50 protein-coding genes and 1 other RNA gene (1 of these 51 running past the window's edge) are annotated in these 57,671 nt (G+C 54.7%); 25 read left to right on the top strand and 26 right to left on the bottom strand.

Annotated elements, in window-relative coordinates; translation table 11 throughout:
• On the top strand, positions 1–943 hold the 3' portion of the coding sequence (locus tag AB5Y84_RS10000; RefSeq protein WP_257724867.1) for a DUF3413 domain-containing protein. 908 nt of this gene lie to the left of the window's left edge; 943 of the gene's 1,851 nt are visible here — the last part of the coding sequence; its start codon lies beyond the left edge, outside the window; its stop codon occupies positions 941–943.
• A gap of 85 nt (positions 944–1,028) precedes the next feature.
• On the opposite strand, the gene AB5Y84_RS09995 is transcribed toward AB5Y84_RS10000, so the two are convergent.
• Positions 1,029–1,895: a MetQ/NlpA family ABC transporter substrate-binding protein gene (locus tag AB5Y84_RS09995; protein WP_257724868.1), complete on the bottom strand. Its 867-nt coding sequence runs from the start codon at positions 1,893–1,895 to the stop codon at positions 1,029–1,031.
• Positions 1,896–2,382: 487 nt separating this feature from the next.
• Between AB5Y84_RS09995 and AB5Y84_RS09990 the strand changes: the two genes are divergently transcribed.
• Together AB5Y84_RS09990 and AB5Y84_RS09985 are read left to right on the top strand one after the other, a co-directional pair.
• Positions 2,383–4,257, top strand: a complete 1,875-nt coding sequence (locus AB5Y84_RS09990; RefSeq protein ID WP_257724869.1) for a S8 family serine peptidase — start codon at positions 2,383–2,385, stop codon at positions 4,255–4,257.
• A gap of 18 nt (positions 4,258–4,275) precedes the next feature.
• Positions 4,276–4,734: a hypothetical protein gene (locus tag AB5Y84_RS09985; protein ID WP_257724870.1), complete on the top strand. Its 459-nt coding sequence runs from the start codon at positions 4,276–4,278 to the stop codon at positions 4,732–4,734.
• A gap of 67 nt (positions 4,735–4,801) precedes the next feature.
• Here the strand turns inward: AB5Y84_RS09985 and ppsA are convergent, their stop codons facing one another.
• Positions 4,802–7,174: a phosphoenolpyruvate synthase gene (gene ppsA / locus AB5Y84_RS09980; RefSeq protein WP_257724871.1), complete on the bottom strand. Its 2,373-nt coding sequence runs from the start codon at positions 7,172–7,174 to the stop codon at positions 4,802–4,804.
• A 347-nt stretch (positions 7,175–7,521) separates the two neighbouring features.
• On the opposite strand from ppsA, the gene AB5Y84_RS09975 reads away from it, so the two are divergent.
• Positions 7,522–8,334 carry a pyruvate, water dikinase regulatory protein gene (locus AB5Y84_RS09975; RefSeq protein WP_005344832.1) on the top strand — a complete coding sequence of 271 codons (813 nt, stop codon included), beginning with the start codon at positions 7,522–7,524 and terminating at the stop codon, positions 8,332–8,334.
• Positions 8,335–8,573: 239 nt separating this feature from the next.
• Here the strand turns inward: AB5Y84_RS09975 and AB5Y84_RS09970 are convergent, their stop codons facing one another.
• The gene (locus AB5Y84_RS09970) at positions 8,574–8,909 is read right to left on the bottom strand and encodes a hypothetical protein (protein WP_308218862.1); all 336 of its coding nucleotides are present in this window, start codon (positions 8,907–8,909) and stop codon (positions 8,574–8,576) included.
• Positions 8,910–9,256: 347 nt separating this feature from the next.
• Between AB5Y84_RS09970 and AB5Y84_RS09965 the strand changes: the two genes are divergently transcribed.
• Entirely contained in the window at positions 9,257–10,639 is a 1,383-nt protein-coding gene (locus tag AB5Y84_RS09965) for an amino acid permease (protein WP_005352966.1), read from the top strand.
• A gap of 88 nt (positions 10,640–10,727) precedes the next feature.
• Here the strand turns inward: AB5Y84_RS09965 and AB5Y84_RS09960 are convergent, their stop codons facing one another.
• Complete coding sequence (locus AB5Y84_RS09960) at positions 10,728–11,054, bottom strand: helix-turn-helix transcriptional regulator (RefSeq protein WP_257724873.1); 327 nt, start codon at positions 11,052–11,054, stop codon at positions 10,728–10,730.
• A 106-nt stretch (positions 11,055–11,160) separates the two neighbouring features.
• Between AB5Y84_RS09960 and AB5Y84_RS09955 the strand changes: the two genes are divergently transcribed.
• A complete protein-coding gene (locus AB5Y84_RS09955) occupies positions 11,161–12,231 on the top strand; it encodes a permease (protein ID WP_257724874.1) in 1,071 nt (356 codons plus the stop codon).
• Between the two features lie 127 nt (positions 12,232–12,358).
• Here AB5Y84_RS09955 and AB5Y84_RS09950 read toward each other — a convergent pair whose 3' ends face one another.
• Positions 12,359–13,069, bottom strand: a complete 711-nt coding sequence (locus tag AB5Y84_RS09950) for an HAD family hydrolase (RefSeq protein WP_257724875.1) — start codon at positions 13,067–13,069, stop codon at positions 12,359–12,361.
• A 203-nt stretch (positions 13,070–13,272) separates the two neighbouring features.
• Here AB5Y84_RS09950 and AB5Y84_RS09945 point away from each other — a divergent pair, with 203 nt between their 5' ends.
• Positions 13,273–14,826, top strand: coding sequence for a PAS domain-containing methyl-accepting chemotaxis protein (locus AB5Y84_RS09945; protein ID WP_257724876.1), 1,554 nt, complete (start codon positions 13,273–13,275; stop codon positions 14,824–14,826).
• A gap of 85 nt (positions 14,827–14,911) precedes the next feature.
• Here AB5Y84_RS09945 and gcvP read toward each other — a convergent pair whose 3' ends face one another.
• From gcvP to AB5Y84_RS09915, 6 genes are all read right to left on the bottom strand, one after another.
• Positions 14,912–17,788: an aminomethyl-transferring glycine dehydrogenase gene (gcvP, locus tag AB5Y84_RS09940; RefSeq protein ID WP_257724877.1), complete on the bottom strand. Its 2,877-nt coding sequence runs from the start codon at positions 17,786–17,788 to the stop codon at positions 14,912–14,914.
• A 299-nt stretch (positions 17,789–18,087) separates the two neighbouring features.
• Entirely contained in the window at positions 18,088–18,477 is a 390-nt protein-coding gene (gene gcvH / locus AB5Y84_RS09935; RefSeq protein WP_005333898.1) for a glycine cleavage system protein GcvH, read from the bottom strand.
• An 84-nt stretch (positions 18,478–18,561) separates the two neighbouring features.
• On the bottom strand, positions 18,562–19,659 hold the full coding sequence (gcvT, locus tag AB5Y84_RS09930; protein ID WP_257724878.1) for a glycine cleavage system aminomethyltransferase GcvT: 1,098 nt from the start codon (positions 19,657–19,659) through the stop codon (positions 18,562–18,564).
• A gap of 416 nt (positions 19,660–20,075) precedes the next feature.
• Positions 20,076–21,344, bottom strand: coding sequence for an FAD-dependent 2-octaprenylphenol hydroxylase (locus tag AB5Y84_RS09925; protein ID WP_139400911.1), 1,269 nt, complete (start codon positions 21,342–21,344; stop codon positions 20,076–20,078).
• A gap of 136 nt (positions 21,345–21,480) precedes the next feature.
• Entirely contained in the window at positions 21,481–22,704 is a 1,224-nt protein-coding gene (ubiH, locus tag AB5Y84_RS09920) for a 2-octaprenyl-6-methoxyphenyl hydroxylase (protein WP_257724879.1), read from the bottom strand.
• 177 nt (positions 22,705–22,881) lie between these two features.
• The gene (locus AB5Y84_RS09915; protein WP_005333908.1) at positions 22,882–23,451 is read right to left on the bottom strand and encodes a UPF0149 family protein; all 570 of its coding nucleotides are present in this window, start codon (positions 23,449–23,451) and stop codon (positions 22,882–22,884) included.
• A gap of 173 nt (positions 23,452–23,624) precedes the next feature.
• On the opposite strand from AB5Y84_RS09915, the gene zapA reads away from it, so the two are divergent.
• Positions 23,625–23,957: a cell division protein ZapA gene (zapA, locus tag AB5Y84_RS09910; protein ID WP_005333910.1), complete on the top strand. Its 333-nt coding sequence runs from the start codon at positions 23,625–23,627 to the stop codon at positions 23,955–23,957.
• A 16-nt stretch (positions 23,958–23,973) separates the two neighbouring features.
• Positions 23,974–24,155: non-coding RNA, 6S RNA (gene ssrS, locus AB5Y84_RS09905), on the top strand.
• 165 nt (positions 24,156–24,320) lie between these two features.
• On the opposite strand, the gene AB5Y84_RS09900 is transcribed toward ssrS, so the two are convergent.
• Together AB5Y84_RS09900 and fdhD are read right to left on the bottom strand one after the other, a co-directional pair.
• Positions 24,321–26,612: an FdhF/YdeP family oxidoreductase gene (locus tag AB5Y84_RS09900; protein WP_257724880.1), complete on the bottom strand. Its 2,292-nt coding sequence runs from the start codon at positions 26,610–26,612 to the stop codon at positions 24,321–24,323.
• Positions 26,599–27,396 carry a formate dehydrogenase accessory sulfurtransferase FdhD gene (fdhD, locus tag AB5Y84_RS09895; protein ID WP_257724881.1) on the bottom strand — a complete coding sequence of 266 codons (798 nt, stop codon included), beginning with the start codon at positions 27,394–27,396 and terminating at the stop codon, positions 26,599–26,601. Before fdhD ends, AB5Y84_RS09900 begins: the two co-directional genes overlap by 14 nt.
• Before the next feature lie 161 nt (positions 27,397–27,557).
• On the opposite strand from fdhD, the gene AB5Y84_RS09890 reads away from it, so the two are divergent.
• On the top strand, positions 27,558–28,466 hold the full coding sequence (locus AB5Y84_RS09890; RefSeq protein ID WP_257724882.1) for a LysR family transcriptional regulator: 909 nt from the start codon (positions 27,558–27,560) through the stop codon (positions 28,464–28,466).
• A gap of 84 nt (positions 28,467–28,550) precedes the next feature.
• On the opposite strand, the gene emrD is transcribed toward AB5Y84_RS09890, so the two are convergent.
• The 3 genes from emrD to AB5Y84_RS09875 all read right to left on the bottom strand — a co-directional run bounded on the left by emrD (position 28,551) and on the right by AB5Y84_RS09875 (position 31,296).
• The gene (emrD, locus tag AB5Y84_RS09885; protein WP_005333920.1) at positions 28,551–29,747 is read right to left on the bottom strand and encodes a multidrug efflux MFS transporter EmrD; all 1,197 of its coding nucleotides are present in this window, start codon (positions 29,745–29,747) and stop codon (positions 28,551–28,553) included.
• 262 nt (positions 29,748–30,009) lie between these two features.
• Entirely contained in the window at positions 30,010–30,672 is a 663-nt protein-coding gene (locus tag AB5Y84_RS09880; RefSeq protein WP_005333923.1) for a glutathione S-transferase family protein, read from the bottom strand.
• A gap of 168 nt (positions 30,673–30,840) precedes the next feature.
• Complete coding sequence (locus AB5Y84_RS09875) at positions 30,841–31,296, bottom strand: hypothetical protein (RefSeq protein ID WP_201998326.1); 456 nt, start codon at positions 31,294–31,296, stop codon at positions 30,841–30,843.
• A gap of 199 nt (positions 31,297–31,495) precedes the next feature.
• Between AB5Y84_RS09875 and suhB the strand changes: the two genes are divergently transcribed.
• Positions 31,496–32,299 carry an inositol-1-monophosphatase gene (gene suhB, locus AB5Y84_RS09870; RefSeq protein WP_021230872.1) on the top strand — a complete coding sequence of 268 codons (804 nt, stop codon included), beginning with the start codon at positions 31,496–31,498 and terminating at the stop codon, positions 32,297–32,299.
• 406 nt (positions 32,300–32,705) lie between these two features.
• Here suhB and AB5Y84_RS09865 read toward each other — a convergent pair whose 3' ends face one another.
• Positions 32,706–34,337 carry a methyl-accepting chemotaxis protein gene (locus tag AB5Y84_RS09865; protein WP_201998328.1) on the bottom strand — a complete coding sequence of 544 codons (1,632 nt, stop codon included), beginning with the start codon at positions 34,335–34,337 and terminating at the stop codon, positions 32,706–32,708.
• A 387-nt stretch (positions 34,338–34,724) separates the two neighbouring features.
• On the opposite strand from AB5Y84_RS09865, the gene AB5Y84_RS09860 reads away from it, so the two are divergent.
• From AB5Y84_RS09860 to pseI, 13 genes are all read left to right on the top strand, one after another.
• Complete coding sequence (locus AB5Y84_RS09860; RefSeq protein WP_201998330.1) at positions 34,725–35,657, top strand: ZIP family metal transporter; 933 nt, start codon at positions 34,725–34,727, stop codon at positions 35,655–35,657.
• 169 nt (positions 35,658–35,826) lie between these two features.
• Entirely contained in the window at positions 35,827–36,519 is a 693-nt protein-coding gene (mtnN, locus tag AB5Y84_RS09855) for a 5'-methylthioadenosine/S-adenosylhomocysteine nucleosidase (RefSeq protein WP_040067225.1), read from the top strand.
• A complete protein-coding gene (locus AB5Y84_RS09850) occupies positions 36,516–37,478 on the top strand; it encodes a cobalamin biosynthesis protein (RefSeq protein ID WP_201998332.1) in 963 nt (320 codons plus the stop codon). Before mtnN ends, AB5Y84_RS09850 begins: the two co-directional genes overlap by 4 nt.
• Complete coding sequence (locus AB5Y84_RS09845) at positions 37,471–38,304, top strand: cobalamin-binding protein (RefSeq protein WP_257724883.1); 834 nt, start codon at positions 37,471–37,473, stop codon at positions 38,302–38,304. Before AB5Y84_RS09850 ends, AB5Y84_RS09845 begins: the two co-directional genes overlap by 8 nt.
• A gap of 105 nt (positions 38,305–38,409) precedes the next feature.
• Positions 38,410–39,414, top strand: a complete 1,005-nt coding sequence (gene pseB / locus AB5Y84_RS09840; RefSeq protein WP_115544860.1) for a UDP-N-acetylglucosamine 4,6-dehydratase (inverting) — start codon at positions 38,410–38,412, stop codon at positions 39,412–39,414.
• The gene (gene pseC / locus AB5Y84_RS09835) at positions 39,411–40,553 is read left to right on the top strand and encodes a UDP-4-amino-4,6-dideoxy-N-acetyl-beta-L-altrosamine transaminase (protein ID WP_201998340.1); all 1,143 of its coding nucleotides are present in this window, start codon (positions 39,411–39,413) and stop codon (positions 40,551–40,553) included. Before pseB ends, pseC begins: the two co-directional genes overlap by 4 nt.
• Positions 40,544–41,389 carry an aldo/keto reductase gene (locus AB5Y84_RS09830; RefSeq protein WP_108542038.1) on the top strand — a complete coding sequence of 282 codons (846 nt, stop codon included), beginning with the start codon at positions 40,544–40,546 and terminating at the stop codon, positions 41,387–41,389. The genes pseC and AB5Y84_RS09830 overlap by 10 nt, the downstream gene beginning before the upstream one ends.
• Entirely contained in the window at positions 41,386–42,141 is a 756-nt protein-coding gene (locus AB5Y84_RS09825; protein ID WP_201998342.1) for an NTP transferase domain-containing protein, read from the top strand. The genes AB5Y84_RS09830 and AB5Y84_RS09825 overlap by 4 nt, the downstream gene beginning before the upstream one ends.
• Positions 42,138–43,427, top strand: a complete 1,290-nt coding sequence (locus tag AB5Y84_RS09820; protein ID WP_201998344.1) for an aminotransferase class III-fold pyridoxal phosphate-dependent enzyme — start codon at positions 42,138–42,140, stop codon at positions 43,425–43,427. Before AB5Y84_RS09825 ends, AB5Y84_RS09820 begins: the two co-directional genes overlap by 4 nt.
• Positions 43,428–44,882, top strand: a complete 1,455-nt coding sequence (locus tag AB5Y84_RS09815; protein WP_201998346.1) for a GNAT family N-acetyltransferase — start codon at positions 43,428–43,430, stop codon at positions 44,880–44,882.
• A gap of 1 nt (position 44,883) precedes the next feature.
• Positions 44,884–45,564, top strand: a complete 681-nt coding sequence (locus tag AB5Y84_RS09810) for a PIG-L deacetylase family protein (RefSeq protein ID WP_128835971.1) — start codon at positions 44,884–44,886, stop codon at positions 45,562–45,564.
• Positions 45,565–46,242, top strand: a complete 678-nt coding sequence (locus tag AB5Y84_RS09805) for a formyltransferase family protein (protein WP_128835973.1) — start codon at positions 45,565–45,567, stop codon at positions 46,240–46,242.
• Positions 46,243–46,275: 33 nt separating this feature from the next.
• The gene (pseI, locus tag AB5Y84_RS09800) at positions 46,276–47,325 is read left to right on the top strand and encodes a pseudaminic acid synthase (RefSeq protein ID WP_128835975.1); all 1,050 of its coding nucleotides are present in this window, start codon (positions 46,276–46,278) and stop codon (positions 47,323–47,325) included.
• A gap of 36 nt (positions 47,326–47,361) precedes the next feature.
• Here pseI and AB5Y84_RS09795 read toward each other — a convergent pair whose 3' ends face one another.
• The 9 genes from AB5Y84_RS09795 to AB5Y84_RS09755 form a co-directional block, all read right to left on the bottom strand.
• A complete protein-coding gene (locus tag AB5Y84_RS09795) occupies positions 47,362–48,336 on the bottom strand; it encodes a hypothetical protein (RefSeq protein WP_128835977.1) in 975 nt (324 codons plus the stop codon).
• Positions 48,333–49,022, bottom strand: coding sequence for a class I SAM-dependent methyltransferase (locus tag AB5Y84_RS09790; RefSeq protein ID WP_106843021.1), 690 nt, complete (start codon positions 49,020–49,022; stop codon positions 48,333–48,335). Before AB5Y84_RS09790 ends, AB5Y84_RS09795 begins: the two co-directional genes overlap by 4 nt.
• Before the next feature lie 118 nt (positions 49,023–49,140).
• A complete protein-coding gene (locus AB5Y84_RS09785) occupies positions 49,141–51,231 on the bottom strand; it encodes a 6-hydroxymethylpterin diphosphokinase MptE-like protein (RefSeq protein ID WP_106843022.1) in 2,091 nt (696 codons plus the stop codon).
• Positions 51,231–51,554, bottom strand: coding sequence for a hypothetical protein (locus tag AB5Y84_RS09780; RefSeq protein ID WP_106843023.1), 324 nt, complete (start codon positions 51,552–51,554; stop codon positions 51,231–51,233). Before AB5Y84_RS09780 ends, AB5Y84_RS09785 begins: the two co-directional genes overlap by 1 nt.
• Entirely contained in the window at positions 51,554–51,976 is a 423-nt protein-coding gene (fliS, locus tag AB5Y84_RS09775; protein WP_106843024.1) for a flagellar export chaperone FliS, read from the bottom strand. Before fliS ends, AB5Y84_RS09780 begins: the two co-directional genes overlap by 1 nt.
• A 23-nt stretch (positions 51,977–51,999) precedes the next feature.
• Complete coding sequence (fliD, locus tag AB5Y84_RS09770) at positions 52,000–53,397, bottom strand: flagellar filament capping protein FliD (protein WP_106843025.1); 1,398 nt, start codon at positions 53,395–53,397, stop codon at positions 52,000–52,002.
• 25 nt (positions 53,398–53,422) lie between these two features.
• A complete protein-coding gene (locus AB5Y84_RS09765) occupies positions 53,423–53,857 on the bottom strand; it encodes a flagellar protein FlaG (protein ID WP_106843026.1) in 435 nt (144 codons plus the stop codon).
• 36 nt (positions 53,858–53,893) lie between these two features.
• Positions 53,894–54,799: a flagellin gene (locus AB5Y84_RS09760; protein ID WP_106843027.1), complete on the bottom strand. Its 906-nt coding sequence runs from the start codon at positions 54,797–54,799 to the stop codon at positions 53,894–53,896.
• A 580-nt stretch (positions 54,800–55,379) separates the two neighbouring features.
• Positions 55,380–56,288, bottom strand: a complete 909-nt coding sequence (locus AB5Y84_RS09755; RefSeq protein ID WP_106843028.1) for a flagellin — start codon at positions 56,286–56,288, stop codon at positions 55,380–55,382.
• Positions 56,289–56,617: 329 nt separating this feature from the next.
• Between AB5Y84_RS09755 and AB5Y84_RS09750 the strand changes: the two genes are divergently transcribed.
• Positions 56,618–57,649 carry an IS630-like element ISAhy2 family transposase gene (locus tag AB5Y84_RS09750; protein WP_001809438.1) on the top strand — a complete coding sequence of 344 codons (1,032 nt, stop codon included), beginning with the start codon at positions 56,618–56,620 and terminating at the stop codon, positions 57,647–57,649.
• Positions 57,650–57,671 lie beyond the last annotated feature (22 nt).

Genomic DNA, 57,671 nt, shown 5'->3' with positions numbered 1-57,671 from the left:
GATGGGGATGTTCAGCCTCTTCTACGGGTTGCCCGGCCACTACTACAAGGACATCAGCAGCGACAAGCGTCCGCCGGTGCTGTTCGACGAGATGCTGCGCCAGGATTACCAGTTCGGGCTGTTCGGCACGATGGAAGATGCCCAGAAGTATCGCAAGAGCATCCTCGCCGGTCTGCGCAAACAGGTGTTTGTCTCCGAGCAGAGTGACGATGGCAAGCTGCTGACCGACTGGCAACAGTGGCTGGAGAAGCGCTCTCCCGAGCGCCCCTGGTTCTCGCTGGTCTATCTCTCGAGCCCAGGCGACTACCAGTTACCCGCCACCATGAAGGGGCCGTTCCAACCGGAGCTTGCCAACTTCAATCCGGCGACCGCCTATCGGGCGGAGAACCTGCAAAAACTGGAGAACCGCTACAAGAACTCGGTCTTCTATACCGACCAGTTGCTTGAGCAGATGCTGACCAAATTGCAGTCGCAGGGGATGGACAGCAACACCATCGTCGTCATCACCTCCAACCATGGTCAGGAGTTCAACGACACCCGCAGCAACAGCTGGGGCGCAGGCAGCAACTACTCACCCTATCAGGTGCAGGTACCGCTGGTACTGGCCTGGCCGGGGCGCGGCAGTGACGTTCGGGAACAACCGAGCAGCCATTTCGATCTGGCGCCGACCCTGATGCAGGGGATGCTGGGCGTGCGCAATCCGGCGCGCGATTACAGCGTTGGCCGCTCGCTGTTTGATACCAGCCCGCGCAACTGGCTGCTGGCCGGGGATCAGAACGACTTCGCCATCTATGAAGGGGACACCATCACCCACTTCAACAAGCAGGGTGACTTCGAACTGCTGGAGCGCAACAGCTATCGCCCGATCAAGCACGGCACCCCGGATATGGGCGCCATGATCCAGGTGATGAACGAGCTGAACCGCTTCTATCGCAACCAGTGAAGCGCCCGTTGATGGCTTGCTACCATAAAAAACGCCCCGAATTCGGGGCGTTTTTCGTTGTATAGCCGTGCCACGTTCACGACTGTTAGCCACCCCACCCTTGCGGGTACTTGTAGCCGACGAAACGCTTGGTTGCATAGGCTTTGAAAGCCGCCGAGTTGTAGGCCGCCGCCACATCTTTGGCAAACGGCTGCTCCGCATCTGCGCTTTTCACCACCACCCAGTTGATAAAATCGTAGCTGCGCTCCAGAAACAGTCCTTCACTGAACGGGATTCCGCTGGAGGCGGCAAAATTACCGTTGATCACCGAGAAGTCCACATCCTCGCGCGAGCGGGGCAACTGCGCGGCTTCCAGCAGTACCAGCTTGAGATTGTGCGGATTGTTCACCACATCAAACTCGCTCGCTTTTAGCGGGTTTATCCCCTCCTTGAGAGTGAGCCAACCAAGATCCTGTAGCATCAACAGCGCCCGCGCCTGATTGGTGGGATCGTTGGGGATGGCCACCGTGCTCCCCTCTTGCACCTTGTCGAGTGCCGCCAGCTTGCCGGAGTAGAGCCCCATCGGGCCAGTTGGCACCTGGGTAATGGGTGCCAGCGACAAGCCGCGATCTTTGGCAAAACTCTCCAGATAAGGTTTGTGCTGGAAGCAGTTCACATCCAGTGATCCGTCAGCCAGAGCAATATTGGGGGTCACATAGTCGGTGAACTCCACCAGCTTGACCTTATACCCCTTGGCCTCCAGCTGCGGCTTGATGGAGTCGGTCACCATGTCGGCAAAATCCCCCACCGTGGTACCAATCACAATCTCCTGTTTGGTCGGCAAGGACGCATCGGCGGCAACCGCGGAAAAAGAGAGGCTCCCGACCGCCATCGCGGCAATAAAGGTGCTGGCGCCAGCAGTGACGCGCAAGGAAGCAGTCAAAGGAGAAGATAAGAAGGAACGAAACGACATAGAGACTCCCTGTCAGGTACGCATCAAGCTATGGGACTGCGGCGGGGTGGCTCTCAGAGATTAAGCCCCTCAAACCGCAGCAATCCAGCCATCCACTGCCGCCAAGCAATAAACCGCTGGTTCCACCTCATCACCCTTGCTGTCACCCCCGAATGCATAGCTGTACTCACGTTGGCACATACAACCATGCCACTCACGTTCAAGAGCGCACGAGCTCCCCTCGGGATTGCCCCGAATCGAGATGGCTGCGGCGAAGGAGAGTCGCGAGAGGAGTGAGTTACAGATAAAAAGATCAGTAGTGAGCAGTGAGAACCATTCTCAATAAAACACATAACCAGCGTCATTGGAATACCTACCACAAACCAGATCGGATTTCTTTGAACCTCATTGCGTTTTTTGAAAATGGCTCTTTTTGAACCCCTACCACCCGTGTATAGATTTCCGTCGCACTCAGGATGGTGCGATCCAAGATGGAGTTAAAAAAATAATGAAGCAAACATCGTTAGCACTGGCGATCACAGCACTGCTGTCGACCCTGCCCAGTGCGCTCGTTCAGGCAAATGAAGGTTGTGCGCCGCTCACCGGCAAGGAGAGCGGCATGGATATCGGACGCAGCAGCACCGAGCGCTGCCTGCCAGGTGCCAATCCCCTGCAGGAGCAACAGTGGTATCTGCTCAACAGCGGCCAGGATGGATTCAGCGCCCGTGGCGGTATAGCGGGCAATGATCTCAACCTCTGGTGGGCTCATCGCACCGGCGTGCTGGGCCAGGGAGTCAATGTGGCCGTGGTGGATGATGGTCTGGCCATCGCCCACCCGGATCTGGCGGAGAACGTGCGTCCGGGTTCGAAAAACGTGGTAACCGGCAGCGATGACCCGACACCGACCGATCCGGATACGGCCCACGGCACCTCGGTCTCCGGCATTATTGCGGCGGTAGACAACGCCATCGGTACCAAGGGAATTGCCCCGCGAGCCCAGCTGCAGGGGTTCAACCTGCTGGATGACAACAGCCAGCAGTTGCAGAAAGATTGGCTCTACGCCCTTGGCGACAGCGATGCCAGCCGCGACAACCAGGTGTTCAACCAGAGCTACGGCATGAGTGTGGTGGATCCCCGCTCAGCCAACTCTCTGGATCAATCCCAACTTGATCGCCTGTTTGAACAGCAGACCCTCAAGGCGCAGGGCGCGGCCTATATCAAGGCCGCCGGCAACGGCTTCAACAAGATAGCGGCGGGCGGCTATGTGCTTAACCGCACCGGCAATGGCCCCAAATTGCCGTTTGAAAACAGCAACCTCGATCCCTCCAACAGCAACTTCTGGAACCTGGTGGTGAGCGCGCTCAACGCCGATGGCGTCAGATCCTCCTACTCCAGCGTCGGCAGCAACATCTTCCTGAGCGCGACCGGCGGCGAGTACGGTACCGACGCTCCGGCGATGGTGACCACGGATCTGCCCGGCTGCGACATGGGTTACAACCGCACCGACGATCCCAGCACCAACCGGCTGCACGGCAACCCGCAACTGGATGCCAGCTGCGACTACAACGGCGTGATGAACGGCACCTCCTCCGCCACCCCCAGCACCTCCGGCGCCATGGCGCTGCTCATGTCCGCCTACCCGGACCTGTCGGTACGTGACCTGCGGGATCTGCTGGCGCGCAGCGCAACCCGGGTCGATGCCACACAGAAACCTGTGATGGTCAGCTACACCAGCAGCACCGGCAAGGTGCGTGATGTGAAAGGGCTGGAAGGGTGGGAACGCAATGCCGCCAGCATGTGGTTCAACCCGACTTACGGTTTTGGTCTGATCGACGTCAACAAGGCCCTTGAGCTGGCAGCCAATCACCAACCCCTCCCCCCGCTGGTGCAACTGCCGTGGCAGAAGATCAATGTCACCGGCAGTGCCGCCGCCATTGCGGATGTGGGCAACAGCCCGACCAGCTCGACAACCCGCATCGCGACACCATTGACGGTAGAAGCGGTTCAGGTGATGGTCAGCTTGGATCACCAGCGTCTGCCCGATCTGCTGATCGAACTGGTCTCCCCCGCTGGCACCCGTAGCATCCTGCTGAGCCCCTTCAACAGCCTGGTCGGCCAATCTCTCGACCAGCAGCAGCTGGGCTTTGTGCGAACCAAGGGATTGCGCGACATGCGGATGCTATCCAACAAGTTCTACGGCGAATCGGCGCAAGGCACATGGCGACTGGAAGTGACCGACGTTGCCAACGGTACCCGTCAGGTCTCTCTGCTCAATCGCGAGACCCGTGAGCGTACCACCCTGACCGAGCGCAACAATCGCCAACCGGGCAAGCTGATCTCATGGTCCCTGCGGGTCCTGGGTCACGATGCCAACCGCAGCTAACACGCTAGGAGTATTACCATGAACAAACCTGTTACCTTGCTTCTGGCAACCCTGCTGGCCCCCCTCTCGGGGCAGCTCTGCGCCCAGGAGTCCATCACCATGGATGGCAAGCAGTACAGCACCATAGAGGTGAACGGCCAGACCTACCTCATTCCTGACAATGGCAGCAAGAAGCGGGTCGCCCGCAGCCTTGACAGCAAGGTCTCGCAACAGACCCTGCGCCGCGGTGACGTGTTGATGCAAGGGGCCGCCAGCCCGGAGCTGACGGTAAGCGGCACCCTGCTGGTGGAAGCTGACGATGCCACCGCCAAGGCGCTGGCGACTCGCCACAGCCTGAACTTCAAACAGAGCAGTGGTGGTATCGCCCTGCTGGAGGCCAAACCGGGCACCGATCTCAACGCCATCGCCACCAAGCTCAAGAACGAAGGGGTGAATGTGCAGATCGAGCTGTCGGGGGCCGAACAGCAGCCGAAATAGGTCGCGACAGACAAATAACAAAGGGGGCCATCATGGCCCCCTTTCTGCTGCTCATTTTGATAGTGACTTACTTGGCGCCATGCTGCTCCGCCAAATAGAGCCAGGTATCGACCACGGTATCGGGGTTGAGAGACACCGAGTCGATCCCCTGCGCCACCAGCCAGGCGGCAAAGTCCGGATGATCGGATGGGCCTTGGCCACAGATCCCCACGTACTTGCCCGCCTTGCGCGCTGCCTGAATCGCCATCGACAGCAGCGCCTTGACCGCCTCGTTGCGCTCGTCGAACAGATGGGCGATGAGCCCGGAATCCCGATCTAGCCCAAGAGTGAGCTGGGTCATGTCATTGGAGCCGATGGAGAAGCCGTCCACGTGCTCGAGGAACTTGTCTGCCAAGAGGGCGTTGCTTGGGATCTCGCACATCATGATCACCTTGAGCCCCCGCTCGCCGCGGCGCAGACCGTTCTCGGCCAGGATGTCGATCACCTGCTCCGCCTCGCCCACAGTGCGCACGAAGGGGATCATCACCTCGACGTTGGTCAATCCCATCACATCGCGCACCCGCTTGATCGCCTCGCACTCGAGGGCAAAGCAGGGGCGGAAGCTGTCGGCGATGTAGCGGGATGCGCCACGAAAACCGATCATCGGGTTCTCCTCGTGGGGCTCGTAGCCACGACCGCCCACCAGATTGGCGTACTCGTTGGACTTGAAGTCTGACATCCGCACGATCACCCGCTCCGGCCAGAAGGCGGCCCCCAGAGTGGCGATCCCCTCGGTCAGCTTGGCCACATAGAACTCCCGCGGGCTGTCGTAACCGGCGATCATCTTGCCGATGGTGGCCTGCAGCTCTGGGGTTTGCTGGTCAAACTCCAGCAAGGCCTTGGGGTGCACGCCGATCATCCGGTTGATGATGAATTCAAGGCGCGCCAGCCCAACCCCTGCATTGGGCAACTGGGCAAAGTCGAAAGCTCGGTCCGGGTTGCCGACGTTCATCATGATCTTGATGGGCAGGCGCGGCATATTGCCCACCTCGGTCACCGCCACATCGAAGTCCAGCTCGCCGTCATAGATAAAACCGGTATCCCCTTCCGCGCAGGAAACGGTGATCCGCTGGCCCGGCTGAATATGATCCGTAGCGTTGCCACAGCCCACCACTGCCGGAATGCCCAGCTCACGGGCGATAATGGCGGCGTGACAGGTGCGCCCCCCCCGGTTGGTGACGATGGCGGAGGCCCGCTTCATGATGGGCTCCCAGTCCGGGTCGGTCATGTCGGTGACCAGCACATCGCCGGGCTGCACTTCGTCCATCTGGCTGATGGAAGAGATGACCCGCGCCGGACCCGCGCCAATCTTGTGGCCGATGGCCCGCCCCTCGATCAACACCTTGCCTGCTTGCTTGAGGGCAAAACGTTCGAGGGTGTTGGCCTCCTGGCGGCTGCGCACGGTTTCCGGGCGCGCCTGCACGATATAGAGTTGGCCATCCTGACCATCCTTGGCCCACTCGATGTCCATCGGGCGGCCATAGTGCTGCTCAATGATGAGGGCCTGTTTCGCCAGCGCCATCACCTCCTCATCGGTGATGCAGAAGCGGCTACGCTCGGCCTCATTGGTGTCGACAATCTTCACCTGACGGCCGTGAGCAGCATCTTCAGAGTAAGTCATCTTGATAAGCTTGGAGCCAAGGGTCTTGCGTACCACCGCCGGGCGGCCCCCCTTGAGAGTTGGCTTGTGCACATAGAATTCATCCGGGTTGACCGCGCCCTGCACCACCATCTCGCCAAGACCATGGGCTCCTGTGATAAAGACCACGTCGTTGAAGCCGGACTCGGTATCCAGAGTAAACATGACGCCGGAGGCGGCGAGATCCGAGCGCACCATCCGCTGTACCCCGGCCGAGAGGGCAACACCCTTGTGGTCATAGCCCTGATGCACCCGATAGGAGATAGCGCGATCGTTGAACAGGGAAGCAAACACATGCTTGACCGCCGTCATGACGGCATCGATGCCACGTACGTTGAGGAAGGTCTCCTGCTGACCGGCAAAGGAGGCGTCCGGCATATCCTCGGCGGTGGCGGAGGAGCGCACCGCAAACGAGGCCTCGACACCGGCACTCAACTTTTCATAGGCAACCCGGATAGCCTGCTCCAGCTCGGGCTGGAACGGGGCTTCGATCACCCAGTCGCGGATCTGCTGACCGGCCCGGTTGAGGGCGGCGATATCGTCCACGTCGAGATTGTCGAGCAGATGGTGGATCTTGCCGTTGAGGCCGCTTGACTCCAGAAACTCGTTAAACGCAAAGGCGGTGGTGGCAAAGCCCCCCGGCACGGATACGCCGGCTCCAGAGAGGTTGCTGATCATCTCGCCAAGGGATGCGTTCTTGCCGCCAACTCGTTCTACGTCCTGCATTCCGAGTTGTTCGTACCAGAGCACGTACTGTTGCACTTGGATGTCTCCAGGTTGGTGGGCACCGATGCCATAGCACCTCGTGCGCCCGATTTAATCGATGAGGTTATGGGTAAGTCAGGTGCGTTATTGTCTGTTTCTTTTGTTGCCAACGACCATGAAAACGTTTTCTATTGATTTTCAAAAAAATCCCCGAGCAAGCGTTGGGGATGGTCGAATGACCGAAACATTCTACAATGGCGACACAAAAAGATAACGATTCAGGTTTGCAAGCCACTTCACAACTTGGGCACAGCAGACCGGTTGACAAAACTGGTATGGTTTCGGGAGATACTTCTCACCCCTTACCCCATGCGACCCCACCCGCGGTATCACAGGAGCCCTACGTGCACACCGTATTTTATGTTTCAGACGGAACCGCCATCACCGCCGAAGTGTTCGGTCACGCGGTATTGAGCCAGTTTCCGCTGGCCTTCGAGCAGATCACTATCCCCTTTGTGGAGACACTGGAGAAAGCCCGTCAGGTACGGATGCGGATCGACGAGCAGTTTCGCCAGACCGGGGTACGCCCCATCCTGTTTCACACCATTGTCGACCCGCTGGTACGGGAAGAGGTACTGAAATCGGAGGCGTGCGGCCACGACTTTCTCAATACCTTCGTCAGCCCGCTGGAGCAGGAGCTGGGGGTAAAAGCCGAGCCCCGCCTCCACCGCACCCACGGTATGGAGAATCGCAAGCTCTATGACGATCGCATCGAGGCGGTCAACTTTGCGCTGGCCAACGACGATGGCATCACCACCAAAGAGTACGATGAGGCGGACATCATCCTGATCGGGGTCTCCCGCTGCGGCAAGACCCCCACCAGCCTCTATCTGGCGCTGCAGTTTGGCATTCGCGCCGCCAACTACCCCTTTATCGAGCAGGACATGGGGATGCTGGAGCTGCCCGCCCCCCTCAAGGCCAACCGTCACAAGCTGTTTGGCCTCACCATAGCGCCGCAGCGGCTGCACGAGATCCGTAACCAGCGCCGTGCAAACAGCCGCTACTCCTCCATCGAACAGTGCGAGCAGGAGCTGGCCTGCGTGGAGCGACTGTTTCGCCAGGAGGCGATACGCTTCCTGGATACCAGCTCCCACTCGGTGGAGGAGATCAGCGCCAAGGTCCTCGAGGCAACCGGTCTGCGCCGTCAGCTCTGTTAAGCCAGCTTGACAGCTATCGGCATCAACAAAAGATAAAAATTACAGTGTCGCGGCGAAAGTCAGCTGTGGCGAACTGCAATTCACATAGATGACAGTGAAAAGCGTGGGTAAAAAAGGGATAAGCACCACAAATGCTTATCCCTCTTCTTGTCGACCTTGGCGTTGTGCCCTTGTCACCCGCTGCCAGTTAGCCGCTATTCGATTCCGTTCTGCTGCGCTCGGCAAACAGCCAGCGTTAACTAACGATTGAGCTCAGGGTTGTTCATCAACCGGGCATAGAAGGCCAGCAAACCGTAGCGCAGGCGAACCCGCTCCGCCAGCCAGCCGCCAACGAGCGCCCCCGTTACCCCACCCGCCAGCAACAGCGACTGCCAGTAGTGCAGCAACTCCTGATCACCGAGTAACAGCCAACCCAGCAACATAATCGCGGCCACCAGCAACAACAGCGGACTGGCGGCAATCCCTAACCAGAGCGCCACCTGTACACCCCGGGCAACCCCTTGTTGCAGCACGCTTTCGCGCTTTCTGTACTCCAACTCCCTGCACTCTTCCCTGTACTCTCGCTTGTTTGGCATCATTTGCATCCATTTGTGGCTTGGCACCACAAAAGCACACCAACAAGACAAAATGTCAATCAAACAGAATTCGATTGCACAAACATTAGCCAAAAACTACCAAGAAGCCTCTGCAGATCATGAAAAAGCTGCCTTTGGTACAAAACACGGCCATTAGAGATGGAAAACAGGTGCATTCATGGCGGATTATCACTATTCTGCTTCGGTTGCCAGCCAACACTAAAAATTGCAAATGGCATGGTGTAACGAAATAAATACAGCTTTCGTCAGGTTTTGGCTACGCACTGCGGCCTGCTCAGGATGAGCCCAACACCGACCAGAGACAACAGAGACGTAAGGACAGACCCATGGATTTGAAACAAGACGGTGAGGAGCTGAAGCGCGGCCTTAAAAACCGCCACATTCAGTTGATTGCTTTGGGCGGCGCCATCGGCACCGGCCTCTTTCTGGGCATTGCCCAAACCATCAAGATGGCAGGCCCCTCAGTCCTGCTGGGGTATGCCATCGGCGGCTTTATCGCCTTCCTGATCATGCGCCAGCTCGGTGAAATGGTGGTGGAAGAGCCGGTAGCCGGCTCCTTCAGCCACTTTGCCTACAAATACTGGGGTGAGTTTGCCGGTTTTGCGTCCGGCTGGAACTACTGGGTGCTCTACGTGCTGGTGAGCATGGCCGAGCTGACCGCGGTGGGCATCTATGTCCAGTACTGGTGGCCCGAGATCCCGACCTGGATGTCGGCAGCCTTCTTCTTCGTGCTGATCAACGCCATCAACCTCTCCAACGTCAAAGCGTTTGGCGAAATGGAGTTCTGGTTCGCCATCATCAAGGTGGTCGCCATCATCGGCATGATTGGCTTTGGCGGCTATCTGCTCCTCTCCGGTGCCGGCGGACCCGAGGCAAGCGTCACCAACCTGTGGGCACAAGGGGGCTTCTTCCCCAACGGCATCAGCGGTCTGGTGATGGCGATGGCGGTGATCATGTTCTCCTTTGGCGGTCTGGAGCTGGTCGGTATTACCGCCGCCGAAGCGGACAATCCCGAGAAGAGCATTCCCAAGGCCACCAATCAGGTGATCTACCGTATCCTCATCTTCTACATCGGCGCCCTGGCTATCCTGATGTCCCTCTACCCCTGGGGTAAAGTGGTGGAAGGCGGCAGCCCGTTCGTGATGATTTTCCACGCTCTGGACAGCAATCTGGTCGCCACCGTGCTCAACATCGTGGTGCTGACGGCGGCACTGTCGGTCTACAACAGCTGCGTCTACTGCAACAGCCGGATGCTGTTCGGTCTGGCCAAACAGGGCAACGGCCCGAAAGCCCTGCTCAAGACCAACAAGAGCGGCGTGCCGCTGGTTGCCCTCTCGGTCTCGGCCATCGCCACCCTGCTCTGCGTGCTGATCAACTACCTGATGCCGGGCAAAGCCTTCGGTCTACTGATGGCGCTGGTGGTCTCCGCACTGGTGATCAACTGGGCGATGATCAGCCTCGCGCACCTCAAGTTCCGCAAGGCCAAGGTCGCAGAAGGCGTCCAGCCCAAGTTCAAGGCGTTCTGGTATCCCTTCGGCAACTATCTCTGCCTCGCCTTTATGGCTGGCATCCTGGTGATCATGTATATGACCCCCGATTTCCGCATCTCGGTCGAACTGATCCCAGCCTGGCTGGTGGTACTGGGCATTGGCTTTGTCATCAAGCGCAAAGGACAAGCTCAAAGCAAGGTCGCAGCCAATCTGGGTTAATGCCCGTAGCTGAGAAAAACAATGCAAAACGCCGATCGGATGATCGGCGTTTTTTTATTGCGCGCAGCACTACTAGCAACCATAGCCCTCAGGAAGGCAGCTCTTGCCCTTGATCTTGCCGATGCTCCGGGCTGTTGATGCAACACTCATCGCGGAAAAAGGCGATGATCTCCTCCAACACCGCGTATTGAGAGACGCAAAGCAGGGTGCGACTCTCCCGGTTTTGCTTCACCAGCCCCACCGAGACCAGCGCCGCGATATGGTGGCTGAGGGTGGAAGCGGGGATCGCCAGCTGCTTTTGCAGCTCACCCACCGGCAGCCCCTGCTCTCCCGCCTTGACCAGATGCTTGAAGATAAACAGCCGGGTCGGATGCCCCAGCTCTTTCAATGCCTTGGCGACCTCTTCCAGTTGCATCTCTGCGCCCTCCACAAATTTGATATTTCGATAATACCAGAAATATCTTGACCGGCCATTCATTTCGATTATTTTGGAAATATAGAAACTAAGTGAGGATACGACAATGAATGAGTGGTTAACCATGCTGACCGATGCAGCCCAGATGTTCCTGTTTCTGGCTGTCGAGCTGTCGGTTCTGTTTCTGGTCATTAGCGCCGGGGTCAGCCTGATCCGTCAGAAGATCCCCGACGAGAAGATCCAGCGGATGCTGGGCGCGCGCCATGGCAAGGGCTATCTGCTCTCGGCCCTGCTCGGTGCCGTCACCCCCTTTTGCAGCTGCTCCACCATCCCCATGCTAAGAGGATTGCTCTCGGCCAAGGCTGGCTTTGGCCCCACCCTCACCTTCCTGTTTATTTCGCCACTGCTGAACCCCATCATCGTCGGCTTGATGTGGGCCACCTTCGGCTGGAAAGTGACCCTGCTCTACGCCGTGATCGCCGCCAGCGTCTCCGTCATGGCGAGCATGCTGCTCGACAGATTGGGATTCGAGCGCCATGTCATCGACCCCAAAGAGGCCACCCCCTCTTGCGGTAGTGGCTGTGGCCCGGCGACCCGCGCCACCACTCAAGCACATTGCAGTGACAACCAACGCAGCGCCATTCGTGCAATCAACCCCCTCAACGGGACAGCGTGCTTCCCGGCACCGCAACCAGAGATGGCAGAACAGGCCACTCTCTCCTGCTGCGGCGATGGCACGGCAGCCCTGACCAGAGCACCACAGCTCCCCACCGCCTGGGTCAAAGCTCGCATCGATGCCTGGCAGCAGTTCAAAGCGGTATTGCCCTTCCTGCTGCTGGGGGTGCTCATCGGCTCGTTTATTTACGGTTTTATTCCGGCCGAGTGGATCGCCGCCCATGCCGGCGCCGACAACCCGCTGGCCATTCCATTCAGCGCCATCGTCGGGATCCCGCTCTACATCCGTTCCGAGGCCGTAATCCCGCTGGCATCGGTGCTGCTGGGCAAAGGGATGGGGATGGGCGCCGTCATGGCGCTGATCATCGGCAGTGCCGGCGCCAGCCTGACCGAGGTGATCCTGCTCAAATCCATGTTCAGAACCCCGATGATTGCGGCCTTCCTTACCGTGATCCTCGGCATGGCGATCCTGATGGGCTACCTGACGCAACTGCTGTTTTAAGTCGCCCATCATTAAACAGAAAAGGTGTTAAGCCAGCTGAGTGTGAAACCATCAGGCATCCCATAGACAAAACGCCGATCAACAGATCGGCGTTTTGCATGTTCCGTACGGCAATCTGCAACCGGCGTTACAGATATTGCCCGACGATGGGGAGCAGATCCTCGACGTCACGGGCGATATGGTCGGGTTGGTGTTCCCAGCGCTCCGGGGTCGCGCGGCTATAGGCGACAGCCACCGATATCACACGGCTCTGCTCGCCAAGCGCCCCCTGCAAATGACGGGCAAACTGCACATCCGCTTCATGGTCACCGATATAGATCAGCGACTGGCACCTGGCTGGGCCGAAGATAGACTCCAGACATTTGAGGCCACCGTAAGGATGGGGTTTTTGCTGCTGTCCGGGCACGTCATCATAGCCGACCACAGCCTTGAACAGGCTGTTCACGCCATGCAGCTCCAGTACCCGGCGAATGCTTTTTTGGGAGTTTTGCGAACAAATTCCGTGGGGAATGGCAGAGAAATGGTCAATCACCGCCTCCAGCCCCGCAAAAAACCGCACCTCGGTCCGGTTCATCTCCTGATGCTTGGCCCACAGACTGCCAGCCAGCACCATCTCGTCCCGCGACAAACCGTAGTAATCCATATAGAGCGCCTGCCAGTTCTTGGCGGCGTGATTGGCATGGTGATACTCCGCTTCGCTGCGCAGATAGCGCGGCAGATGTTCTCCGGTCAGATGGGGGGCGACCTCAGCCAGGATCTGCTTGGTGATATCGATATTCTTCGGCACCGAATTGACCAGAGTACCGTCATAATTCCATAAAATCGCATCCAACTTCATTGCGTTACCTGTCTCGCTGCACAACCATAAGTCACGCCATGTTACTTGGCCTGCCTCCCCTCGCCGAACTGTGCTGTAAAAATGTGAGACCCATCCCGTCCCCACGCAGTAGCACAAGAGTTAATATGCAACAACACAATAAATGAACATCCTCTGCCATACTCAAACGAAGTATTCCGTTACGCCGAAACCGGAGCCTGATCATGGTAACCAGCTCGCTTCACACCACAGATACCGAGGTTGAATTTGCCGACGATATCCAATTGGTATCGACGACCGACCTCAAAGGGGACATCACCTACGCCAATCCGGCGTTTTGTCAGGTGGCAGGCTATCGCCTGGAAGAGATGTTGGGGCAGCATCACAATCTGGTGCGCCACCCCGACATGCCCAAGGCAGCGTTTGCCGATCTCTGGGCCCACCTGCAGGCAGGCAAACCATGGCGAGGCATGGTAAAAAACCGCTGCAAAGATGGTCGTTATTATTGGGTTGATGCCTATGTCACCCCGATTTATGAAGATGGCAAGATGGTGGGTTACCAATCCGTCCGCTGCCGTCCCGCCGCAGAGCACAAAGCGCGTGCCAGCCAGATGTACAAAACCCTTAAAGCCCGTGAAACCGGCTCTGCCATTCACATGAGCCTGCGTCAACTCACACCGGCCATGATGACCATCCCCCTGCTGCTCGTCAGCGTGATCAGCGCGGTCTGGCTGCTCTCACCGCTGCAGGCGCTCTGGGTCATCATTCCCCTCTTGGCAGCCATCTGGTTCAATCGCCACCCTCTCTTCCTCACACCGCGATTCTTGCAGCAGCTCGAACAGGATTACGACAGCATCAGCCGCCTTATCTTCTCGGGAGATGCCCCCCACAGCATTGCAGATTTCCATATCAAGCTCGGGCAAGCGAAGATCCGTACCGTACTCGGCCGAGTGGATGACACCACAGCTTCGCTCAATGCCATGGCCAATGACCTGCGCGGCTCCGCCTCGCTGGCCAGCCAGGATATCTCTTCGCAAGACACGCAGATCCAGCAGATTGCCACCGCCGTCACCCAGATGGCTTCGGCCGCCGAGGAGATCAACCGCAATATTCAAGACAGCAACAGCCAGATTGAAGAGGCCCGCAGCCACTGCATCACCACCAGCACCCAGCTTTCGGAAGCAGGAGAAGAGATGTCTGCGCTGGCCACCCAGGCGGAGCAAGCCTTTCAGTCAGCCGTTGAGCTGGCGAGCGAGTCCGAGCGGATCGGCACCATCATGAGCGAAATTCGCGGCATTGCGGATCAAACCAACCTGCTGGCGCTCAATGCCTCCATCGAAGCCGCACGGGCAGGCGATCAGGGGCGTGGCTTTGCAGTGGTGGCGGACGAGGTTCGCAGCCTGTCGACCAGAACCCACAAGGCGACAGAGCAGATCCAGAACAGCATTGGCCATATCCAGCAAACCCTGGGGGGATGGAAAGAGATGATGCATCTCAATGTGACCAGAACCAACGCCTGCCTCGCCACCACCCGGGCAAGCACCGGCAACCTGAATCAGGTTGTGGTCGAGATAGACAAGGTCTCTGATTTTTCCAACCAGATCACCGCCGCGGCCACCGAGCAACAAGCTGTCATCGAGGAGATCAGTCGCAATATCAACCAGATATCCTCGCTCTCTCACGATAACAGCCTCAAAATCGATCAGGTGAGTGAAACCAGTGCCAATTTGCAGAGCAAAGCGAGCCAGCTCAAGGACTTAAGCCGGACGTTTGGATAGCAGCAATCAGATGACATATAAAAAGGGCCACCCGTTTGGGTGGCCCTGTTGTTTATACGGCTTAACTGTTGCACCTAAACGCCACTTACTTGGCGTAATCCTCAGTCGGGATACAGGAGCAGAACAGGTTGCGATCGCCGTAGACGTCGTCGATGCGGTTCACAGAGGGCCACAACTTGGCGGCGCGCACGGCGTCGGACGGGAAGACCGCCTCGGCGCGGCTGTAGCCACGGGACCACTCTGCATCCATCACGTCGTCCTGGGTGTGCGGCGCATGGACCAGCGGGTTGTCGGCGAGGCTCCACTGCCCCTCCTGCACCTTGGCAATCTCGGCGCGGATGGACGTCATCGCCTCGACGAAGCGATCCAGCTCGCGCTTGGATTCCGATTCGGTCGGCTCGACCATCAGGGTGCCCGCTACCGGGAAGCTCATGGTCGGCGCGTGGAAACCGTAGTCCATCAGCCGCTTGGCCACGTCCATCTCGCTGATGCCGGAGGCTTCTTTCAGCGGACGAATATCCAGAATGCACTCGTGGGCTACCCGACCGTTGCGCCCGGAATAGAGCACCGGGAAGGAGTCACCCAGCTTCTTGGCCAGATAGTTGGCGTTAAGGATGGCCACCTGAGTGGATTTCTTCAGCCCTTCGTCACCCAGCATGGCGATATACATCCAGCTGATGGGCAGGATGCTGGCCGAACCGAACGGTGCCGCCGACACGGCGCCATTGTCACGGCTCTCCTTGTCGGTCTTGACCACGGCATGACCAGCCACGAACGGTGCCAGATGCTTCTTCACGCCGATGGGGCCCATGCCCGGGCCGCCACCGCCGTGAGGAATGGCGAAGGTCTTGTGCAGGTTGAGGTGAGAGACGTCTGCCCCGATAAAGCCCGGCGCAGTCAACCCGACTTGCGCGTTCATGTTGGCACCGTCCAGATAGACCTGACCACCGTGCTGGTGAACGATGTCGCACACCTCCTTGATGGTCTCCTCATACACCCCGTGGGTGGAGGGGTAGGTCACCATCAGACAGGAGAGTTGATCCCCCGCCTCGGCCGCCTTGGCGCGCAGGTCGTCGAGATCCACGTTGCCGGACTTGTCACAGGCGGTGACGATCACCTTGAGCCCCGCCATCTGGGCAGAGGCCGGGTTGGTACCGTGGGCAGAAGCTGGGATCAGGCAGATGTCGCGATGCCCTTCACCACGAGACTCGTGATATTTCTTGATGGCGAGCAGACCTGCGTATTCGCCCTGCGCACCTGAGTTGGGCTGCATGCAGACCGCATCGTAACCGGTCACTTTCACCAGCCAGTTTTCGAGGTCGGCCAGCAGCAGTTGGTAGCCCTTGGCCTGTGCCAGCGGGGCGAACGGGTGCAACTTGCCGAACTCGGGCCAGGTCACCGGGATCATCTCGGCGGTGGCGTTGAGCTTCATGGTGCAAGAACCCAGGGAAATCATGGCGTAGTTAAGCGCCAGATCTTTTGCTTCGAGACGGTGGATATAACGCAGCATCTCGGTTTCGGAGTGGTACTTGTTGAACACCTCGTGGGTCAGCACGGCATCGGTGCGCAGCAGATCCTGCGGGATAGCGTGATGGGCCTGGGCCGCCTTGTCGAGAGCCTCGATATCGAGCCCATGACCTTGACCAAGGAAGAGATCGAACAACTCGGCCACATCGCCGCGAGTGGTGGTTTCAGAGAGGGATACCCCTACCGAGCCATCCAGATCGGCGCGCAGGTTGATGCCGAGCCCCTCGGCCTTGGCAATCAGCGCCGCCTTGTCGGTAGTCTGCACGGTCAGGGTATCGAACCAGCTGGCATGCTTGAGGGCCACCCCCTTGGCCTTGAGGCCAAGCGCCAGAATGGTAGTGAGACGGTGCACGCGGGAGGCGATGGTTTTCAGCCCCACCGGGCCGTGATAGACGGCGTAGAAGCTTGCCATGTTGGCCAGCAGCACCTGAGCGGTACAGATGTTGGAATTCGCTTTCTCGCGGCGGATATGCTGCTCGCGGGTCTGCATCGCCATACGCAGCGCGGCCTTGCCGCGGGCATCCTTGGAGACACCGATAATGCGACCCGGCATGGAACGTTTGTAGGCATCGCGGGTGGCGAAGAAGGCGGCGTGGGGGCCACCGTAGCCCATGGGCACACCAAAGCGCTGGGCGGAGCCCAACACCACATCGGCGCCCAGCTCGCCCGGGGATTTGAGCAGCAGCAGGGAGAGCAGGTCGGCGCTGACGCAGGCCAGCCCTTTCTGGGCCTGTACCGCGGCAATCAGGGCGCGCAGATCTTTCACCTCACCTGTGGTGGTGGGGTACTGGAACAGGGCACCGAACACCTCTTCGCTCACTGCATCGCTCGCAGCGCCAACCGCCACGTCAAAACCAAAGTGAACCGCACGCTCCTTGACCACGTCGATCACCTGCGGGTGCACATCATCGGCCACGAAGAAGAGGTTGGATTTGGACTTGGCCATCCGTTTGGCCAGCGCCATCGCCTCGGCGGCGGCGGTCGCTTCATCCAGCAGGGAGGCACTCGCCAGATCCATGCCGGTCAGATCCAGCGTCAGCTGCTGGAAGTTGAGCAGGGCTTCGAGACGGCCCTGTGCCAGCTCGGGCTGATAGGGAGTGTAGGCGGTATACCAGCCCGGATTTTCCAGCACGTTGCGCAAAATGACATGGGGCACATGGGTATCGTGATAGCCCATGCCGATATAGCTCTTGGCAATCTTGTTCTGGGCGGCATAGCCTCTGAGCTTGGCCAGCGCTTCCACCTCGGTCATGCCGGCACCGATCCCCAGCGGGCCCGGCAGGCGAATGGCGGCGGGCACGGTCTGTTCAATCAAATCGTCCAGGCTTTCGGCCCCAACGGTCGCCAGCAGCTGGCGCAGCTCTTCCTCGCCCGGGCCGATATGGCGGCGGACAAAATCGGTTTTTTGCTCGAGTTCAAACAGTGACTGGGTCATTTCCCTATTTCCTGATAAATAAGTCCTGGCATGACATCCTGATAACCAAGACCTGATGTTCCTGATCGTCGGTTGATACCGACTCCACTCATGTTCTGGGTCCCGCAGAGAGGGTGCGGCACCAGATGCTGCGGCAGCATCAAGAGGGGATCGCCTTGTTGCGCACCGGCCCGTTTGCCCCCTAGGCACCTAGGCTGGCAAACGGCAGGCGCGGGCGACTTCACCCTTCCACCGGCCGGTGCTTGCCCGGCTGGCTGTCATACAAAGGGGCCCTGCTGTGTTGGCAGGGCCCGGGGGCATTACTCTTCGTCCACCACGTTCTGGTAGCCCTCGGCATCCAGCAGGTTGGCCAGCTCGCTCTCGTCATCAAGCTTGATGCGGAACAACCAGCCAGCGCTGTAGGGATCGGAGTTGACCAGCTCGGGGCTTCCCTCAAGCTCTTCGTTGACGGCAATGATCTCGCCGCTCACCGGACTGTAGATGTCGGAGGCCGCCTTGACCGACTCGGCCACGGCGCAGTCGTCACCGGCGCTCACCTGCTTGCCCACTTCCGGCAGCTCGACAAACACCATGTCACCCAGCAGCTCCTGGGCGTGCTCGGTGATGCCGACCACGGCCTCACCGTTGGCTTCGACACGGATCCACTCGTGGGAAGTGGCATATTTCAGTTCGCTCGGGATATGGCTCATTTGTGCTTCCTTTGATCTTTGAGTCGCGTTTAAAAACGAATATGAAAAGGGATGGGGGAGGCACTGCCCTCCCCCAAGACGGTATTAAACCAGCTTCTGGCCGTTACGGACGAAAGCGGGCTTGGTGACCTTCACGGTGACCAGCTTCTTGCGGATCTCCACCTCGGCCAATTCACCGATATCGCGGGGCACCCGTGCCAGCGCGATGCTGTAGCCCAGGGTGGGCGAGAAGGAGCCGGAGGTGATCACACCTTCTCGCTTCTCACCGTTTGCCGCAGTGAAGGTGACCGGCATACCGGCACGCAGCACCCCTTTCTCTTCCATCACCAGCCCCACCAGCTTGGGCTGGTTGCCCGCCGCTTTCTGTGCTTCCAGCACGTCGCGGCCGATAAAGTTGCGATCGCTCGGCTCCCAGGCGATGGTCCAGGCCATGTTGGCGGCGAGTGGAGAGATTGACTCGTCCATATCCTGACCGTAGAGGTTCATCCCCGCCTCGAGGCGCAGGGTATCGCGAGCACCGAGACCACACGGGGCCACGCCGTTATCTAGCAGCGCTTGCCACAGCTCGCAGGCTTTCTCTTGCGGCACTACGATTTCATAACCATCTTCGCCGGTGTAGCCGGTAGTGGCGATAAAGAGATCGCCAGCCTGCACGCCGAAGAAGGGTTTCATCCCCACCACGGCGGTACGCTGAGCGGCGCTCAGCACGGCCGCAGCCTTGACCTTGGCGTTGGGGCCCTGCACCGCAATCATCGCAAGCTCCGGACGCTCGGTCACTGTGATGTCAAAATCGATGGCGTGATGGCGGATCCAGGCCAGATCCTTCTCGCGGGTAGCAGAGTTGACCACCAGCCGGTAGAAGGTATCGGTTAGGTAATAGGTGATGAGATCATCGATCACGCCGCCTTCCGGATTGAGCATGCCGCTGTAGAGGGCCTTGCCGGGGGCAGTGAGTTTGGTCACGTCATTGGCCAGCAGGTGTTGCAGAAAGGCTTTAACCCGTTCGCCGGTCAAATCGACGATGGTCATGTGGGAGACATCGAACATACCGGCATCGCTGCGCACCGCGTGGTGCTCTTCCAGCTGGGAGCCGTAGTTGATGGGCATTTCCCAACCGTGGAAGTCCACCATCTTGGCGCCGGCTTCCAGGTGTTTGGGATGCAGTACAGTAGTCTGGATCATCGCATTCTTTCCTTAGCAAAAAGCCTTTTCGCTTTGGCGACCACCCTTGCGATCCGTGCCACCGCTCTGACTGCACTACGTACAGCAAAAAGCGACCGGATCCAAAAGTGTGTGCTCGCTCCTGCCCTTGCCAGGCAAGAGGGATTCCTTGAACGGAGCGGATTATATGACAAGCAGGCGAGCGTGCCGCTCAAAAAAAACTAATCCCCTCTCGTAAAACTGACCCCAGACACTAAGATAAATGCAGTGATAAAAACAGCCATAAGCCGACTCAGGCGAGATTAAATTTTGATTTTTACCGTTTCGTCACAATTTGCAGAAAAACGTTTCGCTCCAGAGCAAAATTAAAGGCTGACGCCCAAATCGGGTCGTCAGCCTTGTCGGATTACTTTTGTTGTCAAAAACGGCGAGTAATATTAGTTTTTTTCACCCTTGGCCTGCATGGCACTGCCCTTGGTCGCAGCAACAGCCCAGTCAGGACGGGCCAATGCGGGCAACTCTCCCTCCAGCCCCATGGCGGCGCGGATCACCCCCTCCTTGAAGGGCGTCAGCAGATTGGCCGCGCGCAATCCCACGCCCCGCACCAGCTTCTTGAGCGGGTTGGCCCCGCTGAACAGCCGCTTGAGCCCTTCCATCGCCGCCAGCATGCGAGCCGCCTCGCTCTTGCGCCAGCGCTCGTAGCTGCGCAGGTTGGCGAGCAGGCCGATATCCTCGCCCGCGGCATGATTTTGCAAGATCTGCTCCGCCAGCGCGGCAGCATCCAGCAGGCCGAGATTGACCCCCTGCCCCGCCAGCGGGTGGATGGTATGGGCGGCATCCCCCACCAGCACCAGCCGCTCACGGGCAAAGTCGCGGGCATAGCGGGCGGTAAGAGGAATAGCGCTGCGCGGCCCTTCCACCTTGCACAGACCAAGGCGGGCATCGAAGGCGGTGGTGAGCTGGCGGTTGAACTGCTCGTCGTCACAGGTGCAGAGCGCCTCGGCGCGGGCCGCAGGCAGCGACCAGACGATGGAACAGAGGTTCTCCTGCCACAGCGGCAAAAAGGCGAGCGGGCCATCCGGGGTGAAGATCTGGCGAGCAACAGCTTCATGGGGTTCGGCGCAGTGCACCGTCGCCACCAGCGCGTGGTGGCCGTAATCCCAACTGGTGAGCGGGATATCAGCCTGACGGCGCACCCAGGAGTGGGCGCCATCGGCAGCCACCACCAGTTTGGCCGAGATGGCCTGACCATCTTCAAGGAGCAGCAGGGCGCCTGCCGGGCCGCTCTGCAGGCTCTTGGCTCTGGCGGGGGTCAGCAACTGGATATTGCTGGCACCTTCAATCGCCTCAAGCAGCGCCAGCAGGATCACCCGATTCTCGACGATGTGGCCGAGGTTGGCCTGACGCAGGCTGGCGGCATCGAAGTCAATATGGCCAAAACTGTCCTGCTCCCACACCGCCATCTTGTCGTAGGCCTGCAGGCGGCGCGCTTCAATGCCGTCCCAGGCGCCAACATGGCGCAGGATCTGCTGGCTGGCCAGACTCAGGGCGCTGACCCGGTTATCGGCCACCTCCCCCAACTGCGGATCGGGCAGTTGCCCCTCCACCACCAGCACCTTGAGGGCGCTATGTTTCAAGGCCGCAGCGAGCCCCAGCCCCACCATGCCGCCACCGACAATCACCACATCCACATTTTGCATCTGCATCATCTCATCCTTTCTGGGCTGACCGGCTGGCCAGCGAGGGGACGCCCGCAGGCATCACCTCTTTATTCAATAGGTTTTGATCAACGAATGGCGGTCACCATCTTCCGGTCAACAGGTTCCACTCAACAAGTGCTGGCTAGTTGCCGCACACATCAGCGACAAAGCCTAGGGTGCGCGAGGCAAGCGGCACCTTGAGGCACGGGAATCGCCCCATCAGGGTGAGCGCCAGATTGCGCCCCGCCACCAGCGGATCGTGACCATTGGAGAAGAGCTGGGCCAGCGAAGAGGTGAGCCAGACGGTCTGATCCTGATCGCGCTGACGCTGCTGCCAGTAGCCACCCAGTACCTTGAAGCTGCCGATATCCTCCCCCTCTGCCAACGCCTTGGCTACGGCGCCGGTAAGCAGGTCGAGATCCCGCATCCCGAGGTTGAAGCCCTGTCCGGCAATCGGGTGCAGGGCGTGGGCGGCATTACCAACCAGCACGGTGCGCTGGGCCAGCGGGTAGTCGCAGGCGGTCAGAATGAGCGGATAGACGTTACGCACGCCGCATCGCTCGAAGCGACCAAGCCGCCAGCCAAAGGCCTGCTGCAGACGGGCAAGAAACGCCGCCTCATCGAGGGCCGTCAGCTCATCCACCTCATGTTGCCCGACGCTCCACACCAGCGAGGAGAGCCCCTCCTGCATCGGCAGTAGGGCCAGCGGCCCCCCTTCGGTAAAACGCTCGAAGGCGCGTCCCTCAGGGTCTTGCGCCGTTTTGACCGTGGCGATGATGGCGTGCTGCTCAAAGTCGTGGCGGGTCACCGGCAACTTGAAGTGCTGACGCACAAAGGAGTTGCCGCCGTCTGCCGCCACCAGCAGGCGGGTCTCAATCTGTTCACCGCTCTCGAGGGTGAGGGTCACCTTCTCCTCATCGGGCACAATCTCGCTCACCCGGGCCGGACAACAGACCCGGATATTGGGAGAGGCCGCCATCGCCCGTTGCAGCTCCTTGCCAGCGGATGCAAGCTCGATCACCTGGCCCAGCGCAGGCAGACCGTATTCGGCAGCCGACAGGCGAGCCTGACCGAAGTGGCCCCGATCCGAGACATGGATCTGGGTAATGGGGGCGCAATGGGGGGCAAACAGCGGCCAGAGTCCGCGTCGCAACAGCGCATCACAGGTACCGGCCGAAAGCGCAATGGCGCGGGCGTCGAACCCTGAATGGGTGTGCTGTTCGGGGACGCTTGCCTCCAGCAGCAGGATCTCGAGGGGGGAGCCATCGGATCGAAGCAGGGCTGCCAGCGAGAGGGCCAGCACGGCGCCGCTCATTCCACCGCCGACCAGGGTGACATCGACCTGTCGCACATCAGATTGAGACATAAGCAGAGAGGAAGAAGTGAAAAAGGTGGCCTCATGCTATCACAAAGCCGCTGGCCGAATGCGAGGTCACCGGCAAAAAACCGGTTGCGCCTCACAGGGTTAGCCACCACAAGGGAATAAAAAAGAGCGCCATCAGGCGCTCTTGCAGATTCAGTAAGGGTCTCGTTGACCCGCACCTCAATGAAGGGTCGGCGGTGCACTCGGGGTATCGGGGCGCTTGCCAAACTCTTCGAAGGCCATCATGACCCCCAGTTTGACGTGTTCGTAGAGCACCAGGAAGGAAGCTTCATTCTCGTCATCTTCCTGATCGAACTCGGCAGAGACCTGAGTGATGCTGGCGATATCCTGGATCATCTCCTGCAGCTCTTCCGATGCGCGGGAGAGCTCCTGCTGCACCACGCCGAAACCGGCCAGAAACGCCTGTGACCAGTCCACCAGCGAATCGATGCGCTCATCGAGGGGAGCATCATCACTTGGCAGCAGCAGCTCGACGCCCTTCTGGGCCATCAGGCTCTCGACCACATTGTGATAAAGATCGGTCATCACCTGGCGCACCGGGGCCGGCAGGCCGAAACCGTCGTTCACCAGATCGTTGAAATGGGGCAGCCAACTCTTGTCGTCCAGTGCCACACCGCCGCACACCAGACCGCAGATCACACCATGGGCCTCTACTGCGCTGGCCATCAGCTCATGTTGTTCCATGATGTCGGCCACTGCCGCATATTTAAGGGGGTTCGTTTTGCTCATCGAGGATCCGCTCAAAGTTCAGTCAAATTTGCAGAATTAATGGTCAGGATCCTAGCATTCTCCCTCTTGCAGAGCCAGCAAGGCCTTGAAACTTATGCATCTGCGCTATATAGTCCCGCCCAGTTGTCCACGTGGATAAAGGCGGAAATCAGCTCCGCCGTATTGAGGAAGGCATGAGCACAGAGGCCGTAGAAATCGTCATTTTGGGACGTCCCTACAAGGTATCCTGTCCCTTGGGACAGCAGGATGCCCTGCGCCAGGCCGCCGAGCAGCTGACCGACAAGTTGATCGACCTGCGTCAACGCTCCAAGGTCTCCAGCAACGAACAATTGGCTATCATGGCGGCGCTCAATTTCTGTCATGAGCTCTGCCTTGAAAAAGAGAAGAACCACCAATACTCTGAGACCATGGACAAGCGGATCAAGATGCTGCAACGCACCATCGAAGCGGCCCTGATCGAGCATGGACAATATGGTGATTCCAGCGAAGAGGGGCAGCAGCCCTAATCGCAAACCGTTTTAAAATTCCCTGGGATGTTTGTCAGCCGGTTCAAGTCCCCGAGCCGATATTCATACCAAACAGGGGATCTGCCTTCTGGCTATTGCGCATGCTCGGCACGACCGAGAAGCCTGCGGTCAGATCCGATCCCCGCCTTGAACCGACGGTTCAAGGGCCCAAACCGGCAACGGCATCTCGGGGTACCAACAGCAAAAGCCCGTCACCAGCGTGACGGGCTTTTTCTTTGCCTGATGATCAACGAACCCTACCCCTTTCAGACCTGAAAAAATGCCCCGGATGAAAAGTCCACCCGGGGCATCATCGCATTCACTGTGCAGGCTGTGTGAGCGCAGCCAGTCGCGTTAGCGCTTTTATTTGACCAGCAACAGGTTCTCTGGCTGGCGGGAGGCTGTCACCAGCACCGGAATGGACTTGGAGGTGGGGGTAAACGAACCGGCGCCGATACTGTCGATAGGCACTAGCGGGTTCGTCTCCGGATAGTAGGCCGCGATGTTGCCACGCGGGATCTCGTAGAGCACCACCACAAAACCCGTCACGCAGCGCTCGCGCCCATCGTTGCAGATGGCCGCCATGTCGACCCGATCCCCTTCGGCAAAGCCAAGCTGGCGAGCATCCGCCTCGTTCATGAACACCACGTTGCGCTGGCCCTTGATGCCGCGATAGCGGTCATCCATGCCGTAGATAGTAGTGTTGTACTGATCGTGAGAGCGCAGGCTCTGCAGCAGCAGTACCGGCTGATCCGCCATCTGTTCGGCATGGCGGGTACACTCCGGCAGCACTGATTGCGGCAGGGTGCTGGCACGAAACTCGGCGCTGCCACTGGCGGTATTCCACGTCAATAGCGCCGCGGAGTTATCGAGATGAAAACCGCACGGCTGCTGGATGCGGGCATTGAAATCGGCAAAACCGGCGATGGTCTGCTCGATAAGATCACGGATACGGGCATAGTCATCGCGCAGAGCCAGCCAGTCGACCCGCTCGCTGCCCACGGTGGCATGAGCCATCCGCGCGACTATGTCGGTCTCGGAGAGGCAGAGGGGCGATACCGGCTCGGCTGCGCCGGTCGAGGCGTGCACCATGCTGAAGGTGTCCTCCACCGTGATCTTCTGGTTGCCGCTGCGCTGGATATCGAGCTCGGTACGGCCGAGGCAGGGCAGGATCAGCGCAGCCTTACCCACCTGCAGATGGCTGCGGTTGAGCTTGGTGCTGATCTGCACATTGAGCTCGGCCTTTTTCATCGCCCCGTAGGTGAAGTCGGTGTCGGGCGCCGCTGCCGCCAGGTTGCCGCCCAAGCAGATAAGCACCTTGCTCTTGCCCTCGTCCAGCGCCTTGAGCGCTTCGTAAACATTGTGACCGCGGGCCCGCGGCAGGCTCACCTGCAGGTGACGCTCGAGCCGGTCGATAAAGGCGGCGGTGGGCTTTTCGTTGATACCCATGGTACGGTTGCCCTGCACGTTGCTGTGACCCCGTACCGGACAGAGCCCCGCCCCCGGCTTGCCAATCTGGCCACGCATCAGGTGCAGGTTGACGATTTCGCGAATGGTATCAACCGAGTGCAGGTGCTGGGTCACCCCCATGGCCCAGCAACTGATAATGCGCTGGCTGACGGCAAATACCCGGGCCGCCTGCACGATGTCGGCGCGGGTCAGGCCGGATTGCTGCTCGATCGCCGCCCAGTCGGTGGCACGCACCTGCGCCTCATACTCGGCAAAGTGGTGGGTGTGGCGGGCGATAAAGTCGCGATCCACCGCCTCTGGCGCCTCTTCCAGGATGTACTTGGCCATGCCGCGGATGGCGGCCATATCGCCCCCCAGTTTCGGCGTCAGGTATTGGTGGCTGATGGTGGTGGCCGCCGGGGTCAGCAGTTCAAGCGGGCTCTGCGGGCTGGCGAAGCGCTCGAGGGCCACCTCTTTCAAGTTGTTGAAGCTGACGATCTTGCAGCCGCCACGCGCCGCCTGACGCAGGGCATTCATCATGCGCGGGTGGTTGGTACCCGGATTCTGGCCATAGACGAACACCGCATCGGCCTGGTCGAAGTCATCCAGCACCACAGTCCCCTTGCCGATGCCGACCGATTGGATCAGCGCTACCCCGCTCGCCTCGTGGCACATGTTGGAGCAGTCTGGGAAGTTGTTGGTACCAAACAGGCGGCCAAACAGCTGATAGAGGTAGGAAGCTTCGTTGCTGGCTCGCCCTGAGGTGTAAAACTCCACCTCGTCCGGGCTATTCAGCCCCTTGAGGGTGCCGGCGATCAGGGCGAAGGCGTCGTCCCAGCTCACCGGCTCGTAGTGGTCGGTCGCCGGGTTGTAGCGCATCGGCTCGGTCAGCCGCCCCTGATACTCGAGCCAGTAGTCGCTCTGGCTGGCCAGCTGGCGCACCGAATGGGCGGCGAAAAACTCGGCCCCCACCGTCTTGCCGGTGGACTCCCAGGCCACTGCCTTGGCGCCGTTTTCACAGAACTGGAAGGTGCCGTGATCGTTGTCACCCCAGGCACACCCCGGGCAATCGAAGCCATCGGTCTGGTTGACCCTCAGCAGGTTCTTGATGTTCTGACGGGTCTTCTGGCTGCGCAGCACCTGTTTCATGGTGGATTGCAGGGACGAAAAACCGCCGGCTTTGGCGGGCTTTTCAATATGACTCATGGCACTCTCCGATGGGATCCGCCGGGCGACAGCTCGAATAGCTGACCGGGGCATCAAACTTGGGAATATGAACGACGTTGAGGTTGTATTTGAGGGCCAACCTGACCGCCAGCTGGCTGGGCGATGCCAGACAGATAAGATGACGGGCACCGAAGCGGGCGGCTTTTTGCACCAGCTCGCTACCGCAGCGGCTGGTCACCACCAGGGTGTCGCACGCACTTTGCTGACGCAGCAGCAGGCCGATCAGCTTGTCTAGAGCATTGTGGCGCCCGATATCTTCCCGGCAGTGGAGGATCCGCCCCTCGGCACCCAGCGCCAGCGCCGCATGCAGGGCGCCGTGTTGCTGTCCCTTGAGCTGCCACCGGGCGATCTGCGCACGCAGCCCCGCCAGCAAGGCCCCATCCAGCGGCGGCGTCAGCGGCAACACCGGCAATGCGGGCAGCGCCTGCTCCACCGCCGCTACGCCGCAGATGCCGCAGCCGGTCACCCCGGTCAGCCGGCGCTTGTTCTCAGCCAAAGCAGCCAGGGAGCGGTTGGCAATGGTCACATCCAGCACCACCCCCTGCTCGGCTGGCGCGATCTCAATGTCGTGGACTTCGTGGTTATGCCGGATGATCCCCTCACCAAACAGAAAGCCGACGGCAAAGTCGTCGAGATCGTCCGGGGTCGCCATCATCACCGCGTGGTTGATGCCATTGATGTTGATGGCGACGGCTACCTCTTCCACAAGATGATCCAGTGACGGCAAGTTGGCGGGGGTTGCGACGGGAGAATGGGCAGGCATGCAGGTTGGCCTAAAAATGCAAACTGCATTCAAGTTTAGAGAGGCGACTGACGCAAAACCAATGAAATAAATCTATATCCTGATAGAGTTGTTCTATCGAAGATGTTTTTTCAATTGATTAATTCTTCAATAGCCGGTTCCACTGCCTCCACTACAACCAGATGAACATCAAGCAACTTCACTACTTTCACGAGCTGGCCAAACACCGGCATTTTGCCAAAGCGGCCAAAGCCTGCCACATCACCCAACCGACCCTCTCGGCCAGCATTACTGCCCTGGAAAAGAGTGTCGGCACCGATCTGGTGGTACGCACCAGCCAGTTTGTCGCCCTGACCGAGGCCGGCGAGCTGGTACGCCAGTATGCCGAACGGATGTTGCTGGAACAGGAGGCGCTCAAGCAGGAGCTGGCCCTGTTTCAGGGCGAGCTATCCGGCACCCTGCGCATCGGCATCGTGCCCCAGTCCAATCTAGACATCATGCCTTTTATCGCCCGCTGCAAGCAGCGCTACCCCGACATCGTCATTCGCCTATCGGTGCTCAGCAACGAAGCACTACTGTCACAGCTGGAGCTGCATCAGTGCGATATCGGACTGGGATTTGATGAACCGGTTGGCGGGGCTGGCCGGCGCGCCTTTCACGTCTACCCGCAAGGCGCCAACCAGATGGCGGTGCTGATGAACCGTGACGAAGCGGATAAGTACCCGCGCAGCGGCGACATTGCGCTTGCTGAACTGCAGCAACAGCCGTTGGTGCTGCCCAGCCGCACCATGCAATTTCGTCAATATCTGGATCGTGCCGCCGAGCAGGTGGGCACCTCGCTCAACGTGGTACTGGAGACCGACTCGCTGTTCCATCTGGTCAGCGCCGTACGCCACCGGCTGGGCTGGGCCATCGTCAGCGCAGGCCTCGCCCGCTCTGCCAGCAAACTCTCGGATCTCGTTTGCCTGCCTCTCGCTCCGCTGGAGAATATCGGCCATACCGCCTTTCTGACCCGCCAGCAGAGCATCACCCCCGCCATGCGCGCCTTTCTTGAACTGGTGGCAGAAGGTGAACCGGCAAACGCGCCTTGACGCAGGCCAAGCAGTAGACCGCATTAGGTTCTGGTAAAGAAAAAGCCCGCCAGAAGGCGGGCTTTCAGAGAGCAAGCGCGAGCATCAAATCGCCATCTGCTCGTGCGGCGAGCCGTGGTGGCGCAGCCAGACAAAACTCAGCGCCACGATCAGCACCATCAGGGTCATGATGGCCCCCAGAGTCACCTGCCCGGTCATCGGGAAACCGGCCGCCAGCAGGGTCACCACACCGGCTCCCAGATTCTGCATCCCGCCGAGAATGGCACCCGCGGTGCCGGCCTGCCCCGGGAAGGGCTCGATGGCACAGGAAGTGGCGGTCGGGTAGAGAATGCCGCTACCGATGAAGTAGACGGCCGCACCACCAACCAGCGAGGCGGCACTCACCACCCCGAACAGCCCCGGCACCAGAATGATGAGGGAGCCGAGCGCCAGAAAGGCGATCCCCAGACGCATCAGCTTGCCCTGAGTCAAACGGAAGCTCAGCTTGGCAGAGAGCCAGGCCCCGAACAGATAGCCGGGCAGCGGCAGCACGAACAGCACGCTCACGGTACGGGCGCTCAGTTTCAGCACATCGCCCAGCAGCACACCAGCCGCAGCCTCAAACACTGCCAAACCGGCAAAGGTCGCCATCAGGCAGAGCAGGTTGCCCTGAAACTTGGGGTTGCCCAGCACATGACGATAGGCAGCACCGACGCGCAGTGGCTGACGGGCAGCAGCAGGCAAGGTCTCGCCAAACCAGGCCATGATCGCCAGGGTTGCTACGGCACCAAAACCGAACAGGAACCAGTAACCGGCGCGCCAGTTGAACAGCTCGGTCAGCCAGCCACCCAGCACCGGGGCCAGCAGCGGGGAGAAGATCACCCCCATGCTCACCAGACTGTTGGCGCGGTTGAGCTCGGCGCCGTTGTAGCGATCGCGCATCACGGTACGGCTCATGGCGCCACCGGCACCGGTACCCAGCCCCTGAATAAAGCTACCCACTAGCAGGGCGGCAAAATGGGGGATGACCTGAATGATCAGGGTGCCCACCAGAAACACCATCATGCCGACGATCAGCACTGGGCGACGGCCGATACGATCCGACAACGGCCCATAGACAAACTGGGAGAGGCCATAGGGGATCAGGTAACAGGCCATCACCGCCTGCAACTGGCCCGAGGCCACATTGAAGTCCCCCGCCATCATGGGAATGGAGGGAACATAAAGGGTCTGGGTCATCTGGCCCACAGCGACCATCAGAATGGTCAGTAAAAACAACGGATAAAAACTGTGCCGATCCATATCAGTCCCAAAAAATCGAAAAAATGCTGCCGCCCCTCTGGCACAAAATGGCCCAGAGGAATCTGATCACAGAGGCTGTGATGCAATCAAAAACAGTGTTGGAAACAGTAGGCGGGGAGCCCGCCAAGCCACCGCACAGGACGCTTGGTGGTATGGGGGCATCATAGTGATTCAGCTCACAAAAAACGAACGAATCTTTATAATCGGCTTGCCTTAGTTTTTCTAATATTACGGGGCAGCACGCCCCGTCAGTAGTTAAAAATCAACGTGTTACCATCTGCTGCGCCTGCTTGATCAGCTCATCGGGCTGCTCCTTGCGCGGCGGTATGGTGATCCCCTTCTGGCAGGCAGGCTTCTCGGCCATCCGATCCATCCAGGCTTGCAGATGGGGTAACCCCTCGATGGAGATGCCGCTCCAGTCATAAATCCGCACCCAGGGCCAGGTGGCGATATCGGCGATGCTGTACTCGTCCGCCAGATATTCATGATGGGCCAGATGGCTGTCGAGCACCTCGAACAGGCGGCGCCCCTCCTTCTGGTAGCGTTCGATAGCGGCGGGGATCTTCTCGGGGAAGTAGCGGTAGAAGACGTTGGCCTGCCCCATCATGGGTCCTACCCCGCCCATCTGGAACATCAGCCACTGGATGGCCTGAGAGCGGCGTTTGGGATCAGCGGGCAGCAACTTGCCTGCTTTCTCCGCCAGATAGATGAGGATGGCCCCCGACTCGAATACGGCGAAATCGTCGTTATCCCGATCGACGATAGCCGGAATACGGCCATTTGGGTTGATGGCAAGAAACTCGGGCTTCTTCTGATCCAGCGCCGAAAGATCGAGAGGAATGACCCGATAGGGCAAACCCAGCTCTTCGAGGGCGATCGCCACTTTGAAACCATTGGGGGTCGCGGCGGTGTAAAAGTCGATCATGATTCACTCCTTGTTGGTCATAGCCAGATTGCACGGTTGGAACAGGGTGCAACACCATAGCCGCCTCATCTTGCAACAAGTGACCGGCTCCAGACCATTAAAAAGCGGCGCACCGTAGGCCAAACAAGGCCACGGTGCGCCGCTGGTGCGCTCTGGCGATGGTAGATATTAGTTGATCACGGCGACCGGCTTGCGCTGGCGCAGCATGATCAGGCGGGAAAGCAGCGGGAAGTAGGACTCCAGCTTGCGCAACAGCACCCGGCTGCAAGCAGGTTCGGCCAGCTCCGACTCATCCAGCACGATGCCGTTTGAGACAAAATAGAAACGGGGGTCACGCACATCCGGCCCGCAGACCGTCAGCTCCTTGTCCCCCTTGCGGATCAGCAGCGGCAAGACCGGCAAACCGATCGTCTCATCCTCTCCCCGGGCAAATCCGGCATCCTGCCAGGGCGCATCGCCGTCGATCAGCAGGATCGCCGCCTCCGTCTTGGCCGGTTGCCACTGGGCCAGGGGGGGCACGGTGATGTGGGCAAAGTGATCACCATACTCGGGTGATGACCGCAAGATGGCCAAAAGTCCCTCGCTGGCCGCTGACACGTTCTGACTCACTAATGACAAATTCATGGTTCACATCCCTATGCTCATGACAGCCTGTATCCGGCTGCTGGGATAAGACTAGCGCAGTTCTGGTCTATATTGGAGCCGTCAAATCTGGCAGTGGTAATCAATTGGTCGTAGGGGGATAACAGTTGCCATCGCACAAAATACTGGTATCATACCGCGTCCTTTTATCCCCCGTTCTTTAACATCCAGTGGTGAACCTATGCATCCGATGCTGAATATCGCCGTGCGCGCTGCGCGCAACGCCGGTCAAGTTGTAGTAAAAGCCTTCTCCCAGCCTGAGAACATTGAGGCTATCCAAAAAGGCAGCAATGACTTCGTGACCAACGTTGACCGTGAAGCCGAAGCGGCCATCATTCACACCATCAAAAAATCTTACCCGGAGCACAGCATTGTTGCTGAAGAGTCTGGTGAGATTGCCGGTACCAATCCGGACTACCAATGGATCATTGACCCACTGGATGGCACGACCAACCTTGTCAAAGGTATTCCGCACTTTGCCGTCTCCATTGCCCTGCGCGTGAAAGGCAAAACCGAGCAAGCCGTTGTTTACGATCCCATCCGTGACGAACTGTTTACTGCTACCCGTGGTAGCGGCGCCCAGCTGAACGGCTACCGCATTCGTGTCGGCAAGGCCAAAGAGCTGGCTGGCACCGTGCTGGCGACCGGCTTCCCGTTCAAGCAGAAGCATCACATCGAGCCTTACCTGAAGATGTTCCAGAGCATGTTCATCGAATGTGCCGACATCCGTCGCTCCGGCTCTGCCGCACTGGATCTGGCCTACGTGGCTGCCGGTCGCGTCGACGGTTTCTGGGAAATCGGCCTCAAGCCCTGGGACACCGCTGCCGGTGAACTGCTGGCCAAAGAAGCTGGCGCCATCGTCACCGACTTCGTAGGCGGTCACAACTACGAAAACTCCGGCAACATCGTGGTTGCCAACCCGCGCGTCCTGAAAGAGATGCTGGGCAAGATCCGTGAAGAGCTGCCGGAGTCTCTGGCCAAATAAGCCAGCTCCCCAGCCTTCACCAATATAAAAAAACCGGCGCAAGCCGGTTTTTTTATTGCTGCGATATGCCCTGTCAGGCCACACCAGCTCACTGCTTATTCTCTCCTCCCCGCAGCGGGCACACCATCAGCTCGTCCCGTTCCCCATCCCCAAAACAGTTCGTCGCCCTTCTCTCGTTAGCAAATACGCCTTAAGCAACCTTCTTGAATATCACCGTCACAGGCCGGGATAATCATCAGCCCCCTGTTTGTTGCCCTGACCTTCATCCTCTTGCGAAAAACCCCAACCATCAGGCGTACCCATCTCCAGATAAAAAAACACCCGGCACATGGCCGGGTGTCGTGAAGGCAGGCAAAGCGCCCCGACTTTTTATGAATAAAGAGGCCGGAGCACTCCAGCCCCCTTATCAGGCGAGGCGGAAGCGACCGATAGTCTGCTTCAGACCCACCGCCAGCTGGCTCAGCTCCAGACAGGCGCGGGCAGTATGATCGGCGCCCAGGGCTACCTCGTTGGCGGACTCGTTGATCCGCTCGACGTTGCGGCCCAGCTCGTCGGAGACCGCATCCTGCTCGCCGCAGGCGCTGGCAATCTGGATCGCCATATCGGCAATCTGGGCGACAGCCTCTTCGATCTGCTGGATACCGGTACCGGTCTGCTCGCTTTGGGCTACGCACTGGCGGATCATGTCGCAGCTCAGCCCTGTCACCTCTTTCGCCTGATTGGCGCGAGACTGCAGGGTTTCGATGATGGCGACGATCTCGCCGGTAGAGGCCTGGGTGCGGCCCGCCAGAGTACGCACCTCATCAGCAACCACCGCAAAGCCTCGGCCCTGTTCACCGGCACGGGCTGCCTCAATGGCGGCATTGAGAGCCAGCAGATTGGTCTGATCGGCAATGCTGCGAATAACATCGACCACGACGTTGATCTGGGCGGATTCACGCTCCAGTTCGGCCACCAGCGTGCCAGCCTGCTCAATCTCTTCAGCCACACGGGTGATGGCCACCAGCGAACGCTGCACATCCTGGTTGCCTTTGCGGGCCAAAGTATTAGCTGCACTGGCAGACTCAGAGGTGTGCTCTGTATTGCCCGCCACATCAGCAACGGTCGCCTTCATCTGGGTCATGGCCGTCGCCACCAGCGAAATCTCTTGCTGCTGGCTCTGAATACCCTTGGCAGACTGTTCGGAAACCGCACTCACTTCGTCAATCGCTGCACCCAACTGGGTAACCGCAGCCACTACCTCTTCAATCAGACCGCGCAGGTTGTCCTGCATCTTGAGAGAGGCTTTGGCCAGCATGCCCAGCTCGTCGCGGCCAATATGCTGACGCTCCAGCTGATGAGTCAGATCGCCGGCTGCAATGGCGTTGGCCTGAGCCACTACCGCTTGCAGCGGCAGGCAGATCTGGCGGGTCAGGAACCAGGTCATGGCCACCATGAAAATCAACAGAGCACCGATGCTCACCATGGCGAAGGTGGTCACCATGCTGACGCTGCCAAGCAAGCTGCTGCGGTTTTCTTTGACGAAACCAAGGTTCACTTCCACTAGACCATTGACAGCCTTTTCTAGCTCACCATAAATGGGATTAGACTGGAACAGCTGAGCCTTGGCTTGCTCAAGATCTCCCTGTATAAACAGTTGATCCACCACATTGACTGAGCTCAAGTAGCGTTGCCACTCCTGTCTGGCACGGTTGAATACTTGACGCTCGTATTCGTCCCCGACAGTCGCCTCATAGGCGTGAAATGCATTGTCGACTTTCTGGATATTCTGCTGGATCCGGCTGCGGCGAGCTTGCAGATCAGCGGCATCGTTCACCATCAGCAAGGCGAACTGGGCACGACGGACATAGGAGACGTCATAGAGCAGGGTTTCGACCGACAGGACACTCGGCAGCGTAGAGTCGGTAAAGTTCAGCACCCGATCGCGCACGCCGCGCAATTCGCTGGAGAGAAAAACACCGAAGAGAACGTTGACTGCGGCAATGACCGCAAAAACCACGGCAATTTTTTTGCCTATGGAGAGATTCTTGTAAAACATGATTGGCTGTTGATCCTCAACTGCTGACAAGCAGGTAAACAGTAGCGATCACATCCGTATGAGCTGATCCCGGCCATTCCTGACGGGAGATGGAAGATTGCGAAAGCGGGGGAAGGACGATTTCGCGAGGCGCGCACTCTATCACAACATCGTCTAATTCTTCACCAGATTTCACCAAATGAATGCAAGGTGATTTCCTTCACAACCCGACATTCATCACAGAATATTTATAGCGACCAAATCATTTCAAATAGTTAACCGATAAATGCAATCGAGGCAGTGGCATGGACAAGGGGCCATCAACTCGTTGTAATGACCAACATGACCCGATGAGGGAGCGCCATCCCCCTTCGTTGTAACCATTTGCTGTAACAAGAGGCCCTGTTTATGGATAACAGCTCGTATCTGCCAGCTTCAACCTGGTCTGCCCAGCTGCGTGAACAACTGCAGGCGCGGCCACTTACCGCCCTCGGTCTCTTTATCGCGCTGGCTGCCGTCTTGTTGCTGCTGTTGCAAAGTCTCATCATGCTCGCTACCGGCGAGGTGACCAGCGGCGTGCGCTATGGTCTGATCGGTGGTGCCGCCGGGTTTGCCGCCACCGCCATTGGCGCCCTGCCCGCCCTGTTTCTACGCTCGGTACCGCAAAAGGTAGAGGACACCATGCTGGGCTTTGCCGCCGGCATGATGCTGGCGGCCAGTGCCTTCTCCCTGCTGCTGCCGGGGCTGGAGGCCGCCGAGGGGATTACCGGCAACGGCTTTAGCGCCGCCGCCGTGGTGGTGGTCGGCATGACCCTCGGGGTACTGTTGATGCTGGGGCTGGATCAGTTCACCCCGCACGAGCATGACAAAACCGGCCCCTGCGGCCCCGGCCATGAGAGCTGCTCCCGGGTCTGGCTGTTCGTCTTTGCCATCGCCCTGCACAACCTGCCGGAGGGGATGGCCATCGGGGTCAGCTTCTCGCAGGGGGATATGTCGGTGGGGCTGCCGCTCACAACCGCCATCGCACTGCAGGATATTCCCGAAGGACTGGCGGTGGCGCTGGCCATGTGCGCCGCCGGTTTTCGCCCCTCGGTGGCGGTGCTGGTCGCCATCGCCAGCGGCCTGCTAGAACCGATTGGCGCCCTGCTCGGGGTGGGGCTCTCCAGCGGCCTTGCCATCGCCTACCCCATCGGACTTGGGCTCGCCGCCGGCGCCATGCTGTTTGTGGTCTCGCACGAGGTAATTCCGGAGACTCACCGCAACGGTCACCAGACCTATGCCACCCTCGGCCTGATGGCAGGCTTTGCCCTGATGATGACCCTCGATACCGCGCTCGGCTAAAGACAATAGCCCCTCTCTCATCAATGCTTTTTGTCACCTGCGGCGCTCCCATATGGAGCGCCGCGTTTCATCTCTCCTTTCGCTTGTGCCTCTCGGCGCCGACGCCATCTTTTGTTATGATCTACAGCAACTTAAATTCAGCCACACGGCTATCAAGACGAGGTCAGCAATGAAAGTAGGTATTATCGGCGCCATGGAGCAAGAAGTAGCCCTGCTGCGCAGCCAGATGAGCAACCCCACCACCCTGCAACTGGGCGGCTGCGAGTTCTATCAAGGGATGCTGGCAGGCAAAGAGGTGATCCTGACCCGCTCCGGTATCGGTAAGGTTGCCGCCAGCGTGGCCACCAGCCTGCTGCTGGAAAAATTTGCCCCCGACTGCGTCATCAATACCGGCTCTGCGGGCGGCTTTGCCCAAGACCTGCATATCGGTGATGTGGTGATCGCCAGCGAGATGCGTTTCCACGATGTCGACGTGACCGCCTTTGGTTACGAGATGGGCCAGATGGCGCAGCAACCCGCCGCCTTCCCCTGCGACGAGAAGCTCATTGCAGTCGCTCAGGATTGCATCGCCGAGCAGGGCAAACACCAGACCAAGGTCGGCCTTATCTGCACCGGCGATCAGTTCATGTGCAAACCGGACGCCATCGCCAAGGCTCGCGCCGACTTCCCGCAGATGCTGGCGGTCGAGATGGAAGGTGCCGCGATCGGTCAGGTGTGCCACATGTTCAAGGTGCCCTATCTAGTGGTACGCGCCATGTCCGATATCGCTGGCAAGGAACAGGTTGAATCCTTCGATGCCTTCATCGAAGTGGCCGGCAAGCACTCCGCCGAAGTGATCATCAAGATGCTCGGCAAGCTGTGATCGAGACCGGCTCGCTTGATTTGATGGCCGACGCCCTCCTCTCGACGACGGCGGCCATTCTGGTAGGTGCTGCCCTGCTGGAGGCGGTGATCCCGTGGCCATCCCATCTACGTCTTTCGGCCGTCACGCCCCTGCTGACCCGGCTGGGGCACAAGGTACACAGACCCGATGGTTCACCCGGCCAGCAAATGCAGGCCGGCCTGCTGGCAATGCTGGTAGTCTGGCTCCCCTGCGCCGCCGGGCTCTGGTCACTGCGCAATCTGGCCCTGAGCGAGCCGCTCTTCGACCTGCTGTTCCTGCTGCTGATGCTCGAATCCCGTCCGCTGCGCGAACTCGCCCATGCCACCCGCTCGCTCGCCACGCAGGAGACGCTGCCGCTGGCGAGATTGCAGTCCGCCCCCTGGCTTAAGCGGGAGACCGGTAAACTCTCGACCATGGGGCTCGCCAAAGCGGTGACGGAGAGCTGCGCCCTGCGCCTGATCGGCCAATGGGCTGGCCCGCTGCTGGGGTATGCCCTCGCGGGGGTACAAGGCGCCCTGCTCTGGCGGCTGGTGCAGCTGATGAATCAGAGCTGGAGTCGCAAAGATCCCGCCTTCGACCACTTTGGTCGCGCCGCCAGCGCGCTCTATCAGGGGCTCAATGCCTCCGTCATTTTGCTGCTGGGGCTGCCACTGCTGGCAAGCCGTCTCAAACAGGCCGCACAGCTGCTGCGCAGTGGGGCGCTCTGGCCCTATCCCGCCATCGGGATGCTGTTGACGCTACTTGCTGACAAGTGCCGGATCCGCCTTGGCGGCCCCCGCTACTATCAGGGAACCTTGCAACGCTGGTCGATACTTGGCAGCGGTGATGACCCCGACGGTGAGTCACCGCGCAAGGTGCTCAATATTCTGCAAGGAATTGGCTGGGGCTGGTTGATGCTCGCGCTGCTTGTCACTGTGGCGGGGTTATTTCATGGTTAGATGGTTGCGATTGCCTGTCTGGCTGACCTGCGTGCTGCTTGCCTGGTTGCCCGGTGCCCTGCTGGCCGCCACGCCGACCCGGGTGGTGAGCGTTGTTCCTCACCTGACCGAATTGCTCTACGAAATTGGCGCCGGTGACAAGCTGGTGGCAATTGACGATGCCTCAGACTATCCCCCCGAGGTAAAAACCAAGCCCAAGGTAGCGAATTATCGCAGCATCAACGTCGAGGCAGTGCTGGCGCAAAAGCCGGATCTCATTCTCGGCTGGCGCTCAGCTCAATCACGGATGCTGGCCCCGTTGGAGCAGCTGGGTATCCCGATTTTCTACTCTGAGCCTACCGATTTTTCCTCGTTGGCCGTAGAAATGCGGGCGCTGGGCAAATTGCTGGGAATGGAAAAGAGCGCCAACGAAGCCGCCGATCGCTATCTGGCACGCCTGCATTTCCTGCAACAGCGCTATGGCAGGCCAACCGGCGTCAAGGTGTTCTACCAGCTCTGGTACCCGCCGCTCACCAGCGTCAGTGGCAATGCCTGGCCGGCTCAGGCCATCGAACTCTGCGGCGGGATCAACATCATGGCGAATGCCAAGACCCCTTACCCTCAAGTGGGCATGGAACAGGTGATCAGGGCCAACCCCGCGCTGCTCCTGGCCGGGAGTCAAGATCCTGACGCCCTGCGTCATTGGCAGCAGTGGCCAAACCTTGATGCGGTGAAACATCACCGACTGATGCTGGTCAACTCCGATGAGCTGCACCGATTCACCCCAAGGGCCCTCAATGCGGTGGAGCAGGTTTGCCGAGCCATTGCCCAACGCAGCAACAAATAGCCAAAAAACAGCCATTCAGATCACGCCTTCCAATTTACGTCTGCAAATGGCATAAAAAGTGCTTTAGAATTCCGTAGATACCAATCTTCATCATGGGACACCGTCATGTTTAATGGAAAAACAATCCTAGTTACCGGTGGCACGGGGTCATTTGGCAAGAAATTCATTGCAACCGTGCTATCCCGCTACCAACCCGCACGACTGATCGTCTACTCCCGTGATGAGCTCAAGCAGTTTGAAATGCAGCAGTGTTTCAACCATCCCTGCATGCGCTATTTTATCGGCGATGTTCGCGATGCCGAGCGCCTCGACATGGCGATGCGCGATGTCGACTTTGTGGTGCATGCCGCTGCGCTCAAGCAAGTGCCAGCTGCCGAATACAACCCGATGGAGTGCATCAAGACCAACGTTGGAGGAGCCGAAAACGTCATCAAGGCCGCGCTCAACAATGGCGTGCAGAAGGTCATTGCACTCTCGACCGACAAGGCTGCCAACCCGATCAACCTTTACGGGGCAACCAAGCTCTGTTCTGACAAGCTCTTTGTCGCCGCCAACAATATGGCGGGCAAGAACCCGAGCATCTTCTCGGTGGTACGTTATGGCAACGTGGTCGGCTCAAGGGGCTCAGTAGTTCCCTTCTTCGACAATCTGATCAAGAGCGGCGCCAGTACGCTGCCTATCACCCACCCCGAGATGACCCGCTTCTGGCTGACCTTGCAGCAAGGCGTAGATTTTGTTCTTAGCAACTTCCAGCGTATGCGCGGTGGCGAACTGTTCGTGCCGAAAATCCCGTCGGTCAAGATCACCGATCTGGCGGCAGCCATGGCTCCGACCCTTAAGCAGGAGATCATCGGCATCCGTGCGGGGGAGAAGCTGCACGAGGTGATGTGTCCGGCTGACGACTCTTTCCACACTTATGAGTTCAACGATTACTACGTGATTGCCCCCAGCATCAGCTTCACCAGCCGCAACAATGATTTCAGCGTTAATGCTCTGGGTGAAACAGCCACACTGGTTGCACCGGGCTTTGAATACAATTCCCTAAATAATCAGCACTTTCTGTCGATAGCCGAACTACAGAGCATGAACCAGCAGGTATTGTCCGAATGATCCCTTATGGCCGCCAATCGATCAGCGATGCCGATATAGAAGCCGTCGTTGCCGTACTGAAATCTGATTATCTGACCCAAGGCCAAGCCGTTCCCGCTTTCGAACAAGGACTGGCAGATTACTGCCAAGTGCCGCATGTGGTTGCTTGCAGTAACGGCACCACTGCGCTTCATCTGGCCTGCGCAGTACTGGATATTGGCGCCCAAGATACAGTTTGGGTTTCTGCGGTCAGTTTTGTTGCGTCGGCGAACTGCGTTCGCTACTACAATGCCAACGTTGATTTTGTCGACGTTGACCCTGCTACCGGTAACCTCGATGTAGTGGCACTGGATAAGAAACTGCAGCAAGCTATGCGCACCCACTCCCTTCCAAAAGCGCTGATTGCTGTACATCTGGCCGGACAGCCCTGCGATCTCGAAGAGATCGGTGCGCTCTGTCGCCAGTACGGAATCGTTCTGATCGAGGATGCCTGCCATGCACTGGGTGCCCACTATCAGGGGTCACCTATCGGTAGTTGCCGTCACAGCGATATGACGGTCTTCAGCTTTCATCCGGTCAAACCGATTACGACCGCAGAAGGAGGCGCTGTCACCACCCGGGATCAGGTGCTGGCCGACAAATTGCGACTCTATCGCAGCCATGGAATCACTCGAGATCCGCAAGCGCTGCTCATGCCCTCTCCCGGAGAGTGGTATTACGAGCAACAACTTCTGGGCTTCAACTATCGCTTGACCGACATTCAGGCGGCACTAGGGCTTAGTCAGTTGAGCCGTCTTGATCAGTTCATTACCCAGCGTCGTGAACTTGCCAGGCGATATGACGCGCTGTTATCCCCCTTGCCAGTCCAGCCGTTGCAGCAGAGTAATAATCGCCAGAGCGGTTATCACCTCTATGTCATTCAGGTGGCTGAACGCGATCAGGTGTTTGCCCGCCTGCGTGCTGCCGGCATTGGCGTCAACGTTCACTATATTCCTATCCCAGCCCAGCCCTACTACCGTGGGCTGGGACATGATCCAGCAGCCTATCCGGGCGCACAAGCCTACTATCAGGGAGCAATCTCTCTTCCACTATTCCCGGCTCTGACTCTCTCAGAGCAGCAACAGGTCGTAGATGCGCTGGAGCAGGCACTATGCGGCTAGCTCTGGGCACAGTGCAATTCGGTCTGGATTACGGGATCAGCAATCACGACGGACAAGTCAGCGATGAGGAACTCGACGCGATCATTGCGTTAGCTCGTCAAGCAGGTATCGACACCCTGGATACGGCGCAAGCCTATGGCAATGCCGAGCAGAGGCTGGGGCAAAGAGATATCACCGACTTCACTCTCATCGACAAGCTGGCACCAGGGCTACCGCTGTCCGATGTTAAGGCAGCGCTCAACAACAGCTTGCATTGGCTGGGGCGAAAACGGCTCGATGGTTTGCTGCTGCACCGTAGCCAAGATGCCTCACCTGCCTTGTTCGAGTTACTCACCGATTTGCAGCAACAGGGCGCGATCGGAAAACTCGGGATCTCCGTCTACTCCCCGGAGGAGCTCGATACCTGGAGCGCAGCTGGCTATCCTCTGGAACTGGTGCAATTACCTGCCAATTTGCTCGATCAACGCTTTTTACGCACTGGATGGCTCGACAAACTGGTAGATATGGGATGTGAAATCCATGTTCGCTCGCTCTTTTTACAGGGCCTGTTATTGATGCAACCAGCGCAGCGACCTGACTATTTTCAGCGTTTCGCTACCGCACTTGAACGATTTGACCACTGGCATCCCTCGGTGGCCCCGCTTGGCAGAGCCCTCTCCATCATGACAGCCCTACCACAGGTGAGCCGCTTTGTTGTCGGTGTTTGTCATGCCCAAGAGCTGGCCGCCATCGTTGCGGCTAGTCAAGTACAGCACGAGTGCTACGAGGCCGATATCGCACACCTGGCGTCTATGGAACAGGAACTTATCAACCCCGGACTCTGGAGAACACGATGATCTTGGGTATTCTGCAGGCCAGAACCAGTTCTTCCCGCCTGCCCAACAAGGTACTAAAGGAACTGCTGGGCGAACCCATGCTGGCAAGGCAGATTGAACGGCTGCAACAGAGCAAGCTGCTGGATAAACTGTTGGTTGCCACCAGCGATCAGTCGGAAGATCGCGCCATTGCCGAGCTGTGCGAGAAGTTGAATATCCCCTGTTTCTGCGGTCCTCTTGACGATGTGTTGCTGCGTTTCTATCTGGCGGCCCAACCCTACAGTCCGACCCATGTTGTGCGTCTCACCGGTGACTGCCCACTGGCTGACCCTATGGTAATAGACGAGCTGATAGCCCTCCATCTCTCGGGCAAGTTCGACTACAGCAGCAACTGCGGCAATCCCAGTTATCCGGATGGGCTGGATGCCGAGATCATGAGTGGATCGACTCTGGCAACCTTGCAGGAAAAGGCCGCCACGCAGACCGAGCGGGAACATGTCACCTATTACGTTCGCTGTCATTCCGAACAGTTTTCTATCGGCGAACTGCAGCGCTCGCCTTCGCTGGCCCACCTGCGCTGGACTGTCGATGAGCCTGCCGACTTTGAACTGGTAGAGCGAATTTATCAGGCTCTCTATCCTGCCAACCCAACCTTTACGACCGACGATATCCTCGCCCTGCTGGCGCAGCAGCCGGAGCTGACAACACTTAATACCCGGCACAAGCGCAACGAAGGATTGGCTAATTCGCTGGCCAAGGAGAATCATATATGACCTCACGTTATCAACATTCACTTGCTCTCTCGGCACGGGCGGAACAGAGCATTCCACTCGGCTCCCAAACCTTCTCCAAAAGTCGCCTCTGTTTCCCCTATGGCGCCGCCCCACTCTTTATCGAGCGCGGCAATGGGGCGCATGTTTGGGATGTAGATGGCAACGAGTATCTTGATTTTGCCAGCGGCCTACTGGCCATCAGTCTTGGATATTGCGATCCGGATGTGAATGAAGCGGTAATGGAGCAACTCAGTCTTGGATCGATCTTCTCCCTTCCCCACCGGCTGGAAACCGAAGTCGCTGAACAGCTCATTGAGCTCATCCCCTGCGCCGAAATGGTTCGCTTTGGCAAAAACGGGACTGATGCCACCTCAGCCTGTATCAGGCTCTCCAGAGCAGTCACAGGCCGCGAGCGGGTAGCAGTCTGTGGCTACCATGGCTGGCAAGACTGGTACATCGGCTCAACCACCCGCCATTTGGGGGTCCCCGAGTGTGTGAGAGAGCTGACCCACAGATTTGACTACAACGATCTTGCCTCGCTGCAGTGCTTGCTGGAAGCTCACCCGGGCGAGTTTGCAGCCGTCATTCTGGAACCGATGAATGTAACCTGGCCAACCCCGGATTTTCTGCCTGGTCTGCGCCAACTCTGCGATGCCCATGGCGCACTACTCATCTTTGATGAGACCATTACAGGTTTTCGCTACCACTTGGGCGGGGCACAGAGCCTCTTTGGTGTGACGCCGGATCTTGCTGCGTTCGGCAAAGGCATGGCCAATGGTTTCCCGATTTCCGCCGTTGTTGGCCGCCGCCAATATATGAAACGGATGGAAGATATCTTCTTCTCCGGCACCTTCGGCGGGGATGTAATTGCCCTCGCTGCGGCCAACGCCGTCATCAAAAAGATGCGGCGACTGGATGTACCAAAGAGGCTTGCAGAGCGGGGACAACAGGTACTGGATGGGCTCGATAGCTTGCTAAAAGAGATCGATGCCCCGGACTGGCTGCATACCGCCGGACATCCGAGCTGGAGCTTTCTGCTGGTTGCGGATTCAGTAAACCACTCTACCTGGCTTCTCAAGAGCTATCTGATCCAGGAGTTGTGCAAGCGAGGGATCCTCACCCTTGGCAGTCACAATATGAATCTGGCCCACAGCGAACAGGATGTGGCCGCTTTGCTGGCCACCTATCGCGACATACTGCCAGCGCTAATCCACCATGATCACGATAAATCTCTAACAGCCAAACTACACGGCAAACCTATACAGCCAGTGTTCAAGGTACGCTAAATGATGACACTTTGGATTTTTACCGAGGGTGATAAACAGAGAGGCTTGGGGCATCTAAGTCGATGTCATTCATATGCCACTGCATGGGAAAAATTAGGTGGTAAAGTTCAATGGGTGATTGATGGCGATTCAATTGCACATCAGTTTATTAATGGGAATAACGTAGTATGGAAACAATGGCAGTTCGAAAAAATAACGATTTCCTTGAACATGGATATTGCTATTATAGATAGCTATACAGCATCAGTAACACAACTTAAAAAGTTATCATCGTTTTTTAAAATAACAGCATATGTTGATGATACTTTTCGCGTGAAATATCCAAAAGGTCTAGTTATACATCCCACACCAAACGTAACTAAAATTACAAACCATCCATCTCGATGGCTCATCGGCACATCATGGCAACCCATCAGACCAGATTTCATTGACATCCGCAAAAGGAATAAAGCACCAAAAAAACCCATTAATAATATTCTTGTTATGATGGGTGGAACAGATATTCTGGGGATAACTAACCGTATAGTTAACATCACAAAAGACATATATCCAACTGCAACAATACACATAATAACAAATATACAGACAGCATGTTCATCAAATTGTATCTATTACTCTAACCTTAGCGCCAAACAGGTAGCAGAGTTAATGTATCAAAGTGACATATCTATTTGTGCTGCAGGGCAGACAATTTTTGAGTTAATAGCATCTTTGCTACCTTCAATTATTATAAAAACAGCCGAAAACCAGTCTTCACAACTAGAGAGTATCTCTAGCCATAACTTATTTGAAATTATTGACAACTGGGAAAATGATAATATTATAGAAAAAATAATAACCTCTATGTCGATATTAAATGACTTTCAAACAAGAAAAAATCATGTTGTGAACATGAGTAAATATCCTATTCCTGACGGGGCACAACGACTATCTCACTTACTTTTTTATTATTCAAAAATATCTACAGCTATCACTTATAGAGAGTTGACATTAATCCCATTCACTCAATTAAATAAATCTGAAAAAATAACTGTTTTATCTATAAGGAATAGATATAAAGTTCGCAAAGAAATGCATGACACAAAGCGTATATCAATATCCTCTCATATTAACTTCATCAAAAGTCAAGAACAGGATCCTTGCAATTTAAACTATGCGGTTTTCTATGGAAATAAAATCATGGGTTCTACATCTTTACATAGAATCGATTGGATAAAAAAAGAGGCCTGGTTAGACATATATAGACACCCTAGTGATAAATGGTTAGGGTTTGGAAATAAAATACTTCAGGCAATAGAATATATCGCATTTGATATAGCAAATTTAGAAAAGCTAAATTTGTGTGTAAAAGTAACTAATGATGTAGCTTTTAAACTATATAAAAAATCTAACTTCCTCGAAAGAGGCTCAAATGAGGGGTTCCTAGAAATGGAACTTACTAAAAATAGGAGGTGAGATGAATTATAAGGAAAAAATTATTTTAGTTATATCAGCCCATCCTGATGATGAAACCATTGGGTGTGGTGGCACTATTGCCAAACACATTAACCAAGGTGATATTGTATATGTATTATCATTTACTAATGGTATCGGTGCCAGAGTAAATAATATTGACGATGGAAATTTATCGCAAGAGAGAAAGCAAGCATCTGATCTAGCAGCCAAAACCATTGGATTCACTTGGATTGGAAGAGGTCAATTTCCAGATAATATGCTTGATACTGTGCCACTCCTCGAATTAGCAAGATATATAGAGGAAGTAAAAAAACATATATCTCCTGATATAATATATACTCATTCGTCTGCAGATCTTAACATCGATCATAGGCGAGTTCATGAGGCAACATTAGTTGCTTTTAGAGCTCAGCCAAATGAGTCATGGCAAGAAATAAGAGCTTATGAAATTGCATCCTCAACAGAATGGGGAGTTCGTACCTTTAACCCTAACTTATTTGTAAACATCGATAAGTTTATGCATAAAAAAATTGAAGCGCTCAACTGTTATTGGATGGAGATGAGAGATATACCTCACCCAAGATCAATATCCTCCATAGAAAATATAAATAGAGTTAGAGGCTCTCAGGCTGGCTTTAATTATTCAGAAGCTTTTGAAATAATTAAATCGAGGTCGCTGTAAATGAAATATGCTATTGCTTGCAAAAGCAACTCATTCTGGAGTTTGCTACAGGAAAAATCACCTGCGTTGCTTAACAATGCAGCTTATATTTGTAAATATCAAGAGGATTTACTCCTGTTGTCTAAAAAAAATATAGATTTGATTTTTTTTCCACATTGGTCATGGATTGTTTCTAATAAGTTAATAGAAGAATGTACATGCATCTGCTTTCATAGCACTCCTTTACCCTACGGCAGAGGAGGTAGCCCCATTCAGAATATGGTGCTGAATGGACATCAAACTACTCAAGTAGTGGCACTTAAAATGACAAATCAGCTAGATGCCGGCCCTATATATTTACGCCAAGATGTATCCCTACTTGGCGGTGGCGAGGAGGTATTCAGAAGGATCTATCTCGCTAGCATATCAATGATGAATAAACTATTGCATGAACTCCCTACGCCAATACCACAAATTGGGGATGTCACATTATTTGAGCGTAGAAAAAACGAGCAAAGCAATATTGATATGAATAACAGCATTGAACATATTTTTGATAAAATAAGAGTTTTAGATGTTGATGGTTACCCTCCAGCTTATATTGACGTTGGTAAATATAGGTTAATTTTTTCGCATCCGATAATGCGATTATCTGGAGATATAGAAGCACATGTTCGCATACAGAAACATAACGATTAAAATCAAAATTGTTTCAAGGATTTAATGATAACTATGACTGAATTTACAATCAATGGACGTATAATCGGTCCAGATACCCCTCCCTATATAATTGCCGAACTCTCCGGCAACCATAATGGCCAGCTGGAGAGGGCACTGGCGCTGGTAGATGCGGCTGCCGACGCGGGAGCTGATGCCATCAAGCTGCAAACCTATACCGCTGACACCATGACAATCGACTGTGATCTACCGGATTTTCATATTCAGGGCGGTTTATGGGATGGCCATACCCTTTACGATCTCTACACCCTAGCCCATACCCCATGGGAATGGCACCAGCCTCTCTTTGAACGAGCAAAGTCACGCGGATTGACTATTTTCTCCACTCCCTTCGACGAGAGTGCTGTTGATTTTTTGGAGGAGCTGGGTACTCCTGCATACAAGATTGCCTCATTCGAAATTACCGATCTTCCCCTGCTCAGCTACATAGCTCAACAAGGAAAGCCGGTAATTATCTCTTCTGGCATGTCAACTGAAGATGAAATTGCCAAGGCAATAACCATTTTGCGTGAAAATGGTTGCTCACAGATCCTGCTGCTTCATTGTGTCAGTGGCTACCCAACCCCTCTTGCTGATATCAATCTCAAGCGGATTACCCGCTTGGCAGAGACATTTTCAGTACCCGTTGGTCTCTCTGATCACACGATGGGAAATACCGCCGCTCAGCTGGCAATAGCATTGGGCGTTGTGGCCATCGAGAAACACCTGACCTTGGCTCGCGCTGATGGCGGCCCGGATGCCGAGTTCTCACTTGAACCAGGTGAACTTAAAGAGCTCTGCAGCCAGGCAAAACTCTGCTGGCAAGCGTTGGGGTCAGGAGAAAGTGGTGACAACCAGGCTGAACAGGCAAACCTGAGATTTCGTCGTTCTTTGTATTTTGTTACCGACATTCCAGCGGGCACCACCATAAAACCGGAACACATCCGACGGATCCGGCCAGGTTATGGGTTGCCACCTGAAGCATTGCCAAAAATATTGGGAAAAAAAGCTCGCCAAGATATTTATCGCGGCCAAGCCGTCAGTCTTAAAGATATTTTTTTATAAAAAACAGTCATTGGCACATATAAGCCAATGACTATTTTAAACTTTCAAGTCACCATAAAAACGTAATGACGACCTGATATCGCCACCAAATCCTCGCTTGAAGTGACTAATATTGCATTCCTTCTCTGTCGATAAATGGCCAAGAGAGTTAATCACATTATTATAAACACTCTCCCCCATACTAAACTCAACACATCCCATATCTCTGGAGTGCAAAATACCTAGCCAAATCGGATAATGAGAAAGAGGGAAGTGAAACAGTTCTCGCTCATACACACCAACAGAGTAATAGGCAAGTTTCCCTGATGCTGCAAACAAAGACATGCCAACCAGCGTTTCATTTAAATGACTAACAACAAGAAAATTCTCTCCAGTCTGTACTAACCTCATCTGTTCTACCCAAGAGTCATGGCTTCGGGTTCGCCTACCAGCAACAGCGACATGAAACTCTTCGAAATCCAGAAAATCTTGCTCTGTTACATTATTAGCATCGATAATCTTGCACTCCAGATGACGGGCTCCCCAGTTGATATTTTGGCGGAAAACTTTTCGCATATCACTCAGCATTAATTCATCACTAACCAGCCTAATAATTTGTTCAGAATAAACTCGTGGTGATATCCCCAACACTAATAGAGTTCTAGCGACAAAACTTATTTCACTAGAAGACTCCTGAAAATCGATAACGCCTCCTTCTTGCAATAAGGAAAGAATATGGGCCTGAGCCACTAACTCAGCTTGGCGTTGCTGTTCTGCTTTACCCTTGCAAAGTAGCAAAGCAGATTGTCCATACCAACCATAATGTGCAGAGTCATTTACAATATGGCGAGTAAGTAAAACAATAATCTCACCCTCTGGATAGAACACCCCAAAAGATAAGTCTTCAAAGGATGAGTTATAATATTTCTTGAAATACTCAATATGCCCAGGAGTCCTCAAACCACCGAACTCAAGTAATCGTACACCCAGTAACTTCTCAAATTCACTGTTAGATAAGGTTTCTATTTTCATTTTTTAGCACTAATAACTAAATACTCTACTTCATTACTACTTTTAGCATATTCCCTTCGGATTGATGCAATCTCTAGGGAATTGAAGTCTGAATACAACTTTTCAGCAGTCTGAACATCAAGGAATGATGTCAGTCCATTTCCTGCCAGTGGATACCCCATCGGAATATCAGTGATGGATATATCATCACACCAAGTAAGGCCAGAAGATTGGCAAACAGAAGAGTTTTTTCCAAGATGGTAGGAAAATAAATACCCCCCTGGTTTTAGACAGCGATATATCTCAGAGATCGTTGCAATATGCTGTGTAAGGGTTAAGTGCTGCATGGATACTACATCGACTATTGCGTCAAAATAACTATCAGGGTATGGTAATTCTGTCATGCTACCGACATCAAGTTGAGCATTAACATTCCAAGATGCAATAACTTGCTTGCAAAGATCTATACCTGCTGATGATAAATCTATCCCCCAAGTATCGAAGCCTTCTTTTGCCAGCATCCATATATTTGCCCCACTGCCACAACCTACCTCAAGAATTCGACACTCACCTCGTTCTTTTTTAGATAGATGAAATAAACTGGAGGCCAAAAAACCTATCAAGCTTTCATTCGGATAGCGCCGCTGTGAAGCGGCACCATTTTCCAAGTAAAGCTTATTGAATATATTATTGTCATCATCAGTCATTTAGATACCTCTCTTTATAAATTATCTTCCATCACTCTGCAAGAAAGCAACACAGAGTGCATGAGCATAACATAATTTCAACACTCACCTGAACAGATAATTACATAGCCATAACATTTTACTTTTTAAATAAATTAACCACATCATTATCTATCATATCTACGCTGTCGAGAGCCATTGGATACATTTCTTTTGCTTTACGAAGAAAATCCAACCAAATGTCAATTGCTGGTTCAATTAGTGAAAGTGTTTTTTTCTCCCCATCAAATGAATAAGCAATGGATGTTAATAGAGTGAATACATAATTCATAGAACCAATCATAAATATCGTGATATGCTTTTGCTGAGTCGCTGCTATTTGATGAAGATAATTAAAATGTCGTAGCATCAGCTGATTAATTTCATTTCTAGATGAGAAATGCTGCTGCCATTCATCAATCATTTTATCAACAAAGTAATTGAAATATTCAATATCAAGTAATGGGTAAAAATCTTGCTTTGATAACGATAACGGAGCAGACATGCGTGTTACAATTTCACTTAGTAAAAATGATTTGTCTACTGGCTGGAGTTGGCCTAATACACGACTACGGAGAGGTGTAGCACCTGTTATCTTAGCGCCATCACTACAGTTGAAACACTGCACATCATCATGAATTTTCAATACCTGCTCTATAACTTTTCGAGATGTATCGAACATTGCATCACTAATAACAACACTACCAAAATTGCCTTCTCTTATTAATTGGCGCTCACCACATACTATCTCCGTTAGAGCTTTCGCCCCCTCTTCGCTGTTATAATAAGCACTAAATTTTGAATGATGGTGGCTTTTATCTTTATAACCATTATCCAAGCCAAACAAATATAAATTCTTAAATCCAAGATGGATCGGTACGCTGACACCAATATTACCAACCATAGGGTTCACACCACCTAAATCGGTAAAAAGTCTTGTTTCAGGAAAAAATGTCTTACACAACATGACACCTGGTTCCGAGCGTTTGAATAACAAAGCCGAATTTTTAAATAACGTGGCGCAATATGGATGGATCACATCCAAACTTAAAAAAATGATTTCTTTTAAATATTCTGGGTCATTCATACTGACCAGAAAATCATAAACACTTTTGGTTCGCTCTGTTGCGACATAAATATCAGGCCTTATACCCACGTTATGCAATGCAGTAATTGCACTTCCACAAGCAATTAATATAGCGCAATCTCTATTTTTCTCTATAACAGCAAGTGTCTCATCCAGTGAAGGACCATTACCAATAACAAAAACAGGTATGTCTTGCTGTTCTTTAAATATTTTTTCATTATTTTTTAAAAATCGCACACCCTGTTCAATATTGCTTATTGTATGTGAGAGAGCAATAAGATTGTCGTCAAAGAACCCCCACCCCATAACTAAAAGGTGATATTCAAGTTTAACTTTTTCCATTAAACTTTTTATCGTGTCATTCTGATATCCCCACATGATAAAAGAGTTTGCAATAAGAAATGCTCCACGACTATGAATTGCAGAGCCAAAATCAGTAATGATTGTTTTCTCGTCTTGCCCTAATAGAATATGTAAACCGAGGTTCTCCTGATAAAGATAATCTAGCAGAAGGTCCCAATCGAAACAAAAAAGAGATGCATAAAAGAGATCTAAGTCTGGCTCAAAAAGAAATAAAGTACCGATCTTACACTGTTCGTATAAATAGCCCAAGTGATACCCAAGACCGACCCCAAAAACCAAAGCACTGGGAACTTCGCTTGGCACTACCTCCAATGAGTCCTCTCGTAATAAAATGTCATCAAAATACGCATTAAGTTTATTTAGATACTCGACGTGCATAAATCCCAATGGGTTATCTTCTTGGCTAAATGACACTTTTGAAAGCACTCCTTTAGCCATAAAATCTTTAACCAATGTCTCGCACACAAGATATGGTTCATCGCCATAGACTGCGATATTATCATCAACCCAAGCCAGATTAGGTTGGCCATTTTCATTACAAAAAAATCGAAATGGACGTGTAGGCTTATATGATTCATATATCTCTGCAATATGAGGGATATATTTATGAAATGCAGCAATACTCCGTGAGAATCGAAGTGGTAAAGCAATAGACATTGCGGCTTCTTGTTCCGCCTGTTTTTTTAGGCGTAAAGCAACATCCTCAGCTTCTTTCAAAACACTGTTAATATATTCAGACATCATAACCCCTTAATATTCTCACTATATACTCTCTTGGCCTTACTCGCCAATCCAATAGAAGAGAGCTTTTTAAATATTAACTTTTGATGATCAGATGCCATTTTTTTCATACTTTCTTCTTGTTTGTAAATTATGGCAGCCAATAACATTGCATCCTGTTTAAGATTTTGTTTATTTTCAACCAACTGTAACAGGCTCTCAATCAATGATTGCCGATAATCCATCCTAACAGATGCCTCATCATAACATTTTTTCGACAAGAGAGATTCGATCTGCTCGTAATTATCTGTAAGTGCTTGTTGCAAAGAGGTTAGGCTTATCATTATAGCTCTCCTAGCTGTTGTCTCATTTGATAACCTTGTTGTTTAGCGACCTCAGGTAATTGATCCCAACCGGATTTTATAGTCACCATCAACGCCATAACCTCTTCAATTGGGGCGGTATCCAATGCAAGGCTGCCATCCCAGATCCGCTCATCCATATAGGAATAAAGGCTATACAAATTTTCAGCAACAGTCCCTTGATTCATATCCAACGCATCCTGTAAACCGTGTAATAATCCTTGTGCTTTAGATACCGCTGTAGCTTTTGCTTCCATATCACGACGTTCAATTGCGCCTTTGGCTTGAGCCAAGCGTTCAAGTACACCTTGCATCATGAGTTGAATCACACGATGAGGATCGGCAACAGCCAAGTCAGCAGCGACACTGGTTGCCTTATATGCTTTTAGATTACGCTGGTACATCGCCTGCTCCTCGTAATATTAATTTATTTCTTGTTATTAATCTGTAATGATTGCAGTGCTGACGCAGAGTGATTCATCTTAACCAACAACGCATCCAGACTACCATATTGTGCACGCAATGATGCTTCATATTTTACCAGCTGAGCATTTGATGTTGCCTGCTTTTGATTCAAACTACGTAAGTCTGCATTCAATGTATCGGTACGCTCAGCCAACATACCACCGGACTTGGTATACTCTTTTAATCCTTTATTCAATGCACCGGCAAGGCCATTATCACCACCGAACAAGGCAACAACCTGATCAAAGTTTTTATCAACAGCTTGGCCAAACTTCTCGTTATCCAGAGATAGCTTGCCCTTATTATCCATTTTTATACCAATCTCGAAGATACTCGAGTACGTTGTACTGGTACCCGTTTTACTAGTAATAGTATTGGCCATAAAGTTACTGATTGTCCGAGTGCTTGCATCCCCAGCCAGAGCGCCACCATCATCCTGCCTGACACCACCAACTATACTGTTGCGCTTGCCAAGCGCATCCATTTTATCCTGCAGTGCGTTGTATCCATCAACAAACTGCTTAACCATATCCTGGATAGATTTTTTATCTGTTGTGATATCTACTTTGTTTGATTTTAGATCACCACTGCTATCTTTATCAGAAACTCGCAACACGGTGAGTTTCAGGTCTTGGATAGAATCATCAAAAACGTTGGAATCACTTTTAAGTGCATTTCCATCAACAACAATTTCGGCACTACTTGCAGCCTGTGTTTGACTCATAACATTGCTAGGAGAACCAATAGAGAACATACCTAGCTCTGAGGTATTTCCAGTGATAGTCAAATCCTTACCATCACCAGAAATGCCGGAATCAATAATTAACTTGGCTTTACCATCCAAGGTGTTAACGATATTAGCACTCAGACCAAAGTTATCCCCACTGCTATTGATGGTTTTCCTAATATCCTGCAAGGTATATCCAGCTTTAACATCGATCTTGAACTCTTTATCACCAGCCTTGAAAGTCAGTTGACCATCCTGAGTAATGAGTGGTGCGGTTGAGCTGTCAAATACGCCCTCCTGACGACTGGTTGTCGCCAATTTATTAACTGTGACATTGTACTGACCATTAGAGCCACCACTTTTACTCTCAACCTTCATCACAGGATTATCTTTATCCTGCGTGATGTTGATAGACCGCTTGTTGAAAGCTCCGGGCTTGCTCAATGTGTCGAGAATATCGGTGAAGGTCGTGAGGGATGACTTGAGCTGACCAATGCCAGAAAGCGCGATCTGGGTGCTGTTTTGTTTTTTGATAATCGGTTGTTGCAACTGTGCCTTCTTGGCCGCCACACTAGCCGCAATCACACTCTCAAGATCGATTCCCGAACCGGCACCGGCAGAGGTAATAGCCATGTTATTTTCTCCTCATTCTTTCAATTTATATCTCGCGATCGAGTAACAATCCAAGTTTGGGATTTGCCCCCGCCTCACCTTGACGCAAGGCCTGAATCCGTTTGTGAATGGCGAGCAACTCTTCGGTGGGGATTTGGCGTATCACTGACTGGGTATCAGTATCCATAACCTTAATCACTACTTGGCCCAAGTCTTGCTCCACACTGAAATTAACAGTCCACCCTTGCAGGTGGCCAAACTCCTGCAAATTTTGTACCTGCTTTTCAATATCTGACTGATTTTGCTGCTGAAGGAGGCCATTATCCTTTGGTTCTTGCTCTTTCCGTGGCGCAACATGAGCATCTTCCACAGCTTCTTCCATCGTTCCAGAAAGCAGTTGAGCGGCCACTTGGCCGCTCTTGTCACTTAGCTGTAAGGAAGCGCCATGGGCAGATGACAGATTGCCTATTTCAGTTGTCATCTTATATCTCCCATCTTAGTCAGCTGGGTCTACTCATTATCCAAGCAGGGAAAGAGCGGACTGCGGTCTCTGGTTAGCCTGAGCCAGGATGCTGGACGCCGCCTGTTGCAGAATATTTTGTTTGGTCATATTGGCCGTCTCAGTCGCAAAATCAGCATCACGGATGCGGGAACGAGCCGCACTGACGTTTTCCGAAATATTCGCCTGGTTACGGATGGTAGAGTCCAATCTGTTTTGTACTGCACCCAGTTCAGCACGTTTACCATCCACGACAGCTAACATCAGGTCTGCTGCAGCCAACACCTCCTGCGCGTTACTCTGGCTAACGATGCTAATCCCAGTTGCAGCACCACCAGTAAATATAGCTGTCACATCCAACGCCGTACCAATCACGGTCCCCATGTTAACAGCTGTACCCGCAGCTTTGGCAATCCCGGAGATACTGAATCCCATCGATTGATCCAAGCCAAAGCTTATGGTTTGTTGTGCATCCGCCCCAACCTGGAAGGTCCCAGTGTATGAACCATCCAGCAATTTTGTTCCTGCAAAAGTAGTATCTCTGGAGATACGATTAATCTCAGAACCGAGCTGATCGACCTCTTTTTGCAGCGCTTGACGATCCTTGGCAGAGTTGGAACCGTTAGCTGACTGTTGTGCCAGAGTGCGCATACGCTGCAGCATGCCGGTGACTTCATCCATGGCACCTTCGGCAGTCTGCGCCAAAGAGATGCCATCGTTAGCATTTCGGTTACCCTGATCCAGACCGTTGATCTGGGAAGTCAAACGGTTGGAAATCTGTAGACCCGCCGCATCATCTTTTGCGCTGTTGATACGCAAACCAGATGCCAGACGAGTATATGAGGTATCCAGAGATTTGGTGGTATTCATCAAATTACGCTGGGCGTTCAGTGATGACGTATTGGTGTTAATGAACATGGCCATAATAAATTCTCCCGAAGAACATGCGACTGCAGGTTGCGTCGTCAAAACTGCACGACGTCCCACCGTTTGAAGAGCAGGTTGAACATTCCAGTCTCTTCAGGCGGGTGTCTGTTTGAACGAACAGGTCACCCGCAGTAGTGCAAACGTTGGATTCCGAACACCCCTCGATTGCTTCACTTTATTTAACGGCAGCACAGAGACAAGCTTTAGGAAAATTGTTGCCCAAAGCGGCAACTTTTATCCGGCAGGCGGCAACAGAACATGAATTGAGCAGCGTCACCATACAACTCACCGCTGATGATGACGCAGTTTACGGCATGAGGTACATTGGCACGGTTCATGCAATGAACAGAACGACGTCAATTTGGCGACACAATAAAAAGAGGCCGGTAAACCGGCCTAAAGATGAGCATATGCTCAGGAGAATATGACCAAGCGTGACAGAACTGAACAGCTGGACAACACTTGGCATTACTAGTAGAGAATTATATCTCTCCTGATAGAACAGAGTGCGACCCGAACACCCCTTTGTTCCATCTCTTGACCAGGGCGGCCTGAACAACCGCCCTGTTTTCTTTTGTTAGCCTTGCAGCAGTTGAAGTGCTGACTGAGGTCTCTGGTTAGCCTGTGACAGGATACTGGAGGCTGCCTGCTGCAGTATATTCTGCTTGGTCATGTTGGCAGTTTCGATGGCAAAGTCTGCATCTCGGATACGGGAACGAGCGGCGCTGACGTTTTCTGAGATATTGGCTTGGTTGCGAATAGTCGAATCCATCCGGTTCTGTACCGCACCCAGTTCAGCTCGTTTACCATCCACAACTGCTAGCATCAGGTCTGCAGCAGCCAACACCTCCTGCGCACTACTCTGGCTAACGATGCTAATCCCTGTTGCGGCACCACCAGTAAATATAGCAGTCACATCCAACGCCGTACCAATCACGGTCCCCATATTAACGGCTGTACCGGCAGCCTTGGCAATCCCAGAGATACTGAACCCCATCGACTGATCCAAGCCAAAGCTAATTGTTTGTTGTGCATCTGCACCAACTTGGAAAACACCACTAAAAGTACCATCTAGCAATTTGGTACCTGCAAAAGTGGTGGAAGTAGATATACGGTTGATCTCTGCACCCAGCTGATCCACCTCTTTTTGCAGCGCTTGACGATCCTTGGCAGAGTTGGAACCGTTAGCCGACTGTTGTGCCAAAGTACGCATACGCTGCAGCATGCCGGTCACTTCATCCATGGCACCTTCCGCAGTTTGTGCCAGAGAGATACCATCATTAGCGTTACGGTTACCTTGGTCCAGACCGTTGATCTGAGAGGTCAAGCGGTTGGAAATTTGCAGACCCGCGGCATCATCTTTGGCGCTGTTGATACGCAAACCAGATGCCAGTCGAGTGTAGGAAGTATCCAGTGATTTGGTCGCATTCATCATATTACGCTGAGCGTTGAGTGATGAAACGTTAGTGTTGATAAAAAGGCCCATGACTATTCTCCTAAGCTATTAAATTTACTCTTCTATTTGCTCGAGCTTTATTATTTTCTGTGCCCGATGCGTCTTATTTAACGGCTCGTTTTTGGATGTCTTTAGCATTTTTTTCAACGCTTCATCGCATTAACGCCGCTTACCTTATATATCGGCGGGTCGGGGGGATACTTAAGGAAAAAATCGGACCTTAACCTGTGATGGGCTCAACCTTCTGAAGCTAAATAGCTGTTCCGAATAGTAGATCACCGGAGGAAGGGAACTCAGTCCAGTTTGTGCGATCTGATTAGTCGCTAAACAAAACAAGCCACACCCAAAGGACTGAGTTGATGCCTATCCTACCACCTCTGCCACGACCACAACGGCGCCGCATTCACAAAATCATCCATGCCACCCGTGATAAAGGACATGCTCGTCGCTTGATGGCCATCTTGCTGTTACATGAAGGACGCACGATCACCGATGTTCATCACCTTACCGGCGCTGCGCGCTCGACCATCGGTCGTTGGCTTCGGTGGTATCGAGATGAAGGCATAGATGCGCTAGAAGCCTTACCGGCTGGCCGTGCCCCAGTCTTACCTATCGCCAAGATTGTCACCTTACTGGTGCTGCTCATGCAGTTTTCTCCGCAAGATTTTGGTTATCAGCGCAGCCGTTGGTGTACTGAACTATTGGCTATAAAAATCAATCGGTTAACAGGGCTCAATGTGGCAGCCTCCACGCTCCGCCGATGGTTACCTCGTATGGGCATTGTCTGGCGCAGGCCCGTGCCGACCTTGCGGATAAAAGACCCAGCCTATCAGGAAAAAATGGCGAATATCGACGCCGCGCTGGCCCGCTGTGATGCCGATAATCCGGTGTTTTATGAGGATGAAGTCGATATAGACCTCAATCCCAAATTAGGAGCCGACTGGATGTTCAGAGCGCAGCAAAAGCGGGTTGTCACACCGGGGCAGAATGCCAAGCATTATCTGGCAGGCGTTCTCCACGCAGGCAACGGAAGGGTACTTTACGTCAGCGGGATCAAGAAAAACTCATCGCTGTTTATTGCCATGCTGGAAAAGCTGCGCCACCACTACCGACGAGCCAAAACCATCACGTTGATCCTCGATAACTACATCATTCACAAAAGCAAACAGACCGAGCGATGGTTGAAGAAGAATCCCAAGTTCTGCCTGGTGTTCCAGCCAGTTTACAGCCCTTGGGTTAATCACATAGAACGGCTATGGCACAAGTTACATGAAACCATCACGCGCAATCATCAATGCAGAGGGATGGCAAACCTGCTGGCCCGAGTGAAACACTTCATGGATACCGTGTCTCCTTTCCCGGGGAATGGCTATGGCACAGCGAAGGTGTAGCACTATTGGGATCAGTTATTTA

This window comes from Aeromonas sp. s11, assembly GCF_040907945.1.
GTDB lineage: Bacteria > Pseudomonadota > Gammaproteobacteria > Enterobacterales > Aeromonadaceae > Aeromonas > Aeromonas veronii.
This window is presented reverse-complemented; position numbering and strand designations above follow the sequence as displayed.

Bases quoted from the DNA above. Each gene is read 5' to 3' on its own strand.
- AB5Y84_RS09995 (WP_257724868.1), bottom strand. From the start codon at position 1,895: ATGTCGTTTCGTTCCTTCTTATCTTCTCCTTTGACTGCTTCCTTGCGC.
- AB5Y84_RS09990 (WP_257724869.1), top strand. From the start codon at position 2,383: ATGAAGCAAACATCGTTAGCACTGGCGATCACAGCACTGCTGTCGACC.
- AB5Y84_RS09985 (WP_257724870.1), top strand. From the start codon at position 4,276: ATGAACAAACCTGTTACCTTGCTTCTGGCAACCCTGCTGGCCCCCCTC.
- AB5Y84_RS09970 (WP_308218862.1), bottom strand. From the start codon at position 8,909: ATGCCAAACAAGCGAGAGTACAGGGAAGAGTGCAGGGAGTTGGAGTAC.
- AB5Y84_RS09965 (WP_005352966.1), top strand. From the start codon at position 9,257: ATGGATTTGAAACAAGACGGTGAGGAGCTGAAGCGCGGCCTTAAAAAC.
- AB5Y84_RS09960 (WP_257724873.1), bottom strand. From the start codon at position 11,054: ATGCAACTGGAAGAGGTCGCCAAGGCATTGAAAGAGCTGGGGCATCCG.
- AB5Y84_RS09955 (WP_257724874.1), top strand. From the start codon at position 11,161: ATGAATGAGTGGTTAACCATGCTGACCGATGCAGCCCAGATGTTCCTG.
- AB5Y84_RS09950 (WP_257724875.1), bottom strand. From the start codon at position 13,069: ATGAAGTTGGATGCGATTTTATGGAATTATGACGGTACTCTGGTCAAT.
- AB5Y84_RS09945 (WP_257724876.1), top strand. From the start codon at position 13,273: ATGGTAACCAGCTCGCTTCACACCACAGATACCGAGGTTGAATTTGCC.
- gcvP (WP_257724877.1), bottom strand. From the start codon at position 17,788: ATGACCCAGTCACTGTTTGAACTCGAGCAAAAAACCGATTTTGTCCGC.
- gcvH (WP_005333898.1), bottom strand. From the start codon at position 18,477: ATGAGCCATATCCCGAGCGAACTGAAATATGCCACTTCCCACGAGTGG.
- gcvT (WP_257724878.1), bottom strand. From the start codon at position 19,659: ATGATCCAGACTACTGTACTGCATCCCAAACACCTGGAAGCCGGCGCC.
- AB5Y84_RS09925 (WP_139400911.1), bottom strand. From the start codon at position 21,344: ATGCAGATGCAAAATGTGGATGTGGTGATTGTCGGTGGCGGCATGGTG.
- ubiH (WP_257724879.1), bottom strand. From the start codon at position 22,704: ATGTCTCAATCTGATGTGCGACAGGTCGATGTCACCCTGGTCGGCGGT.
- AB5Y84_RS09915 (WP_005333908.1), bottom strand. From the start codon at position 23,451: ATGAGCAAAACGAACCCCCTTAAATATGCGGCAGTGGCCGACATCATG.
- zapA (WP_005333910.1), top strand. From the start codon at position 23,625: ATGAGCACAGAGGCCGTAGAAATCGTCATTTTGGGACGTCCCTACAAG.
- AB5Y84_RS09900 (WP_257724880.1), bottom strand. From the start codon at position 26,612: ATGAGTCATATTGAAAAGCCCGCCAAAGCCGGCGGTTTTTCGTCCCTG.
- fdhD (WP_257724881.1), bottom strand. From the start codon at position 27,396: ATGCCTGCCCATTCTCCCGTCGCAACCCCCGCCAACTTGCCGTCACTG.
- AB5Y84_RS09890 (WP_257724882.1), top strand. From the start codon at position 27,558: ATGAACATCAAGCAACTTCACTACTTTCACGAGCTGGCCAAACACCGG.
- emrD (WP_005333920.1), bottom strand. From the start codon at position 29,747: ATGGATCGGCACAGTTTTTATCCGTTGTTTTTACTGACCATTCTGATG.
- AB5Y84_RS09880 (WP_005333923.1), bottom strand. From the start codon at position 30,672: ATGATCGACTTTTACACCGCCGCGACCCCCAATGGTTTCAAAGTGGCG.
- AB5Y84_RS09875 (WP_201998326.1), bottom strand. From the start codon at position 31,296: ATGAATTTGTCATTAGTGAGTCAGAACGTGTCAGCGGCCAGCGAGGGA.
- suhB (WP_021230872.1), top strand. From the start codon at position 31,496: ATGCATCCGATGCTGAATATCGCCGTGCGCGCTGCGCGCAACGCCGGT.
- AB5Y84_RS09865 (WP_201998328.1), bottom strand. From the start codon at position 34,337: ATGTTTTACAAGAATCTCTCCATAGGCAAAAAAATTGCCGTGGTTTTT.
- AB5Y84_RS09860 (WP_201998330.1), top strand. From the start codon at position 34,725: ATGGATAACAGCTCGTATCTGCCAGCTTCAACCTGGTCTGCCCAGCTG.
- mtnN (WP_040067225.1), top strand. From the start codon at position 35,827: ATGAAAGTAGGTATTATCGGCGCCATGGAGCAAGAAGTAGCCCTGCTG.
- AB5Y84_RS09845 (WP_257724883.1), top strand. From the start codon at position 37,471: ATGGTTAGATGGTTGCGATTGCCTGTCTGGCTGACCTGCGTGCTGCTT.
- pseB (WP_115544860.1), top strand. From the start codon at position 38,410: ATGTTTAATGGAAAAACAATCCTAGTTACCGGTGGCACGGGGTCATTT.
- pseC (WP_201998340.1), top strand. From the start codon at position 39,411: ATGATCCCTTATGGCCGCCAATCGATCAGCGATGCCGATATAGAAGCC.
- AB5Y84_RS09830 (WP_108542038.1), top strand. From the start codon at position 40,544: ATGCGGCTAGCTCTGGGCACAGTGCAATTCGGTCTGGATTACGGGATC.
- AB5Y84_RS09825 (WP_201998342.1), top strand. From the start codon at position 41,386: ATGATCTTGGGTATTCTGCAGGCCAGAACCAGTTCTTCCCGCCTGCCC.
- AB5Y84_RS09820 (WP_201998344.1), top strand. From the start codon at position 42,138: ATGACCTCACGTTATCAACATTCACTTGCTCTCTCGGCACGGGCGGAA.
- AB5Y84_RS09815 (WP_201998346.1), top strand. From the start codon at position 43,428: ATGATGACACTTTGGATTTTTACCGAGGGTGATAAACAGAGAGGCTTG.
- AB5Y84_RS09810 (WP_128835971.1), top strand. From the start codon at position 44,884: ATGAATTATAAGGAAAAAATTATTTTAGTTATATCAGCCCATCCTGAT.
- AB5Y84_RS09805 (WP_128835973.1), top strand. From the start codon at position 45,565: ATGAAATATGCTATTGCTTGCAAAAGCAACTCATTCTGGAGTTTGCTA.
- pseI (WP_128835975.1), top strand. From the start codon at position 46,276: ATGACTGAATTTACAATCAATGGACGTATAATCGGTCCAGATACCCCT.
- AB5Y84_RS09795 (WP_128835977.1), bottom strand. From the start codon at position 48,336: ATGAAAATAGAAACCTTATCTAACAGTGAATTTGAGAAGTTACTGGGT.
- AB5Y84_RS09790 (WP_106843021.1), bottom strand. From the start codon at position 49,022: ATGACTGATGATGACAATAATATATTCAATAAGCTTTACTTGGAAAAT.
- AB5Y84_RS09785 (WP_106843022.1), bottom strand. From the start codon at position 51,231: ATGTCTGAATATATTAACAGTGTTTTGAAAGAAGCTGAGGATGTTGCT.
- AB5Y84_RS09780 (WP_106843023.1), bottom strand. From the start codon at position 51,554: ATGATAAGCCTAACCTCTTTGCAACAAGCACTTACAGATAATTACGAG.
- fliS (WP_106843024.1), bottom strand. From the start codon at position 51,976: ATGTACCAGCGTAATCTAAAAGCATATAAGGCAACCAGTGTCGCTGCT.
- fliD (WP_106843025.1), bottom strand. From the start codon at position 53,397: ATGGCTATTACCTCTGCCGGTGCCGGTTCGGGAATCGATCTTGAGAGT.
- AB5Y84_RS09765 (WP_106843026.1), bottom strand. From the start codon at position 53,857: ATGACAACTGAAATAGGCAATCTGTCATCTGCCCATGGCGCTTCCTTA.
- AB5Y84_RS09760 (WP_106843027.1), bottom strand. From the start codon at position 54,799: ATGGCCATGTTCATTAACACCAATACGTCATCACTGAACGCCCAGCGT.
- AB5Y84_RS09755 (WP_106843028.1), bottom strand. From the start codon at position 56,288: ATGGGCCTTTTTATCAACACTAACGTTTCATCACTCAACGCTCAGCGT.
- AB5Y84_RS09750 (WP_001809438.1), top strand. From the start codon at position 56,618: ATGCCTATCCTACCACCTCTGCCACGACCACAACGGCGCCGCATTCAC.